56 protein-coding genes (1 of these 56 cut by a window edge) are annotated in these 55,135 nt (G+C 71.3%); 31 read left to right on the top strand and 25 right to left on the bottom strand.

The window, feature by feature from the left end; translation table 11 throughout:
* Together ACFYXC_RS22360 and ACFYXC_RS22355 are read left to right on the top strand one after the other, a co-directional pair.
* Positions 1 to 653 carry the 3' portion of an alpha/beta hydrolase family protein gene (locus tag ACFYXC_RS22360; protein ID WP_389553781.1) on the top strand. The gene continues 481 nt to the left of window position 1, outside the view, so the window shows 653 of its 1,134 coding nt (coding positions 482-1,134); its start codon lies beyond the left edge, outside the window; the stop codon is at positions 651 to 653.
* A 157-nt stretch (positions 654 to 810) separates the two neighbouring features.
* Positions 811 to 2,235: a hypothetical protein gene (locus ACFYXC_RS22355; protein ID WP_389553780.1), complete on the top strand. Its 1,425-nt coding sequence runs from the start codon at positions 811 to 813 to the stop codon at positions 2,233 to 2,235.
* Positions 2,236 to 2,360: 125 nt separating this feature from the next.
* Here ACFYXC_RS22355 and ACFYXC_RS22350 read toward each other — a convergent pair whose 3' ends face one another.
* A complete protein-coding gene (locus tag ACFYXC_RS22350; protein ID WP_388915435.1) occupies positions 2,361 to 2,774 on the bottom strand; it encodes a VOC family protein in 414 nt (137 codons plus the stop codon).
* 272 nt (positions 2,775 to 3,046) lie between these two features.
* Between ACFYXC_RS22350 and ACFYXC_RS22345 the strand changes: the two genes are divergently transcribed.
* From ACFYXC_RS22345 to ACFYXC_RS22335, 3 genes are all read left to right on the top strand, one after another.
* Positions 3,047 to 4,645 carry an ABC-F family ATP-binding cassette domain-containing protein gene (locus ACFYXC_RS22345; RefSeq protein ID WP_388915438.1) on the top strand — a complete coding sequence of 533 codons (1,599 nt, stop codon included), beginning with the start codon at positions 3,047 to 3,049 and terminating at the stop codon, positions 4,643 to 4,645.
* Positions 4,646 to 5,006: 361 nt separating this feature from the next.
* Positions 5,007 to 5,228 carry a helix-turn-helix domain-containing protein gene (locus ACFYXC_RS22340; RefSeq protein WP_055513143.1) on the top strand — a complete coding sequence of 74 codons (222 nt, stop codon included), beginning with the start codon at positions 5,007 to 5,009 and terminating at the stop codon, positions 5,226 to 5,228.
* Between the two features lie 131 nt (positions 5,229 to 5,359).
* Complete coding sequence (locus tag ACFYXC_RS22335) at positions 5,360 to 6,151, top strand: enoyl-CoA hydratase/isomerase family protein (RefSeq protein ID WP_389553779.1); 792 nt, start codon at positions 5,360 to 5,362, stop codon at positions 6,149 to 6,151.
* Between the two features lie 96 nt (positions 6,152 to 6,247).
* Here ACFYXC_RS22335 and ACFYXC_RS22330 read toward each other — a convergent pair whose 3' ends face one another.
* Positions 6,248 to 6,976, bottom strand: coding sequence for a nucleopolyhedrovirus P10 family protein (locus ACFYXC_RS22330; RefSeq protein ID WP_389553778.1), 729 nt, complete (start codon positions 6,974 to 6,976; stop codon positions 6,248 to 6,250).
* An 86-nt stretch (positions 6,977 to 7,062) separates the two neighbouring features.
* Between ACFYXC_RS22330 and ACFYXC_RS22325 the strand changes: the two genes are divergently transcribed.
* From ACFYXC_RS22325 to amaP, 5 genes are all read left to right on the top strand, one after another.
* On the top strand, positions 7,063 to 7,557 hold the full coding sequence (locus ACFYXC_RS22325; protein WP_388915447.1) for an Asp23/Gls24 family envelope stress response protein: 495 nt from the start codon (positions 7,063 to 7,065) through the stop codon (positions 7,555 to 7,557).
* Between the two features lie 72 nt (positions 7,558 to 7,629).
* A complete protein-coding gene (locus ACFYXC_RS22320; RefSeq protein ID WP_267025688.1) occupies positions 7,630 to 7,824 on the top strand; it encodes a hypothetical protein in 195 nt (64 codons plus the stop codon).
* A 5-nt stretch (positions 7,825 to 7,829) separates the two neighbouring features.
* A complete protein-coding gene (locus ACFYXC_RS22315) occupies positions 7,830 to 8,222 on the top strand; it encodes an Asp23/Gls24 family envelope stress response protein (RefSeq protein ID WP_388915451.1) in 393 nt (130 codons plus the stop codon).
* The gene (locus tag ACFYXC_RS22310) at positions 8,219 to 8,893 is read left to right on the top strand and encodes a DUF6286 domain-containing protein (RefSeq protein WP_389553777.1); all 675 of its coding nucleotides are present in this window, start codon (positions 8,219 to 8,221) and stop codon (positions 8,891 to 8,893) included. Before ACFYXC_RS22315 ends, ACFYXC_RS22310 begins: the two co-directional genes overlap by 4 nt.
* A gap of 5 nt (positions 8,894 to 8,898) precedes the next feature.
* Positions 8,899 to 9,477, top strand: a complete 579-nt coding sequence (amaP, locus tag ACFYXC_RS22305) for an alkaline shock response membrane anchor protein AmaP (protein WP_388915457.1) — start codon at positions 8,899 to 8,901, stop codon at positions 9,475 to 9,477.
* A gap of 280 nt (positions 9,478 to 9,757) precedes the next feature.
* Here amaP and ACFYXC_RS22300 read toward each other — a convergent pair whose 3' ends face one another.
* The 5 genes from ACFYXC_RS22300 to ACFYXC_RS22280 all read right to left on the bottom strand — a co-directional run bounded on the left by ACFYXC_RS22300 (position 9,758) and on the right by ACFYXC_RS22280 (position 14,870).
* The gene (locus ACFYXC_RS22300) at positions 9,758 to 10,513 is read right to left on the bottom strand and encodes an SDR family oxidoreductase (RefSeq protein ID WP_389553776.1); all 756 of its coding nucleotides are present in this window, start codon (positions 10,511 to 10,513) and stop codon (positions 9,758 to 9,760) included.
* Positions 10,514 to 10,518: 5 nt separating this feature from the next.
* Entirely contained in the window at positions 10,519 to 12,429 is a 1,911-nt protein-coding gene (locus ACFYXC_RS22295; protein WP_389553775.1) for a glycoside hydrolase family 15 protein, read from the bottom strand.
* A gap of 297 nt (positions 12,430 to 12,726) precedes the next feature.
* Entirely contained in the window at positions 12,727 to 13,515 is a 789-nt protein-coding gene (locus tag ACFYXC_RS22290; protein WP_389553774.1) for an SURF1 family protein, read from the bottom strand.
* 49 nt (positions 13,516 to 13,564) lie between these two features.
* Entirely contained in the window at positions 13,565 to 13,798 is a 234-nt protein-coding gene (locus ACFYXC_RS22285; RefSeq protein WP_079103534.1) for a hypothetical protein, read from the bottom strand.
* Between the two features lie 79 nt (positions 13,799 to 13,877).
* Positions 13,878 to 14,870 carry a DEDDh family exonuclease gene (locus ACFYXC_RS22280; protein ID WP_389553773.1) on the bottom strand — a complete coding sequence of 331 codons (993 nt, stop codon included), beginning with the start codon at positions 14,868 to 14,870 and terminating at the stop codon, positions 13,878 to 13,880.
* Between the two features lie 275 nt (positions 14,871 to 15,145).
* Here ACFYXC_RS22280 and ACFYXC_RS22275 point away from each other — a divergent pair, with 275 nt between their 5' ends.
* Both ACFYXC_RS22275 and ACFYXC_RS22270 read left to right on the top strand, forming a co-directional pair.
* Positions 15,146 to 16,054 (top strand): sterol desaturase family protein, encoded by a 909-nt coding sequence (locus ACFYXC_RS22275; RefSeq protein WP_389553772.1) that lies wholly within the window; start codon positions 15,146 to 15,148, stop codon positions 16,052 to 16,054.
* Positions 16,051 to 16,746, top strand: a complete 696-nt coding sequence (locus ACFYXC_RS22270; RefSeq protein ID WP_389553771.1) for a lysoplasmalogenase — start codon at positions 16,051 to 16,053, stop codon at positions 16,744 to 16,746. Before ACFYXC_RS22275 ends, ACFYXC_RS22270 begins: the two co-directional genes overlap by 4 nt.
* On the opposite strand, the gene ACFYXC_RS22265 is transcribed toward ACFYXC_RS22270, so the two are convergent.
* The 3 genes from ACFYXC_RS22265 to ACFYXC_RS22255 form a co-directional block, all read right to left on the bottom strand.
* Positions 16,715 to 17,761 (bottom strand): CopD family protein, encoded by a 1,047-nt coding sequence (locus ACFYXC_RS22265; protein WP_389553770.1) that lies wholly within the window; start codon positions 17,759 to 17,761, stop codon positions 16,715 to 16,717. The two genes, ACFYXC_RS22270 and ACFYXC_RS22265, sit on opposite strands and share 32 nt — an antisense overlap.
* A gap of 206 nt (positions 17,762 to 17,967) precedes the next feature.
* On the bottom strand, positions 17,968 to 19,503 hold the full coding sequence (locus tag ACFYXC_RS22260) for a S8 family serine peptidase (protein WP_389553769.1): 1,536 nt from the start codon (positions 19,501 to 19,503) through the stop codon (positions 17,968 to 17,970).
* Between the two features lie 71 nt (positions 19,504 to 19,574).
* Positions 19,575 to 21,098 carry a S8 family serine peptidase gene (locus ACFYXC_RS22255; protein ID WP_389553768.1) on the bottom strand — a complete coding sequence of 508 codons (1,524 nt, stop codon included), beginning with the start codon at positions 21,096 to 21,098 and terminating at the stop codon, positions 19,575 to 19,577.
* A gap of 413 nt (positions 21,099 to 21,511) precedes the next feature.
* On the opposite strand from ACFYXC_RS22255, the gene ACFYXC_RS22250 reads away from it, so the two are divergent.
* The 3 genes from ACFYXC_RS22250 (at position 21,512) to moaA (ending at position 24,736) form a co-directional block, all read left to right on the top strand.
* Complete coding sequence (locus ACFYXC_RS22250) at positions 21,512 to 21,868, top strand: DUF485 domain-containing protein (RefSeq protein WP_388915489.1); 357 nt, start codon at positions 21,512 to 21,514, stop codon at positions 21,866 to 21,868.
* Positions 21,865 to 23,508, top strand: coding sequence for a cation acetate symporter (locus ACFYXC_RS22245; protein WP_389553767.1), 1,644 nt, complete (start codon positions 21,865 to 21,867; stop codon positions 23,506 to 23,508). Before ACFYXC_RS22250 ends, ACFYXC_RS22245 begins: the two co-directional genes overlap by 4 nt.
* 238 nt (positions 23,509 to 23,746) lie before the next feature.
* A complete protein-coding gene (gene moaA / locus ACFYXC_RS22240) occupies positions 23,747 to 24,736 on the top strand; it encodes a GTP 3',8-cyclase MoaA (protein ID WP_389553766.1) in 990 nt (329 codons plus the stop codon).
* Between the two features lie 50 nt (positions 24,737 to 24,786).
* Here moaA and ACFYXC_RS22235 read toward each other — a convergent pair whose 3' ends face one another.
* Both ACFYXC_RS22235 and ACFYXC_RS22230 read right to left on the bottom strand, forming a co-directional pair.
* Positions 24,787 to 25,113 (bottom strand): hypothetical protein, encoded by a 327-nt coding sequence (locus tag ACFYXC_RS22235; RefSeq protein WP_389553765.1) that lies wholly within the window; start codon positions 25,111 to 25,113, stop codon positions 24,787 to 24,789.
* 190 nt (positions 25,114 to 25,303) lie between these two features.
* On the bottom strand, positions 25,304 to 25,690 hold the full coding sequence (locus ACFYXC_RS22230; RefSeq protein ID WP_388915501.1) for a DUF3099 domain-containing protein: 387 nt from the start codon (positions 25,688 to 25,690) through the stop codon (positions 25,304 to 25,306).
* Between the two features lie 213 nt (positions 25,691 to 25,903).
* On the opposite strand from ACFYXC_RS22230, the gene ACFYXC_RS22225 reads away from it, so the two are divergent.
* A complete protein-coding gene (locus ACFYXC_RS22225) occupies positions 25,904 to 26,179 on the top strand; it encodes a GlsB/YeaQ/YmgE family stress response membrane protein (protein WP_388915504.1) in 276 nt (91 codons plus the stop codon).
* A 200-nt stretch (positions 26,180 to 26,379) separates the two neighbouring features.
* Here the strand turns inward: ACFYXC_RS22225 and tyrS are convergent, their stop codons facing one another.
* The 3 genes from tyrS to ACFYXC_RS22210 form a co-directional block, all read right to left on the bottom strand.
* Positions 26,380 to 27,645 carry a tyrosine--tRNA ligase gene (gene tyrS / locus ACFYXC_RS22220; protein WP_389553764.1) on the bottom strand — a complete coding sequence of 422 codons (1,266 nt, stop codon included), beginning with the start codon at positions 27,643 to 27,645 and terminating at the stop codon, positions 26,380 to 26,382.
* Positions 27,646 to 27,758: 113 nt separating this feature from the next.
* Entirely contained in the window at positions 27,759 to 29,153 is a 1,395-nt protein-coding gene (locus ACFYXC_RS22215) for a metallopeptidase TldD-related protein (protein WP_389553763.1), read from the bottom strand.
* Positions 29,150 to 30,673: a TldD/PmbA family protein gene (locus ACFYXC_RS22210; RefSeq protein ID WP_389553762.1), complete on the bottom strand. Its 1,524-nt coding sequence runs from the start codon at positions 30,671 to 30,673 to the stop codon at positions 29,150 to 29,152. Before ACFYXC_RS22210 ends, ACFYXC_RS22215 begins: the two co-directional genes overlap by 4 nt.
* A gap of 280 nt (positions 30,674 to 30,953) precedes the next feature.
* On the opposite strand from ACFYXC_RS22210, the gene fabG reads away from it, so the two are divergent.
* The 3 genes from fabG (at position 30,954) to ACFYXC_RS22195 (ending at position 33,121) form a co-directional block, all read left to right on the top strand.
* Positions 30,954 to 31,673, top strand: a complete 720-nt coding sequence (gene fabG / locus ACFYXC_RS22205; RefSeq protein WP_388915517.1) for a 3-oxoacyl-[acyl-carrier-protein] reductase — start codon at positions 30,954 to 30,956, stop codon at positions 31,671 to 31,673.
* Positions 31,674 to 31,678: 5 nt separating this feature from the next.
* Positions 31,679 to 32,446 carry an enoyl-ACP reductase FabI gene (gene fabI / locus ACFYXC_RS22200; protein ID WP_388915520.1) on the top strand — a complete coding sequence of 256 codons (768 nt, stop codon included), beginning with the start codon at positions 31,679 to 31,681 and terminating at the stop codon, positions 32,444 to 32,446.
* A gap of 330 nt (positions 32,447 to 32,776) precedes the next feature.
* On the top strand, positions 32,777 to 33,121 hold the full coding sequence (locus ACFYXC_RS22195; protein ID WP_388915619.1) for a hypothetical protein: 345 nt from the start codon (positions 32,777 to 32,779) through the stop codon (positions 33,119 to 33,121).
* On the opposite strand, the gene ACFYXC_RS22190 is transcribed toward ACFYXC_RS22195, so the two are convergent.
* On the bottom strand, positions 33,105 to 33,818 hold the full coding sequence (locus ACFYXC_RS22190) for a FadR/GntR family transcriptional regulator (protein WP_388915523.1): 714 nt from the start codon (positions 33,816 to 33,818) through the stop codon (positions 33,105 to 33,107). The two genes, ACFYXC_RS22195 and ACFYXC_RS22190, sit on opposite strands and share 17 nt — an antisense overlap.
* 127 nt (positions 33,819 to 33,945) lie before the next feature.
* Between ACFYXC_RS22190 and ACFYXC_RS22185 the strand changes: the two genes are divergently transcribed.
* The 4 genes from ACFYXC_RS22185 (at position 33,946) to ACFYXC_RS22170 (ending at position 36,580) form a co-directional block, all read left to right on the top strand.
* Positions 33,946 to 35,376, top strand: a complete 1,431-nt coding sequence (locus ACFYXC_RS22185; protein WP_389553761.1) for a CynX/NimT family MFS transporter — start codon at positions 33,946 to 33,948, stop codon at positions 35,374 to 35,376.
* A gap of 60 nt (positions 35,377 to 35,436) precedes the next feature.
* Entirely contained in the window at positions 35,437 to 35,553 is a 117-nt protein-coding gene (locus ACFYXC_RS22180) for an SGM_5486 family transporter-associated protein (protein ID WP_388915528.1), read from the top strand.
* A gap of 216 nt (positions 35,554 to 35,769) precedes the next feature.
* Positions 35,770 to 35,985 (top strand): hypothetical protein, encoded by a 216-nt coding sequence (locus tag ACFYXC_RS22175; RefSeq protein ID WP_388915531.1) that lies wholly within the window; start codon positions 35,770 to 35,772, stop codon positions 35,983 to 35,985.
* 76 nt (positions 35,986 to 36,061) lie between these two features.
* Positions 36,062 to 36,580 carry a SixA phosphatase family protein gene (locus ACFYXC_RS22170; RefSeq protein WP_388915534.1) on the top strand — a complete coding sequence of 173 codons (519 nt, stop codon included), beginning with the start codon at positions 36,062 to 36,064 and terminating at the stop codon, positions 36,578 to 36,580.
* 67 nt (positions 36,581 to 36,647) lie between these two features.
* Here ACFYXC_RS22170 and serB read toward each other — a convergent pair whose 3' ends face one another.
* Together serB and ACFYXC_RS22160 are read right to left on the bottom strand one after the other, a co-directional pair.
* Complete coding sequence (gene serB, locus ACFYXC_RS22165; RefSeq protein WP_388915539.1) at positions 36,648 to 37,856, bottom strand: phosphoserine phosphatase SerB; 1,209 nt, start codon at positions 37,854 to 37,856, stop codon at positions 36,648 to 36,650.
* 263 nt (positions 37,857 to 38,119) lie between these two features.
* A complete protein-coding gene (locus ACFYXC_RS22160; RefSeq protein ID WP_389553760.1) occupies positions 38,120 to 40,003 on the bottom strand; it encodes a streptophobe family protein in 1,884 nt (627 codons plus the stop codon).
* 240 nt (positions 40,004 to 40,243) lie between these two features.
* Between ACFYXC_RS22160 and ACFYXC_RS22155 the strand changes: the two genes are divergently transcribed.
* Complete coding sequence (locus tag ACFYXC_RS22155) at positions 40,244 to 42,748, top strand: FHA domain-containing protein (RefSeq protein WP_389553759.1); 2,505 nt, start codon at positions 40,244 to 40,246, stop codon at positions 42,746 to 42,748.
* Positions 42,749 to 42,837: 89 nt separating this feature from the next.
* On the opposite strand, the gene ACFYXC_RS22150 is transcribed toward ACFYXC_RS22155, so the two are convergent.
* The 3 genes from ACFYXC_RS22150 to ACFYXC_RS22140 all read right to left on the bottom strand — a co-directional run bounded on the left by ACFYXC_RS22150 (position 42,838) and on the right by ACFYXC_RS22140 (position 45,747).
* Positions 42,838 to 43,545 carry a transglycosylase SLT domain-containing protein gene (locus ACFYXC_RS22150; RefSeq protein ID WP_389553758.1) on the bottom strand — a complete coding sequence of 236 codons (708 nt, stop codon included), beginning with the start codon at positions 43,543 to 43,545 and terminating at the stop codon, positions 42,838 to 42,840.
* Positions 43,546 to 43,838: 293 nt separating this feature from the next.
* Complete coding sequence (locus ACFYXC_RS22145) at positions 43,839 to 44,975, bottom strand: S-adenosylmethionine:tRNA ribosyltransferase-isomerase (RefSeq protein ID WP_389553757.1); 1,137 nt, start codon at positions 44,973 to 44,975, stop codon at positions 43,839 to 43,841.
* A gap of 73 nt (positions 44,976 to 45,048) precedes the next feature.
* Positions 45,049 to 45,747: an SDR family NAD(P)-dependent oxidoreductase gene (locus tag ACFYXC_RS22140; protein WP_389553756.1), complete on the bottom strand. Its 699-nt coding sequence runs from the start codon at positions 45,745 to 45,747 to the stop codon at positions 45,049 to 45,051.
* Positions 45,748 to 45,931: 184 nt separating this feature from the next.
* Between ACFYXC_RS22140 and ACFYXC_RS22135 the strand changes: the two genes are divergently transcribed.
* From ACFYXC_RS22135 to ACFYXC_RS22125, 3 genes are all read left to right on the top strand, one after another.
* A complete protein-coding gene (locus ACFYXC_RS22135; RefSeq protein ID WP_388915557.1) occupies positions 45,932 to 47,077 on the top strand; it encodes a GAF domain-containing sensor histidine kinase in 1,146 nt (381 codons plus the stop codon).
* A complete protein-coding gene (locus tag ACFYXC_RS22130) occupies positions 47,070 to 47,714 on the top strand; it encodes a response regulator (RefSeq protein WP_389553755.1) in 645 nt (214 codons plus the stop codon). Before ACFYXC_RS22135 ends, ACFYXC_RS22130 begins: the two co-directional genes overlap by 8 nt.
* 181 nt (positions 47,715 to 47,895) lie before the next feature.
* Positions 47,896 to 48,141 carry a chaplin gene (locus ACFYXC_RS22125; protein WP_388915563.1) on the top strand — a complete coding sequence of 82 codons (246 nt, stop codon included), beginning with the start codon at positions 47,896 to 47,898 and terminating at the stop codon, positions 48,139 to 48,141.
* A gap of 224 nt (positions 48,142 to 48,365) precedes the next feature.
* Here the strand turns inward: ACFYXC_RS22125 and ACFYXC_RS22120 are convergent, their stop codons facing one another.
* Entirely contained in the window at positions 48,366 to 49,154 is a 789-nt protein-coding gene (locus ACFYXC_RS22120; protein WP_389553754.1) for a hypothetical protein, read from the bottom strand.
* Between the two features lie 135 nt (positions 49,155 to 49,289).
* On the opposite strand from ACFYXC_RS22120, the gene ACFYXC_RS22115 reads away from it, so the two are divergent.
* The 3 genes from ACFYXC_RS22115 (at position 49,290) to ACFYXC_RS22105 (ending at position 51,665) form a co-directional block, all read left to right on the top strand.
* Positions 49,290 to 50,081 (top strand): ABC transporter ATP-binding protein, encoded by a 792-nt coding sequence (locus ACFYXC_RS22115; protein WP_388915569.1) that lies wholly within the window; start codon positions 49,290 to 49,292, stop codon positions 50,079 to 50,081.
* Positions 50,082 to 50,153: 72 nt separating this feature from the next.
* Complete coding sequence (locus ACFYXC_RS22110) at positions 50,154 to 50,585, top strand: NfeD family protein (protein WP_388915571.1); 432 nt, start codon at positions 50,154 to 50,156, stop codon at positions 50,583 to 50,585.
* 150 nt (positions 50,586 to 50,735) lie between these two features.
* Positions 50,736 to 51,665, top strand: a complete 930-nt coding sequence (locus tag ACFYXC_RS22105) for an SPFH domain-containing protein (RefSeq protein ID WP_388915574.1) — start codon at positions 50,736 to 50,738, stop codon at positions 51,663 to 51,665.
* 226 nt (positions 51,666 to 51,891) lie between these two features.
* On the opposite strand, the gene ACFYXC_RS22100 is transcribed toward ACFYXC_RS22105, so the two are convergent.
* The 3 genes from ACFYXC_RS22100 to ACFYXC_RS22090 form a co-directional block, all read right to left on the bottom strand.
* The gene (locus tag ACFYXC_RS22100; protein WP_388915577.1) at positions 51,892 to 52,395 is read right to left on the bottom strand and encodes an HNH endonuclease; all 504 of its coding nucleotides are present in this window, start codon (positions 52,393 to 52,395) and stop codon (positions 51,892 to 51,894) included.
* Positions 52,396 to 52,539: 144 nt separating this feature from the next.
* Entirely contained in the window at positions 52,540 to 53,079 is a 540-nt protein-coding gene (locus ACFYXC_RS22095; protein ID WP_389553753.1) for a YbhB/YbcL family Raf kinase inhibitor-like protein, read from the bottom strand.
* Positions 53,080 to 53,129: 50 nt separating this feature from the next.
* Complete coding sequence (locus ACFYXC_RS22090) at positions 53,130 to 53,915, bottom strand: sporulation protein (protein WP_389553752.1); 786 nt, start codon at positions 53,913 to 53,915, stop codon at positions 53,130 to 53,132.
* A gap of 167 nt (positions 53,916 to 54,082) precedes the next feature.
* Here ACFYXC_RS22090 and ACFYXC_RS22085 point away from each other — a divergent pair, with 167 nt between their 5' ends.
* A complete protein-coding gene (locus tag ACFYXC_RS22085; protein WP_388915586.1) occupies positions 54,083 to 54,724 on the top strand; it encodes a DNA-3-methyladenine glycosylase in 642 nt (213 codons plus the stop codon).
* Positions 54,725 to 55,135: the final 411 nt, after the last annotated feature.

Below are 55,135 nucleotides of genomic sequence, written 5' to 3'. Positions count from 1 at the left end.
TCACCGTGCACGGCCTCGGCACCACCCGCGAACACCCCATGAACGTCATGGAGTACCTGCACGCCCAGCAGTTCCCCGTCCTCGGCCTCGCCTACCGCGGCGACGCCGGCGCGCCCCGCCCCGCGGACGGCCTCAGCCACCTCGGCGAGAGCGAGTGGCGCGACCTGGACGCGGCCATCCGCTTCGCCGTGCGCCACGGCGCCGAACGCGTCATCCTGCACGGCTGGTCCACCGGCGCCACCATGGCGCTGCGCGCCGCCGAGCACTCCGCGCTGCGCGACCGGATCTCCGGGCTCGTGCTGGACTCGCCGGTCCTCGACTGGGAGACCACCCTGCGCGCCCTCGCCACGGCCCGCCGCACGCCCAGCGCCCTGCTGCCGCTGGCCGTCCGCGCCGCCCAGGGCCGGACGGGCCTGGGCGGCGACCGCGTGGCGGGCACCACCGACCCGGCGCGGCTCAGGGTGCCGGCCCTCGTCCTGCACGGCCCCGACGACACCGTCGCCCCCTGGGGGCCCTCACGCCGCCTCGCGCTGCGCCGCCCCGACCTCGTCACCCTGCACACGGTCCACGGCGCCCCGCACGGCGCCATGTGGAACGCCGACCCGGCCGGTTACGAAGAGGCCCTCCGGCGCTTTCTCACCCCGCTGATGTAGCCACCCGAGGCTCCGGGCCCGGAGCTTCCGTTTAACCCTGTACCAGCGGGCGGGCACCCTTCCGGGGCGCCTGCCGGGGCCGGTCAGGCGGGTGCCCTCGGGGGCCCGTGAGGCATTCCGTTTGGGTTTTCGGACCGTCAACCGGAAGACTGCCCCCGTGACGTCCCGTATCCCGCGCGACTCCAGGCTCCGACTCGTCCGCCCGCGAACCCTGGCCGCCGCCCCCCGAGCGATGACCCAGAGGCCCGCCCGTCGATCCGCACCCCGCCCACCCGAGGGCACACCGGCACCGGCGGAACTCGCCCGCATGGCGCGCGCCGTACTCGCCGGCGCGGCCCGGGTCGCCCGCTGGGCCGACACCGCGCTGAGCCCGGGGCGGGACCGTGACACCGCGGATCCCGACGGCGGTTCCGGGTCCGGGAGCAAAGGCGCACTCTCCGACGAGAGCGCCGAACGCGCGGCCGACGACCTCGGCCTGACCCCGGATCAGGTGCGGGCGGACTGGGACGTCGCCCGGCTCGCGGGTCTCGTCGAGGTGCACGGCGGCACCGCCCGCCCCGGCTGGCGGCTGCGCGCCTGGCACCGCGACGACAGCGCCGTACTGCGCGGCTGGGTCGCCTTCTTCGACGCCTGGTCGATCGCCCATCCCGGCCCCGACGGACACGAGCCCGCCGCCGTCGCCGAGGTCGTCTCGGCGATGCCGCAGGTCCTCTCCTTCCTCCAGCTCTCCGCGGGACCCGTGCCCGTCCCGCAGCTCCTCGACCTGCTGGAGCAGCGCGTCACCGAACTGCGCACCGAACGCTGCGAGATCCCCTACGGGCCGCAGCCCGAACCGGTGTCCGAGCCCAGCCCCGAGGGCACCCCCCTCGCCCCCCTGCTCGACTGGGCGCTGCACGCCCTGGCCGCAGTCGGCGCCCTCACCTGCGGCGACGGCCAGGCCACGCTCACCCCGCTCGGCAGCTGGGCGGTCTGGGTCAAGCTGGAGCAGATCTGCGTGGCCGCGCAGAGCCCCGCCGGGAACATCGAGCAGGGCGCCGAGGACATGCTCCGCGGCTGCGCCCAGCTCCGGCCCAACGCGGCCCGCGCCGAGTACCGCGCCTGGCTCGCCGCCCGCCCCGTCGGCAGCGCCGTCACCGAACTCCTCGCCGCCGCCCGCGGCGAGGACGCCCTGCTGCGCGGCCTCGCCTTCGAGGCGCTGCGCGTGGTCGGCGCCCCCGCCGAGCCGGACGTCCGCGCGGTGGCCGACGAGACGCCCCTGCGCCCGTACGCCCTGCTGTGGCTCGCCGAGCACGACGGGCACGACCCCGAGGACGCCCACCTGGTGCTCACCCGCGAGGAGGCCACCTGGCTGTGGGTCGACACCGCCGCCGCCGTCGCCGACCACGGCGAAGCCCCCCTCCTCGTACGGCACCTGGAGTCCGCGGTGCAGCCGACCGTCCCCCAGCTCCTCGACGAGGTACGGGCGGTCGGCCATCCCCGCACCGTGCAGGTCCTGGTCGCGCTGGCCGCCGCCCACCCCGACCCGGCCCTCGCCAAGGCCGTCCGCCGCGCCGCCTTCCAGGTCCACACCGGAGCGCACTAGACAGCCACACGGCCGCACGGCCGAGGGTCGTAGCCCCGGCGGTCCCGGCGGACCGCTTCGGAGGGAGCAGGCCGGGAGGGCGTGGACCGGGACGGCGCGGACGGGGCAGGTCCACGCGGTACGGGTCAGACTCTGGTCTCCGGGGCGTACGTGCCGAAGCTCCAGATGTTGCCCTCGACGTCCCGGGCCATGTAGTCCCGCGATCCGTAGTCCTGGTCCGTCGGAGGCATCAGGATCTCCGCCCCGTGGTCGACCGCCCGCTGGTGATGCGCGTCCACGTCGTCCACGACGACGTACACCCCGGTGGGTCCCGCGTTCTTCATGGCCTCGTCGAACCGGCTGCCGGTGCCCTTGGAGCCCAGCATCACCGCGCCGTTGCCCTGCACCAGCTCGGCGTGCACCACCTTGCCGTCCTCGTCCTCGTACACCGACGCCTCGGTGAAGCCGAAAGCCTCCGTGAGCTGCTTGATCGCGGACGGCGCGTCCGCGTACAGCAGCGTCGGGCAGATGCTCGGGCGTCCGCTGTCCGTGCCTGCCATGCCCATCACTCCCTCTGGTCCCACGGTCCCGCCCCACTGCCGGAACATCGACTGAATGTGACCTGTCCCACAGTCTCGCACCCGGCACCGACAACGCCCTGCCGGTCGCCGCCGTGGGCCGGGCGGCGGCACCCTCCCGAACGCCCGCACACAGAAAAAGTGGTTGCATCGCCCCGTTAGACTGGGCCGCATGGCCATTCTCCTCGTGCATTAGACGGCGTGAACGTCCGCAACCACCCACCCCGTCGTCAACCCTGCCCAGGAGCCCGTCCGTGATCTCCGCCTCCGGTATCGAGCTGCGTGCCGGTGCCCGCGTCCTCATCGAGTCCGCCACCTTCCGCATCACCAAGGGCGACCGCATCGGTCTGGTCGGCCGCAACGGCGCCGGCAAGACCACGCTCACCAAGGTCCTCGCCGGTGAGGGCACCCCCGCCGCCGGCACCGTCGCCCGTTCCGGCGAGGTCGGCTACCTCCCGCAGGACCCGCGCACCGGCGACCTCGACATGCTGGCCCGCGACCGCGTCCTGTCCGCGCGCGGTCTTGACACCCTGATCCGCAAGATGCGCGAGAACGAACAGCGCATCGCGAACGGCTCGGGCGCCACCCGCGACAAGGCGATGCGCCAGTACGAGCGCCAGGAGACGGAGTTCCTCACCAAGGGCGGATACGCCGCCGAGGCGGAGGCCGCCACCATCGCCGCCGCGCTCAACCTGCCCGACCGGGTGCTCGGCCAGCCCCTCCACACGCTCTCCGGCGGTCAGCGCCGCCGTATCGAGCTGGCCCGCATCCTCTTCTCGGACGCCGACACCCTGCTCCTCGACGAGCCCACGAACCACCTCGACGCCGACTCGATCGTCTGGCTGCGCGACTACCTGAAGACGTACCGCGGCGGCTTCATCGTGATCTCCCACGACGTCGACCTCGTGGAGACCGTCGTCAACAAGGTGTTCTACCTGGACGCCAACCGCGCCCAGATCGACGTCTACAACATGGGCTGGAAGCTCTACCAGCAGCAGCGCGAGGCCGACGAGAAGCGCCGCAAGCGCGAGCGGCAGAACGCCGAGAAGAAGGCCGCCGCCCTGCACACGCAGGCCGACAAGATGCGCGCGAAGGCCACCAAGACCGTCGCCGCGCAGAACATGGCCAAGCGCGCGGACAAACTCCTCGCCGGCCTGGAGGCCGAGCGGAAGTCCGACAAGGTCGCCAAGCTGCGCTTCCCCGACCCGTCCCCGTGCGGCAAGACCCCGCTGATGGCCGAGGGCCTGTCCAAGTCGTACGGCTCCCTGGAGATCTTCACCGACGTCGACCTCGCCATCGACAAGGGCTCACGCGTCGTCATCCTCGGCCTGAACGGCGCCGGCAAGACCACCCTGCTGCGTCTCCTCGGCGGCGCCGAGAAGCCCGACACCGGCCAGGTCATCGAGGGCCACGGCCTCAAGCTCGGCTACTACGCGCAGGAGCACGAGACACTCGACCCGGGGCGCACGGTCCTGGAGAACATGCGCTCCGCCGCCCCCGACCTGGATCTCGTCGAGGTGCGCAAGACGCTCGGCTCGTTCCTGTTCTCCGGTGACGACGTCGACAAGCCGGCCGGTGTCCTCTCCGGTGGTGAGAAGACCCGCCTCGCGCTCGCCACCCTCGTCGTCTCGTCCGCGAACGTCCTCCTCCTCGACGAGCCGACGAACAACCTAGACCCCGCCAGCCGTGAGGAGATCCTCGGCGCGCTGCGCACCTACAAGGGCGCGGTCGTCCTCGTCACCCACGACGAGGGAGCCGTCGAGGCGCTCCAGCCCGAGCGGATCATCCTGCTGCCCGACGGCGTCGAGGACCTGTGGGGGGCCGACTACGCGGACCTGGTGGCCCTCGCCTGAGCGATTCCGGCGATCCGGGTACTTGATCGTTTGACTGATCCACTTCGTATGGATCATTCGGCCGATCCGTGATCCATCATCTGTGTGAGATCTCCTCGTACCGAGGTGTGTCCTACATCGATTTCGCGGCCCGGCCCCTAGTCCCCGGAGGGCTGGCCGCGGCGCGTCGCTGACCTGGAACTTCATCCGCGAACTCGTTCGGCCGTACCGGCGGGCGGTGGATGGAATTCATGATTCCGCTCGTGGTGACGGGCCTGCGCGGCACAAGCTCGTCCCATCGACCTTGCCGAATGGGTGGCCAGGACGCTCATGAGGGGTGATCATGAGAAGTCCAGAGCGCACTTCCGCTGAGGAGGCACGGGTGGCCGAGACTCTGAAGAAGGGCAGCCGGGTAACCGGCGCCGCGCGCGACAAGCTCGCGGCAGACCTGAAGAAGAAGTACGACTCCGGTGCGAGCATCCGAGCGCTGGCCGAGGAGACCGGCCGCTCGTATGGCTTCGTGCACCGGATGCTCAGCGAGTCGGGTGTCACGCTCCGTGGGCGTGGCGGAGCGACGCGGGGCAAGAAGTCCGCGTCGGGCTGACGCCGGGCGGCTACTCGTTCTCGATGGTGGCCACCCGGTCGGTCCCTTGACCGCCCGGGTGGTTACTGTGCAGTCACTTAAGGGTGTGCCCCTACGGCACCCGCTCTGACCGCACCCATCGGAGGCGCCCCATGGCTTCGTTCGACCCGCTGCTCGACAAGGACGGCGTACGGCTCACCGTCGACGACGCGATCGCCACGGTGACGCTCACCAATCCGGCCAAGCGCAACGCGCAGAGCCCCGCTCTGTGGCGGGCGCTGGCCGAGGCGGGCCGTCTCCTGCCGGGCACCGTCCGTGTCGTCGTGCTGCGTGCCGAGGGCAAGTCCTTCTCCGCGGGGCTCGACCGGCAGGCGTTCACGCCCGAGGGGTTCGACGGCGAGCCGTCGTTCATCGACCTCGCGCGTGGTTCCGACGCCGAACTCGACGCGGCCATCGCCGAGTACCAGGAGGGATTCACCTGGTGGCGGCGGAGCGACATCGTGTCCATCGCCGCCGTGCAAGGGCATGCCATCGGGGCCGGCTTCCAGCTCGCCCTCGCCTGTGACCTGCGCGTCGTCGCCGACGACGTGCAGTTCGCCATGCGCGAGACCGGGCTCGGGCTCGTTCCCGACCTCACGGGTACGCATCCGCTGGTGGGGCTCGTCGGGTATGCGCGGGCGCTGGAGATCTGCGCGACGGGGCGGTTCGTGCAGGCGGAGGAGGCGCAGCGCAGTGGGCTCGCCAATATCGCCGTGCCCGTCGCTCAGCTCGACGACACGGTGGGGGAGCTGGCCGCGGCGCTGCTGGCCGCGCCGCGGGATGCGCTGATCGAGACCAAGGGGCTGTTGCAGGGGGCGGTCGGCCGTACGTATGAGGAGCAGCGGGTCGCTGAGCGGGGGGCTCAGGCGCGGCGGCTGCGGGATCTTGCGGGGGTCTCCGACTAGGTCCGGCTGCCGGGTGCGGGTTCGTTGTGGCTGGTCGCGCAGTTCCCCGCGCCCCTGCGGGGCGACCTGGGGGCTGCGGGCCGGGGGCTGCGAGCCCTAGGGGAGCGGGGTGATCGCTGTCACCAGGACCGCTGTCGTCGGGTGGTCGGGGAGGGACTTGGTGACCGTTGCGCGGACGGCTCTTGTCACGTCCAGTGTGCGGTCGGCCGTTTCGGCCACCTCGATCTCCACGCGGACGTGGCGGTGGGGGAGGGCCGCGTCGGTGTGGCGTTCCTCGACCCGCGGCGGGCGGCTCAGGGCCGTCACGCCCGGGACGGAGAGGGCGGCGGCGCTCGCGCGCGACTCGTCCGCCGTGTCGGGTGACGTGTGCGGCTCGGCGGAGGGTACGGCGTCGGCCTCCGCCGGGTCCGGTTCCGGTGGCGGCGGGCCCTCCTCCAGCAGGCCCGTCACCCGTAGGTCCACCTCTGTGACGTCCAGGCCCAGTCGGTGCGCCGCGGCCGAGGCGAGGGCGTCGCGTACGCGGGACGCGGTCGCGGGCAGGGGCTCGGTGGGCGTGGCCGCGAACTCCGCGGTGATGCGCAGCGGGCCCGGCCGAAGGGCGCTCGGCGGTGCCGGGACGACCGGCTCGGACGCGCCGTCCGGGTCGACGAGAGACAGGCGCACAGCGCCCAGGCGCACGTACGGCACCTGGCGTACCGCGCGGCGCAGCACCCGGACGGCCGCCGCCTCCGTGATCCATGCCCCGTCACCCGAACCGCCCAACGGCAGCAGCCTGCCGAGGCCGAGCTGTTGCCGTACCGCCTGCGTCCATCGGTCCGCTGTCATCGTCCCACCCTGCCGCATCCCCGGCGCGCGACCCGGCAACCCGCCTTAATGTGGGCGAAGAGGCCAACCGAAAGGGATGTACGGCGATGAGTGACATGACCGAGCGGAAGCGGCCGGAGAGCCCCGAGGCCGAGCGGCCGGACCAGCAGCAGCTCCGGAAACCCGGTGCGTCCAGACGTGGCGGCGGCGATCCGTCGAGCCGGGGGCGAACCACCATCGCGGACGGAGTCGTCGAGAAGATCGCCGGGCTCGCCGCCCGCGACGTCGTCGGCGTGCACGCCATGGGCAGCGGGATCTCGCGGACCTTCGGCGCCGTGCGCGACCGGGTACCGGGCGGTGGCACGAAGTCCGTCACCCGTGGCGTCAAGGCCGAGGTCGGTGAGGTGCAGACCGCACTCGACCTGGAGATCGTCGTCGAGTACGGCGTGTCCATCGCCGACGTCGCCAGTGACGTACGGGAGAACGTCATCGCGGCCGTCGAGCGCATGACGGGTCTCGAGGTCGTCGAGGTCAACATCGCGGTCAGCGACGTCAAGCTGCCGGAGGAAGAGGACGAGGAACCGGAGAGCCGGCTCCAGTGACGCCGCACGCCGCACCGATGCCCGTCCGGGCATGTGGAGCGACCCGCCGAGTGATGTGTTGAGGAGCGCACCATGAGCATGGCCGTGATCGGCATGATCGCCGGAATGGCGCTGGGATTCGCCGGGTACTTCGGCGGGTTCGGCGCCTTCCTCCTGGTGGCGGCGCTGGGCGCCATCGGGTTCGTGGTGGGCCGCTTCCTGGAAGGGGACCTTGATCCCGGTGACTTCTTCCGCTCCCGCGGCAGCCGCGACGACCGCCGGCGGTGACGCACGTGTCCGATGAGCCCGCCGGAACCGACGGCGACGTCCGGCCCGCCCGTTCCCCCCGCGTCGTCGCGCCCGGCGGGCGCGGTGCCACCAGGATCGCCGACCGGGTCGTCGCGAAGATCGCCGGGCAGGCGGCGCGCGAGGCGCTCGACGCGCTGCCCCCCGACGCGGCGCCCCCGCACGCCACGGTCGTCGTGCACCACGACGTGGCCCGCGTCCGGGTCGGCGTCGAACTCGGCTACCCCTGCGACATCGGCGGCCGGTGCGGTGCCGTGCGTCGCCAAGTCGCCCAGCGGGTAGAGGCGTTGGCGGGGATGAAAGTACCCGAGGTGGCCGTCCGGGTGGAGCGGCTGCACTTCGTTCAGCCGCGCGGCGCGGTACAGGGGAGGACGCAATGAGCGAGCCCCAGGGCTTGGACAGCACCCGACACCTGCCCGTCATCGACAGGACCGCCGAGGGCGAACCCGGCCGGTCCGCCTCCGCCACGGAGTACACGGCGCTGCCGACCCTCGACGACGCCGAGGACGGCAGCGGCCGGTTCTGGTCGGCCCGCAGGGTCCCCGCGGCGGTCCTCGCGCTGCTGGTCCTGGCCGCGGCGGGTCTCCTGCTGTACGACGTCGTCGCCGTGCGCATCGACCGGCCCGCCCTGCACTGGCGCGGGTCCCTGGCCCGTGAACTCGCCGAGCGGCCCCTCGACGACACCTGGGTGCTCGTCGGCGCCGGGGTCGCGGCGGCCCTGGGTCTGTGGCTGCTCGTCCTCGCCGCGACCCCGGGACTGCGCGACGTCCTGCCGATGCGGCGCCCCCACCCCGACGTACGGGCCGGACTGCACCGGGACGCCGCCGCCCAGGTGCTCCGCGACCGGGCCATGGAGGTGTCCGGCGTGCAGTCGGTCCGGATCCGGATGAAGCGCAGGAAGGCGGACGTCCGCGCGGTCTCGCACTTCCGTGAACTCGACGACGTACGGGCCGACCTGGACGCCGCGCTCGCCGACGGCGTCAGGGGGCTCGGCCTGGCCCGGCGGCCCTCGCTGTCGGTGCACGTCGCCCGGCCGGGCCGGAAGGGGTGAGCGCCGTGCTGAAGACCGTGAACCGCGTCCTGCTGGGTCTCGCGGGCCTGTGCCTGCTCGTGCTCGGCGGTTCGGTGCTCGCCGTCGGTCTCGGTGTGGACCCGCCCTCGTGGTGGATCCACGACGGGCGGCACGACGTGCTGCTGAGCGACGCCGACCGGACGCGGTGGCGGGACGACCGCTGGTGGTGGCCGGCCGTCATCGCCGTACTCGCGGCCGCCGTGCTGCTCGCCCTGGGGTGGCTGGCGGCGGTCCTGCGGAGGCGCCGGCTCGCCGAGGTGCTGGTCGACACCGGCGACGGCGAGGGCGCGCTGCTGCGGGGGCAGGCCCTGGAGGGCGTACTGGCCGAGGAGGCGGGCGCGTTGGACGGAGTGCGGGGTGCGCGGGCGGCACTCACCGGTCGGCGCGGGGCTCCGGAGGCGCGGGTCCGCCTGGTGCTGGAACCGCACGCCGTTCCCGGCGACACCCTCGACCGCCTGGCAGCGGAGTCACTGACCCACGCGAGGGACTCGGCCGGCCTGGCGTCCCTCCCGACGGAGGTACACCTAAGAGGAGCCAAACACGCCCCGGAACGGGTCACTTGAGCCACACCCGCACACCGGCCTTGCTTTTCAGGGGCGCAGGCTCGTTCAGGGGTACGGGCGACTGCGCACCCGGTCCGACCGGCCTCGCTCTTGAGGGGCGCGGGGAACTGCGCGACCAGCCCCCGCCGGCCCGCTCGTCAAGGGCACGGGCAACCGCGCACCCGGTCCGACCGGCCTCGCTTTTCAGGGGCGCGGGGAACTGCGCGACCAGCCCCCACCGGCCCGCAGACACAGGACAGCCAGTCCGCTCCGAACCGAACCCCGCGGAACGGAACCGCGTTCAGAAGCCGCGCCGCGCACCCCCGTCGACGGGCACCATGACCCCGGTCAGATAAGAGGCCGCAGGCGACAACAGGAACGCCGCAGTCCGCCCGAACTCCTCCGGCGTCCCATACCGCCGCAACGGAATCCGCGCCTCGTTGGCAGCCCGCGCGGCGGCAGGATCAGCCGCATAGCCGTCCAGCTCGCGCACGCGGTCGGTGTCGATCCGCGCCGGCAGCACCCCGACCACCCGGATCCCCCGCGGCCCGACCTCGTCGGAGAGCGACTTCGCGAACCCGGCGAGCCCGGGCCGCAGACCGTTGGAGATGGTCAGCCCCGCGATCGGCTCGTGCACCGACCCGGAGAGCACGAAACCGATGACCCCGCCCTCGCCCAGTTCGGCGGCGGCCGCGCGGGCCAGCCGGACCGCGCCGAGGAAGACGGAGTCGAACGCCGACCGCCACTGCTCGTCCGTGTTGTCGGCGACGGAGCCCGGGGCCGGGCCGCCCACGCTGATCAGGATGCCGTCGAAGCCGCCGAAGTGCTCGCGGGCGGCCGCGATCAGAGTCGCCGGCGCCGCGGCGTCGGCGTTGTCCACGGCGACACCGCGCGCGTTCGGGCCGAGCGCCGCCGCGGCCTCGCCCACCGTCTTCTCGTCGCGCCCGGTGATGACGACCTTCGCGCCGTCGCCCACGAGTTCACGCGCGGAGGCGTGACCCAGGCCGCGCGTTGCTCCGGTGACGACGTAGACGCGGTCCTTCAGTCCAAGATCCATGGTTCCTATCCTGCCCCGTCGCCCGCCTCGTCCGCATCGGGCACTCCAGCCTTTCCCGCACCGTCGAACAGCGCGAGGGCGGTCCCCACCAGACCGATGTGACTGAACGCCTGCGGGAAGTTGCCGAGCTGGTGCCCGGCCACCGGGTCGTACTCCTCCGCCAGCAGCCCCACGTCGTTGCTGAGCGCGACGAGCCGCTCGAACAGGTCGAGGGCCTCGTCCGTACGGCCTGTCAGGTGCAGCGCGTCCGCGAGCCAGAACGAGCAGACGAGGAACGCCCCCTCCCCGCCGGGCAGCCCGTCGACCTCCTCCAGACCGGAGCCGCGCGCCTCCGGACCGGCCGCGTCCGCGTTCGCGTTCGCGTTCGCGCGAGCCGACCGTTCCGGGCCGGCCCCGTCGGGGGCCGCGTCGTACCGGTGGACGAAACCGTCGCGAACGAGTTCCGCGCGCACCGCGTCGACCGTGCCGACCACCCGTGGATCGTCCGGCGGCAGGAAGCCGAGGCGGGGGATGAGCAGCAGGGCGGCGTCCAGTTCACGGGAGCCGTAGGACTGCGTGAACGTGTTCCGCTCCGGGTCGTAGCCGCGCTCGCACACCTCGCGGTGCACCTCGTCGCGCATCGCGCGCCACTTGTCGACGTCGCCGTCCAGCTCGGGGTTCTCCTCCAGGGTGCGCACCGTGCGGTCGGCGGCCACCCAGGTCATCAGCTTCGAGTGCACGAAGTGCCGGCGCTGCCCTCGCACCTCCCACAGCCCCTCGTCCGGCTTGCGCCACGCCGAGTGCAGGAAGTCCATCAGGGCCTGGTGCAGCCGCCACATGTCCGGTTCGGCCGGCAGTCCCGCGTGTTGCGCCAGCGTGAGCGAGTCGATCACCTCGCCGTACACGTCGAGCTGCAACTGCTGTACGGCGTCGTTGCCGATCCGCACCGGCGCCGAGCCGCGGAAGCCGGGCAGCCACGGCAGCTCGTACTCGGGGATCCGCCGCTCGCCCGCCAGGCCGTACATGATCTGCAGGTCCGCCGGATCGCCCGCGACGGCGCGCAGCAGCCAGTTGCGCCATGCCTCCGCCTCCTCCTGGTAGCCGCACGCGAGCAGCGCGCCCAGGGTGAGGGTGGAGTCGCGCAGCCAGCAGTAGCGGTAGTCCCAGTTGCGGACACCGCCGATCTCCTCGGGCAGCGAGGTCGTGGGGGCGGCGACGATACCGCCGCTCGGCGCGTACGTGAGGGCCTTGAGGGTGATCAGGGAACGCACGACCGCGTCGCGGTGCGGCCCGTCGTAACGGCAGCGGGCCGCCCATGCCTGCCAGTCCTCGACGCTGTGGGTGAGCGCCTCGAAGGGGTCGACGAGCTCGGGGCGCGGCTCGTGCGAGGGGTGCCAGGTCAGGACGAAGGCGACCCGCTCGCCCTCGGCGACCGTGAACTCCGCGTGCGTCCCGAAGTCCTCACCCCAGCTGTGCACCTCGGGTTCGCTGCGCAGCCACACCGAGTCCGGGCCCGCCACGGCCACCCGGTGGCCGTCCGACCTGCGGACCCAGGGGATGACCGAGCCGTAGTCGAAGCGCAGCCGCAGGGTGCTGCGGACGGTCACCCGGCCCTTGAGGCCCTCGACGATCCGGACGACATCGGGTGCGCGGTCGCGCTGCGGCATCAGGTCGGTGACCCGTATGGAGCCCTCCTCGGTGTCCCACTCCGTGTCGAGCACGAGCGTGTCGGGGCGGTACGCGCGGCGCGTGCAGGTGCCCGCACCCTTCGGCGCCATCCGCCAGTGTCCGTTGCCCTCTTCCCCGAGCAGTTTCGCGAAGCATGCCGCCGAGTCGAAGCGGGGCAGGCAGAGCCAGTCGATCGAACCGTTCCGGCCGACCAGGGCGGCGGTCTGGTGATCGCCGATCAGGGCGTAGTCCTCGATGGATGGGTGCACGTGTGCCGCTTTCCCTTGGCATCCGGCGATCAATCCCGGGGGATTGTTCTGCCGGCTGCGTTTGCCCTTGCCGGGCGGGGTGTGGGGTGGGGGCGGGGCGGTTGGGGCTGGTTGCGCAGTTCCCCGCGCCCCTGAGGGGGTCGGGGGCGAGGGGCGTGTGCGGGCCGGCGGGGGCTTGTCGCGCAGTTCCCCGCGCCCCTGGGGGGTGGGCCGGGGGCCTGTGTGTCGGGTGCGGGTGGGGTGTGGCTGGGCGCGCAGTTCCTCGCGCCCCTTATGGGGCCGGGGGTGTCGCGGGGCTCAGACCGTGGCTGGTTCTGTTGGGGTGGGCTCCGTGTCGGCGGTCTCCTGGCGGTCCCGGTGTTCGCGGCGGACCAGGACCGCCCAGCCCACGGGGACGCCCGCGGCGAAGAGCCACCACTGGATCGCGTACGCCATGTGGGGGCCGATGCCGCTGTGGTCGGGCTCGGCGATCAGTTCGGGCGTGTCGCCCTTCGGTTCCGGCGCGGTCAGCGCGACATAGCCGCCGAGGACCCGCTTGCCGAGGGCCTTCGCCTGCTGCTCGCTGTTGATCAGCATGACCATGCGGTCCGGCAGGCCCCGGACGTCCTTGATGCCGCTGTCGGCGGTCGTCTCGTCGGCCATCAGCCGGCCGGTGACGGTGAGCTCGCCCTTCGCCGGCGCGGGGATCTTCGGGAACTCGGTCTGCGCGCCGGCCGCCGGGATCCAGCCGCGGTTGACGAGCAGGACGCGTCCGTCCTTCAGGACGAACGGGGTCAGTACGTGGAAGCCGACCTCCTCGTCGGAGTTGGTGCGGCGGCGCACCACGACCTCGTCGCCGGTGTCGAAGGTGCCCGTCGCGGTCACCCTGCGGTACAGGTCCTGGTGCGCGACCTTCCGGCCCGGCCCGGTGAGCGACTCGGCGGGGACCGGCTTCGCGGCCAGGGAGTCGGAGATCACCCGGTTCAGGGCGACCTTGTGCTCGTGCCGGTGCAGCTGCCAGAAGCCCAGCTCGATCATCGTCGGGATGAGCGCGAGCGTGATGAGGGTGAGGATCACCCACTGCCGGGACAACAGGAAGCGGTACACCCCACGACCGTACAACCGGGGCGTGGGGTGCGTTCGGTCGGGTACCGGGTCAGACCCTGTCGATGATCCCCACCTTTCCCTCCGCCCGGGCGCAGTGGGCGCCGCAGTACCAGTGCCCCTCGACCTCGACGCCCTGTCCGATGATCTGGACGCGGCAGTGCTCGCACAGGGGTGCCATGCGGTGGATCGCGCAGGAGAAGCAGTCGAAGACGTGCACCGCCCCCTGCGCGTGCACCTCGAAGGTCATTCCGTAACTGTTGCCGCAAACCTCACATGTCGCCATGCGCCACAGGGTGGGCCGTCACCGCCGCCCGGGCGAGCGGGCTCCGGGCGAGTCGCCCGGCAATCACCCGTCCGTACGGTCACCGCGGCGAAGCCGGCTCCACATTGCCGAGGAGCTGTCCGAAGGCCGCCTCGTCGACGACCGGGGTGCCGAACTGGCGCGCCTTGACCACCTTGGACGTACCGGAGTCCGGGTCGTTCGTGACGAGCAGGCTGGTCAGCCGGGACAGGCTCGTCGCGACATGCAGCCCGGCCTCGACGGCGCGGTCCTCCAGGAGGTCGCGCTCGATCGAGGTGTCCCCGGAGAACGCGATACGCATGCCCTGTTTGAGCTGCTTGCCCGGCTCGTACCGGCCCGGGTTCGGGTACGGGCAGGCGGGACGCTTGCGCGAGGGCCGCCAACTCCCCGACGGGTAGCCACCGGACGCGGGGCCGGCCTGCCGCCCGATGCGCGGCGTCGCGCGGTCCGTCCACTCCGTCAGCGGCAGGCACTCCAGCAGGGGAAGCCGTACGCCGTCACGCGCGGCGGCCAGCAGACTGGGGCGGAACGCCTCGGCGAGCACGCGCGCGTCGTCCAGCGCGTGGTGCGCGCGCTGCTGCACGACGCCGAAGTGCGCGGCCAGCGACTCCAGCTTGTGGTTGGCCAGCGGCAGGCGCAGTTCCTTCGACAGCGCGATGGTGCACAGCCGCTGACGGACCGGCACCTCGCGCCGGGCGCGCGCGTACTCCCGGGCGATCATCGACCAGTCGAAGACCGCGTTGTGCGCCACGAGCACGCGGCCCTCCAGCCGGGACGCGAACTCCTCGGCGATGTCCGGGAACAGGGGCGCCCCTTCGAGCACGTCGCTCGTCAGCCCGTGGATCCACACCGGGCCCGGGTCCCGCTCCGGGTTGACCAGCGTGTACCAGTGGTCCTCGACCTCGCCGCGCGCGTCCAGCCGGTAGACCGCGGCCGACACTATGCGGTCGTCGCGGGCCAGTCCGGTGGTCTCCACGTCGACGACCGCGTATCCCTGTGGATAGGCGGCCGGCCACGGGGCGGCGGACGGTGCGGTCTGACGGTCTTCGAGCATGGTCACTGAGGATAAGGGGCGCGACTGACAGTCCTGTCCCCGGAGTCGGCACCCGGGAAGGGCCGGACGTCCGACTGTCCGTCACGAGCCGCCGCCGGCACACCTGTCACCAGTGCCTTCGCCGGGCGGGTGCGGAGTTCGTTCGAAACTCCCCCTGGGCGTGCGGTCGTTCGCGGTCACTGTGAACCGCGACGGATCCGGTGCGCGCGCCCCCGGTAATACTTGTGGGTAACAACGTCTAGCCGTGGCCGGCCTGACGGTCCTACGGTGCACCCATGCCGAACCTGCCCGACGTCGTGCTGTGGTCGATACCCGCCTTCGTGCTGCTCACCGTCGTGGAGATGGTGAGCGTCCGGATCCACCCGGACGAGGACGCCGCGGGGTACGAGACGAAGGACGCCGCCACGAGCGTCGGCATGGGCCTCGGCAGCATGGCGTTCGACTTCCTGTGGAAGATCCCGATCCTCGCGGTCTACACGGCCATGTACGAGCTGACACCACTGCGCGTGCCCGTCCTGTGGTGGACCGTGCCGCTGATGCTGCTGGCCCAGGACTTCTTCTACTACTGGTCGCACCGCGGACACCATGTGATCCGCATCCTGTGGGCCTGTCACGTCGTCCACCACTCCAGCGAGAAGTTCAACCTCACCACCGCGCTGCGGCAGCCCTGGACGACCTGGACCGTATGGCCCTTCTACGTGCCCCTCATCGCCCTCGGCGTCCATCCGGCGGCGCTCGCGTTCTGCTCGTCCGCGAGCCTCGTGTACCAGTTCTGGATCCACACCGAACGCATCGACAAGCTGCCCCGGCCCATCGAGTCCGTCCTCAACACGCCCTCGCACCACCGGGTCCACCACGCCTCCCAGGGCGGCTACCTGGACCGGAACTTCGGCGGCATCCTGATCGTCTGGGACCGGCTCTTCGGTTCCTTCGTCCCGGAGACGGACCGGCCGGTGTACGGACTGACCAAGAACATCGACACCTACAACCCACTCCGGGTCGCCACCCACGAGTACGCCGCCATCGTCAGGGACCTGCGAACCGCGGAGAGCTGGCGCGAGCGGGCCGGGCGGGTGTTCGGAGGACCGGGCTGGCAGCCCGCGACACCGGCACCGACGCCGGCATCGGCACCCGCACGGCCGGCCGCCTCCCCGGAGACACCGGTCACGGAACCCGCCGCGTGAACCCACGCCACGCGCGCGCGGCGCTCATCGCCTTCGTCGTGGTGGGCGTCGTGGACCTGGTCTCCCTGGCCGTCGGCCACGACACCGGGCACACACTGGCCAAGCCGCTGCTGATGCCGCTGCTCGCCGCCCACGCGTACCTGCGCGGCGGCCCCGGGCTCCTCGTCGGTGCGCTGCTCTGCGGGTGGGGCGGTGACGTCCTGCTCCTCCTTGACGCCGAACCGGCGTTCCTCGCCGGGATGGCGTCCTTCGCGGCGGGCCACGTGTGCTACCTCCTGCTCTTCGGGCGGCGGGCCGGGGCCGGGGAAGCGGCTCCCCGCACGCGCGTGGACCGCCGCACGGCCGCCGCGTACGCCCTCGCCCTCGTCGCCACCGTCACACTCCTGTGGCCGGGGCTGCCCGCCGGGCTGCGCGTCCCCGTCGCCGCCTACAGCCTGCTGCTGACCGCGATGGCGTACCGCGCCACCCGGCTCGGTCCCGTCGCGGCCGCCGGGGGCGCCCTGTTCATGCTGTCGGACACCCTCATCGCGACCGGTGTCGCCGACTGGCCGCAGCTCCCACGACCCGACCTGTGGATCATGCTGACCTATCTCGCGGCGCAGTCCCTGCTGGTCCGGGGCGTGCTCGCGGACCGACAGGACCCGGCGGCGGACCGCACGGTCACCAGCGGATCGGCACCGGCACCGCCGTGAGCAGGGCCGAGACCGCCACCACCAGGCCCAGCACCACCACCTCGGCGCGCGCGGGGGAGTAGGCCGTGAGCGGGTCGGCCGCCCGGTGCAGCCGGCGGCGCGCCCACAGCGCCAGGACGGCGACGGCGACCACGAGGAGCACCTTCGCCACCAGGGTGCGCCCGTACGCCGTCGTGGTCAGCTGGTCCAGGACCGTGCCGGGCGGCATCCGGCGCAGGGTGCTCCACACCCCCGTCGCGGTGATCGCGGCGAGCAGGACGGCCGCCACGCGCGCGTAGAGGCCCAACAACGCGGCACCCTCTCCTGGAGCGGTGTGCCGCCAGCGGAGCATCGTGCGCAGTACGTACAGCAGCCCGCCCGCCCACAGCACCGCGCAGGTCACATGAACGAGCGTCAGGCCGGAGCCGACCAGCGGACTCCGCTCGGTCACCGGATGCGCGCGCAGTGCCTCCGCGACGGCGATCGCGGCGAGCGGCCACACCTGGGTGACCGGACGGCGCGAGAGGGCGCACAGGCCCAGCACGACGAACGCGTTGACCTCCAGGAGCGCGAGCGCGCCGTCCCTGGACTGGTAGAGGCCGCCGATGTCCATGTCGGCGAGGCTGCGCGGCACCAGGTTCCCGGTGGCGACCACCGAGGCGAGGCCGAGCGCGGCGACGAAACCGGCGGCGGCCGCGGCCGGGGCCCAGCCGCGCGGCACGTCCTCGTGCGGGGCGCCGGGCACCCGGCGGGCCAGCCGGGCGACGAAGACCTCGCCGGCCGACACGCACACCGCGGCGAACAGGACCGTCCGCAGCAGCGCGATCCCGCCCGCTCCGGGCGCGGCGGCCTCGCCGGTGCCGCGCAGCACGACGGGCGGCCCGAGCAGGGGGATCAGCGCGGCCAGGGCCACCAGGGCGAGGACGGTGCCGGAACGCCGCACGGAGACCGCACCGACCCGCGGTGCCCTCGCGCCGCCCCCGGCCCGGCCGGCCGTGTCGTCACCCGCGTCGGCAGTCGGTCCTATCGAACTCACCTCAAGATCTTCACCAGTGGACCCGGACCGGGGCAAGTCCCGGAAACGGCCGAAGCGGCGGCATTCCCCCGCTCACGGGCAATCCGCCCATTCATACGCGGGCGGCCGGTCCCTGACTCAAGGGCGGCGCGGCGAACCCGGCACACGACGGAGGGGCCGGGCGGCACACGGCCGCCCGGCCCCTCACCTGGTGCCGTCGGTGTCGCCTACTTCGTCACGGCGTCCAGCGCGTCCGCGGTGCCCCAGCCGTAGAAGCTGTTGCGGTTCTTCGAACCCTCGCAGACCGCGTCGATCTTGCCGTCGCCGTCGATGTCGTACGGGTCCGTGCACGGCGTGGCGTCGGCCTCCGCGTACAGCAGCGCCTTGACCAGGGCCGCCGAGGCGTGCGGGTGCGTCGACTTGATGAGCGCGGCGACGCCCGCGACGTGCGGCGACGCCATCGACGTACCGGCCATGTAGCCCCACGAGCCGCCCGGCAGCGGGCCGAGGATCAGGCCGCTGGTGGCGGGCGGGGCGGGGGTCTGGTAGCGCGTCGAGTCGCCGCCGGGGGCCGCGATGTCGATGACGCCCAGGCCGTGGTTGGAGAAGGACGACTTGATGCCCTTCGCGCCGGTCGAGGAGACCGTGACGACACCCGGCAGCTGCGTCGGGATGTCGAGGCACTCGGACGGGTCGATGACACGCTCACCCGGAGTCGTGTCGTTGGGCGAGGTCGGGTCGGTGATCGAGTCCGCGGCGAGGTCGTAGTTCTCGTTGCCCGCCGCCGCGACGTTGACCGTGCCCTTCTTCTCCGCGTACCGCGACGCCCGGGTGATGGCCTCGACGAGCGCCTTCTGGTCCGGGTCGTTCTTGCAGTTGAAGTACCACGGGTCGGTGTAATAGCTGTTGTTCGTGACGTCCACGTCGTGCTCGGCCGCCCACATGAAGCCGCACACGACGGCCTCCGTGTAGAAGAAGCCGGCCGTGGTGGAGACCTTGATGCCGGAGACCTTCACGCCGGGCGCGACGCCGGTGACGCCGACGCCGTTCTTCGCGGCGGCGATCTCGCCCGCCACGTGCGTGCCGTGCGGGCTCTCGGCCGCGCTCGGCCGCCAGGCCCCGTCGGTCGTGTCCGGCTTGCCCGTCACGCAGTTGACGGACGCCTCGCGGTCGAAGTTCGGCGCGATGTCGGGGTGCGTGTCGTCGACGCCGGTGTCGATCACGGCGACGGTGACCTTCTTGCTGCCGAGCGTCTTCTCGTGGGCCTTGTCCGCCTTGATGGCGGGCAGGTCCCACTGCAGGGGCTCCAGCGGGTCCTGTCCGGCCGCGGCCTCGACGTCCGCGACCTGCTCCGCGGTGAGGACCTTCGGGGTGCCGACGTCGGTCGTGGACTGCGCGGGCAGCGGCGCCGTACGCGTCGAGCCCGCCGACTCCACCCCGCGCACCTTGCGGATGGTCTTGGCGAAGTCCGCGTTCGACGAGTGGACGACGATCACGCCGATCCGGTCGTACGACGTCACGATCGTGCCGCCGGCCCTGGTGATGGCCTTCTTCACCTGGGAGGAGACGCCGTGCCCGGAGCGGACGTTGACGACATAGCTCAGCGGGGTGGCCTCCGCGGAGATCCGCGCGGCGGCGTCGGCCGCGTCGGCGGGCGGGGCCGCGGACGCGCTGACGTTCGGCAGGAAGGCGAGAGCCGTGGCCATGGCCATTCCCAGCGGGATGGCTATGACGCGGCGCGAGCGCGTGGTGGACGCGGTCATGCTGTCTCCAGTTCGTTTTCTTCGCGAGTTCGTGCGGGCCGTACCGTGCGGGAAGTCCTGGGAGGTGACGGCTACTTGACCGCCTTCAGCGCGTTGACGATGCCGAAGCCGTAGAAGCCGTTCACCCGCTTGCCGCCCTCACAGGTGGCGTCCTGGGTGCCGTTGCCGTCCTGGTCGTACGACTCCGGGCAGCCCGGGTTGTCCGCCTGCGCCTTCAGCAGCGCCTGCAGCTGGGCCGGACCCGCCCACGGGTGCTCGGACTTCAGCAGCGCGGCGACACCCGCGGCGTGCGGCGACGCCATCGACGTGCCCTGCAGGAAGCCGTACTGGTTGTTCGGCATCGTGGAGAGGATGCGGCCGTTCTTCGACGGGGTGTCCGGGATCTGGTAGCGGCCGTCACCACCGGGCGCCGCGACGTCGATGACACCCTTGCCGTACGTCGAGTAGTACGACTTGAGGTTCTGCACGCCGGTCGCGCTGACCGTGACGACACCCGGCAGCTGGGTCGGTACGTCGTAGCACTCGTGCGGGTCGATCGTGCGGGTGACCGGCGTCGAGTCGTCGGGGCTGGACGCGTCGACGATGGCGTCCGAGTCCAGGTCGTGGTTGGAGTTGCCGGCCGACGCGAGGTGCAGGGTGCCCTTCTTCTGGGCGTACAGCTGGGCCCGGTTCACCGCGTCGACGATCGCCCGCTGGTCGGGGTCGTCCATGCAGTTGTAGAGCCACGGGTCCACGTAGTAGCTGTTGTTCGTGATCTCCACGCCGTGGTCGGCGGCGAAGACGAAGGCGCAGACGACACTCTCCGGGTAGAAGAGCCCGTTGTCCGGGTCGCTGACCTTGATGCCGGAGACCTTCACGCCGGGCGCGACGCCCGCCACGCCCACACCGTTGCGGGCGGCGGCGATCTCACCGGCGACATGCGTGCCGTGGTAGTCGGCGGCGGTGTACGGACGCCAGGCACCCGCACTCGTGTCGGCCACGCCGCCCACGCAGTTCGCGGACTGCGAGGCGGAGAAGTTGGGGGCCAGATCCGGGTGCGTGTCGTCGACACCGGTGTCGATCACGGCGACCGTGACCTTCCTGCTGCCCGGGTTGATCTTCGCGGCCTTGTCCGCGCCTATGGCGCGCAGGTCCCACTGGTCGGCCTCGAGAGGCTCGCTCGCGGGGGTGGCCGCGGCCTTCACCTTGGCGGCCTCGGCGGCCGACAGGTAGTCGACGGCGCCCTCGTCCGTCGTACCCGCCGCGGTCAGCGGGGTCGTACGCGTGGCACCCGCGGACTGGACACCGCGCACGGCACGCATCTGCGCCCCGAACTCCGGGGCGGCCGAGTGGGCGACGATGACGCCGATCCTGTCGTACGTGGCGACGACGGTGCCACCGGCCGCGGCGACCGCCTTCTTGACCGACGCGATCGTGCGGTGGTCGGTCTTCGTGTTGACCACGTACGCGAGGTTCGGTCCGTCGGCCGCGGTGACGGCGGGCGCGGACGGCGAAGCGGCCGACGCGATGCCCGGCAGGAAGCCGAGCGAGGCGGTCAGGGACAGCGCGACGGGCACGGCGAGCGCGAGACGGCGTCTGGAGCGCAGATGAGCCATGGGGTCTCCACATCATCCGGAAAAGGCACCGGCCCGAACACAGGTGGTGCTCGGGCAGGTACATGACGGGGTAGTGCTGGGCCGAAGCTATCTCCCGGCATCCCTGGCCAGCAATGACTTACGGGGATGTCTTGTGAAACGCCCGGGACGAGTTCCGAAAGAAGTGTCCGGAGTTGAACCGCTCCTCGTGCGGCGCCGTGACGTTGAGCAGGGAGCACGAGCACCGTCGAGCCCCCTGTTGGATCACGCCCGGGGCACCTGACATCGCCATCCGGACCACGTGATCCACGTCACCGTGAGGTCAGAAACCAGCCATGCCCGAACCGAGCCCGTCCCCCGGCGCCGGCCCGCCCCCGGATCCCGGCCCGCCGCCCACCGACGCCCCACCCGCACCCGCAACGCGAGGAGACTCCGTGGCCACCGACGCACCGCCCCCCTCGAAAGCCGAACCTCATCTCCCGTCCACAGCGGAGTTCGTAGAGGTGCAGGAGAGCGCCGAGTTCGGTGAACTGCGCCGCGCCCACCGCTCCTTCGCCTTCCCGCTGACGGTCGGCTTCATCAGCTGGTACCTGCTGTACGTCCTGCTGTCGATCTACGCGGACGACTTCATGGGCACCAAGCTGTTCGGCAACTTCAACGTCGCCTTCGTCCTGGGCCTCGCCCAGTTCCTCACCACGTTCCTCATCGCCTGGTGGTACGAGCGGCACTCCTCCGCCAAGCTCGACCCCAAGGCCGAGGCGATCAAGTCCCGGATGGAGGGCGGCGCATGAGCCCCGCGATCACCCAGGTCCAGCTCGCACAGGCGCACCTCGCGGCGGGGGAGGCCAGCGAGCACCGGCCGCTGATCATCTCCCTGTTCGCGGTCTTCGTCGTCGCGACCCTCATCATCACGGTATGGGCGGGCCGCCAGACCAAGGACGCCGCCGACTTCTACGCGGGCGGCCGTCAGTTCAGCGCCTTCCAGAACGGGCTCGCCGTCTCCGGCGACTACATGTCCGCCGCCTCGTTCCTCGGCATCGCGGGCGCCATCGCGCTCTTCGGGTACGACGGCTTCCTGTACTCCATCGGCTTCCTCGTCGCCTGGCTGGTGGCGCTGCTCCTGGTCGCCGAGCCGCTGCGCAACTCCGGCCGCTACACGATGGGCGACGTCCTCGCCTACCGCATGCGCCAGCGCCCGGTGCGTACGGCGGCCGGCACCTCCACGATCGTCGTCTCGATCTTCTACCTGCTGGCCCAGATGGCGGGCGCGGGCGTCCTGGTCTCGCTGCTGCTCGGTATCACCAGCGACGCCGGGAAGGTCGGCATCGTCGCCCTGGTCGGCGTCCTGATGATCGTGTACGTCACCATCGGCGGCATGAAGGGCACCACCTGGGTCCAGATGGTCAAGGCCGTGCTGCTCATCAGCGGCACCCTGCTCATCACCTTCCTCGTGCTGCTCAAGTTCGACTTCAACGTCTCCGACCTGCTCGGTTCGGCGGCCAAGAACAGCGGCCAAGGGGCGGCCTTCCTGGAGCCCGGCCTGAAGTACGGGCTCACCACCACCTCCAGCATCGACTTCATCTCGCTGGGCATCGCCCTGGTGCTGGGCACGGCCGGCCTGCCGCACATCCTGATCCGTTTCTACACCGTGCCCAACGCCAAGGCCGCGCGGAAGTCCGTGAACTGGGCCATCGGCATCATCGGCGGCTTCTACCTGATGACCATCGCGCTCGGCTTCGGCGCGGCGGCCCTCATCTCGAAGGCGGAGATCGTCGAGTCCAACCCCGCGGGCAACACGGCGGCGCCACTCCTCGCCCTGCACCTGGGCGGCGTCGACTCGGCCTGGGGCGCGATCCTGCTCGCCACGATCTCCGCGGTGGCCTTCGCCACGATCCTCGCCGTGGTCGCCGGCCTGACCCTGGCCTCGTCCTCGTCGTTCGCCCACGACATCTACGCGAACGTCATCAAGAAGGGGCAGGCGACCGAGAAGCAGGAGATCAACGCCGCCCGCTACGCCACCATCGGTATCGGTGTCGTCTCCATCGGCCTGGGCGCCCTGGCCCGCGACCTGAACGTCGCCGGTCTGGTCGCCCTCGCCTTCGCGGTGGCCGCCTCCGCCAACCTGCCGACGATCCTCTACAGCCTCTTCTGGAAGCGGTTCACCACCCAGGGCGCGCTGTGGTCGATCTACGGCGGCCTCGTCACGGCGGTCGGCCTGGTGCTCTTCTCGCCGGTGGTCTCCGGCAAGGCCACCTCGATGTTCCCGGACGTCGACTTCCACTGGTTCCCGCTGGAGAACCCGGGCATCATCTCGATCCCGGTCGGCTTCCTGCTGGGCTTCCTCGGCACCCTCCTGTCCAAGGAGGAGCCGGACGCCGGCAAGTACGCCGAGCTGGAGGTCCGGTCCCTCACCGGAACCGGAGCGCACTGACCGTCGCGCACCGACTGTCGTGCACCGACCGTGACGCACCGCGGCCGCGTCGTAGCTCCCTACGACGCGGCCGCGGTGCGTCTCGTGGCATCAAGACCTCCGTGTTGTCGGTGCCGTCACGTAGGCTCGCTGGTATCGGGTCGACTGATCGTTCGACGCTGTTCGGTCGTTCGAGGCTGTCGGACCGTTCGAAGCTGTCGGGCCCGTGTCGCGGTCCGCATCGAGGGAGGGGGCCCACGTGCTCATCGACACCTACGGCCGAGTCGCCACCGACCTGCGGGTCTCGCTGACCGACCGGTGCAACCTCAGATGTACGTACTGCATGCCCGAGGAGGGCCTGCAGTGGCTGGCCAAGCCCGACCTGCTCACGGACGACGAGATCGTCCGCCTCATCGGCATAGCGGTGACCCGGCTGGGCATCACCGAGGTCCGCTTCACCGGCGGTGAGCCCCTGCTGCGCCCGGGCCTCGTCGGGATCGTCGAGCGGGTGGCCGCCCTCGGCCCCCGTCCCCAGATGTCCCTCACGACGAACGGCATCGGCCTCAAGCGCACCGCGACCGCCCTGAAGGCCGCGGGCCTGGACCGGGTCAACGTCTCACTGGACACCCTGCGCCCGGACGTCTTCAAGACCCTGACCCGCCGTGACCGCCACAAGGACGTCATCGAGGGCCTCGAAGCGGCCCGCGCCGCGGGACTGACCCCGGTCAAGGTCAACTCCGTCCTGATGCCGGGCCTGAACGAGAACGAGGCGCCCGACCTCCTCGCCTGGGCCGTGGAGCACGACTACGAACTGCGGTTCATCGAGCAGATGCCCCTCGACGCGCAGCACGGCTGGAAGCGTGAGGGCATGGTCACCGCCGGTGACATCCTCACCTCTCTGCGGACGCGCTTCGAGCTCACGGAGGAAGGATCCGAAGAACGGGGTTCGGCGCCCGCCGAGCGCTGGACCGTGGACGGCGGACCGCACCGGGTCGGCGTGATCGCCTCGGTCACCCGCCCGTTCTGCTCGGCCTGCGACCGTACGCGCCTGACGGCCGACGGACAGGTCCGTACCTGCCTCTTCGCCAGGGAGGAGACCGACCTGCGGGCGGCGCTGCGCTCGGACGCGCCGGACGAGGAGATCGCCCGGATCTGGCGGCTGGCGATGTGGGGCAAGAAGGCCGGAGCGGGGCTGGACGACCCCTCGTTCGTACAGCCGGACCGCCCGATGTCGGCGATCGGCGGCTGACCGCCCGGCGCGCGGGCGGCGGCCGACCACTCACCCGGCGGCCGACCGCTCTACTCGTCGGTCGGTCGCTCCGCGGACCCGGACGCCGACCCCGATTCGGACCCTGACTCGGACTGCCACTCCGTAAGGAGGACCACGTCCTTCAGGAAGCCGCGTACGCCCAGGAACTTCGACAGGTGGTCGCGGTGCTCCTCGCACGCGAGCCACGTCTTGCGCCGCTCCGGTGTGTGCAGCTTCGGATTGTTCCAGGCGAGCACCCACACGGCGTCCGCCCGGCAGCCCTTGGCGGAGCAGACGGGGGAGGACGGGAGCGACTGGTCGGAACCGGGGACGTTCAGGATCACGTCCTCGACACTAGTCGAGTCCGAACGAGTCATAAAAGGCGACGCCGAGCAGCCACGGGGGGAGCTGCCCGGCGTCGGTCTGTCGCTCCGACGGGGGATGCGGAGCGCGTACCAAGTATGTCACGGCCATCCCATCGCCCGGCAACGGAACAACATGATTGATCTGAGCTTTTCTTGAGCTTGGCAGGGGGTTCGCATTCCGCTTCCGGCGGATCTCCCGTGCTCAGGACCGCTCGTGCGGTTCGTCCCGCAGACGGGCGCCGGGATCGGCCCTCAGGTCTTCCGGGACGGGTTCCGCGACGCCGCCCACCGGTGACCCGGCCAGCATCGGACGGGTGGGCGCGGTCACGAAGGTGGACGGCAACGAGGGCGCGTTCTCCCGGCCCGCGTTGGCGATCACCACGGAGACGTAGGGGAGCAGCACTCCCAGCACCAGCGCGACGACGGCGACATGCCGTTCGACGTTCCACAGGGTGGCCGCGAGGACGACGGACACCGTACGGACGGACATCGAGATGATGTAGCGGCGCTGCCGGCCGCGTACATCGTCGGCCAGCCCCTGTCTGGCTCCCGTGATCCGGAAGACCTCGACGTCGCTCTGCTTCCGCATCACGTTCCACCACCCGCCCGCATCGGACACTGCCCGGCCCGTACAGGAAACAACGGTACGCCCCGGTCGAGCCGCTTACGAGACCGGGTCGGCCCCTCGATCCCGGCCGGTACGACTGCGCCCTGCCGCGTATGGCCGTGCCCGACATGCGCCGTACGGCACACGGGTCGACACTGGGCGTAATGCTCGAGCAGAGCCGTATAGGAGGCAGCCATGGGCTGGTTGTGGGCGATCATCGTGGGATTCGTACTGGGCTTGCTCGCCAAGGCGATCATTCCGGGCAAGCAGCACAGTCCGCTCTGGCTCACCACGATCTTCGGAATCATCGGCGCGATCGTCGGCAACGCGATCGCGCGCGGCTTCGGCATCGGCGAGACCAGTGGTATCGACTGGGGGCGCCACGCGCTCCAGCTCGCCGCCGCGGTGGTCATCGTCTTCCTGGGCGACATGCTCTACACAATGATGAAGAGCAACAAACAAAGAACCTGACCTGAGCACGAATGCGGAAGAGGACGGACCGACAGGGTCCGTCCTCTTCTGCGTGTGCTTCTGCTTCTGCCAGTGCTTTCGCTTTTGGCTTTTCGCATTTTCGGGCGGCGCAGGCCGCCGGGGGCGCGGGGAACTGCGCGGCCAACCCCGACGCACCCGCACCCGACCCAACCGCCGGCCCCGCCGAGGAGAGGTGCACCCTACGGCGCGACCTCCACGGCGGCAAGGTTCTTCTTGCCCCGCCGAAGCACCAGCCACCGCCCGTGCAACAGATCGTCGGCACCGGGAACGGCGTCCTCCGAGGCGACCTTCACATTGTTCACGTACGCCCCGCCCTCCTTGACCGTGCGCCGGGCAGCGGACTTGCTGGCCACGAGCCCGACCTCGGCGAAGAGGTCCACCACGGCCCCCGCCTCGGCCACCCGCACCCGTGGCAGCTCGGACAGCGCCGCGGTGAGCGTCGCCGCGTCGAGCTCGGCCAGCTCGCCCTGCCCGAAGAGCGCGCGCGACGCGGCGATGACGGCCGCGGTCTGGTCGGCGCCGTGCACCAGCGTCGTCAGCTCCTCCGCGAGCGCCCGCTGCGCGGCCCGGGCCTGCGGCCGCTCCTCGGTCTGCCTCTCCAGCTCCTCCAGCTCCTCCCGGGACCGGAAGGACAGGATGCGCATGTACGTCGAGACGTCACGGTCGTCCACGTTCAGCCAGAACTGGTAGAACGCGTACGGCGTCGTCATCTGCGGGTCGAGCCAGACGGCCCCGCCCTCGGTCTTGCCGAACTTCGTGCCGTCCGCCTTCACCATCAACGGCGTCGCGACACAGTGGACCTGGGCGTCCGGCTCCAGCCGGTGGATCAGGTCGAGGCCCGCCGTGAGGTTGCCCCACTGGTCGCTGCCGCCCTGCTGGAGCGTGCAGCCGTACCTCCGGTAGAGCTCCAGGAAGTCCATGCCCTGGAGCAGCTGGTAGCTGAACTCCGTGTAGCTGATGCCCTCCTGGGACTCCAGGCGCCGGGCGACCGAGTCCTTGGTGAGCATCTTATTGACGCGGAAGTGCTTGCCGATGTCCCGCAGGAACTCGATGGCCGACAGGCCGGCCGTCCAGTCCAGGTTGTTCACCATCACCGCGGCGTTCTCGCCCTCGAAGGACAGGAACGGCTCGATCTGCCCGCGCAGCCGGCCGACCCAGTCGGCGACGGTCTCCGGGTCGTTCAGCGTGCGCTCCGCCGTCGGGCGCGGGTCACCGATCTGACCCGTGGCCCCGCCCACCAGGGCGAGCGGGCGCAGACCCGCCTGCTGGAGGCGCCGCATGGTGAGGACCTGCACCAGGTGTCCGACGTGCAGCGAGGCCGCGGTGGGGTCGAAGCCGCAATAGAACGTGACGGGACCGTCCGCGAGCGCCTTGCGCAATGCGTTCTCGTCGGTGGACAGGGCGAACAGCCCACGCCACTTCAGCTCGTCGACGATGTCCGTCACGGTTCTCGCGTCTCCTTGGTTGATCTTCGGGTTGATCTCGGGGTCGGTCTTCGGATGGGTCTTCGGTCGGTCGCGCGCGGTCGGCGGGGCGGCCGACCGCGAGGCTATCGAGGTTATACGCCCTGGCTGACAGAGCTCATGTTGAAGTCCGGCACCCGCATCGCGGGCATCGCGGCCCGGGTGAACCAGTCGCTCCACTCGCGCGGCAGCGTCTTCTCGGTCCGCCCCGCCTGGGTCGCCCGTCCGAGCAGACCCACCGGCGACTCGTTGAACCGGAAGTTGTTGACCTCACCGGTGACCTCGCCGTTCTCCACGAGGTAGACGCCGTCCCGGGTCAGCCCGGTCAGCAGCAGCGTCGCCGGGTCGACCTCGCGGATGTACCACAGGCAGGTCAGCAGCAGCCCGCGTTCCGTGGCGGCGACCATCTCCTCCAGGGACGTGTCCTCACCGCCGTCGAGGACGAGGTTGCCGATGCCCGGGGCCACCGGCAGCCCGGTCAGGCCCGCGCTGTGCCGGGTGCTCGTCAGATGCTTCAGCTCGCCCTCGCGGACCCACTCCGTGGCCCGCAGGGGCAGCCCGTTGTCGAAGACGGAGGCGTCGTCCCCCGAGGAGTGCGTGAGCACGAAGGGGGCGCTCTCGAGTCCCGGCTCGTTCGGGTCGCTGCGCAGGGTCAGCGGCAGGTCGGTGAGCCGGTCACCCACGCGCGTACCGCCGCCGGGCCTGCTGAAGACCGTCCGGCCCTCCGCCGCGTCCCGGGCCGCCGCCGACCACAGCTGGTAGATCAGCAGGTCCGCGACGGCGGTCGGCGGCAGCAGCGTCTCGTACCGCCCGGCGGGCAGGTCGACCCGCCGCTCGGCCCAGCCCAGCCGGACGGCCAGCTCGGCGTCGAGCGCCGCCGGGTCCACGTCCTTGAAGTCCCGCGTGGAGCGGCCGGCCCACGCCGAACGCGTACGGTCCGGGGACTTGGCGTTCAGCTCCAGCGTCCCGTTGGGCTGGTCGTGACGCAGCCGCAGGCCCGTGGACGTCCCCAGGTAGCTGGAGACCAGCTCGTGGTTGGCGAAGCCGTACAGCTCGCGACCGCCCGCACGCGCGCGTGCGAACGATTCGCCGAGCGCCGGGGCGAAGTCGGTGAAGACGGCCGACGAGGTCTCGGCGGGCGGGTCGGTGAAGTCGGGGGAGGCGGGCACGCCCTCGACGAGCGGCTGCGCGTCCTCGGCCGGGCCGGCGCCGCGTGCCGCGGCCTCGGCGGCCCGCACCAGCGGCTCCAGCTCGTCGGCGGTGACGGCCGAGCGCGAGACGACTCCGGAAGCGGTGCCCTCGCGGCCGTCGACCGTCGCGACCACGGTCAGCGTGCGCCCGCGCGTGACGCCGTTCGTGGTCAGGGCGTTGCCCGCCCAGCGCAGGTTCGCGGTCGACCGCTCGTCGGCGATGACGACACAGCCGTCCGTCCGGGACAGGGCGAGGGCGCGCTCGACGATCTCGTGCGGCTTGTTCGTACGAGGACTCATCGACCGGCCTCCTGCGTGGTGTTCAGAATGTTGACGCCCTTGAAGAGGGCGGACGGGCAGCCGTGCGAGACCGCCGCGACCTGGCCCGGCTGGGCCTTGCCGCAGTTGAAGGCGCCGCCCAGGACGTAGGTCTGCGGGCCGCCGACGGCCGCCATCGAGCCCCAGAAGTCCGTGGTCGTCGCCTGGTAGGCGACATCCCGCAACTGGCCCGTGATCCGCCCGTTCTCGATCTTGAAGAACCGCTGGCCGGTGAACTGGAAGTTGTAGCGCTGCATGTCGATCGACCAGGACCGGTCGCCCACGACGTAGATGCCGCGGTCGACACTCCCGATGAGGTCCTCGGTGGACATCCCCGCGGGGTCCGGCTGCAGCGACACGTTCGCCATCCGCTGGACGGGCACATGGCCGGGGGAGTCGGCGTACGCGCATCCGTTGGACCGCTCGAAGCCGGTGAGCTTCGCGATCCTGCGGTCCAGCTGGTAGCCGACGAGCGTGCCGTCCTTCACCAGGTCCCAGGACTGCCCGGCGACGCCCTCGTCGTCGTAGCCGATCGTCGCGAGCCCGTGCTCGGCGGTGCGGTCACCGGCGACGTTCATCAGCTCGGAGCCGTAGCGCAACTTGCCCAGCTGGTCGAAGGTCGCGAACGACGTCCCGGCGTACGCGGCCTCGTAGCCGAGCGCACGGTCCAGCTCGGTGGCGTGACCGATGGACTCGTGGATGGTCAGCCACAGGTTGGACGGGTCGACGACCAGGTCGTACACCCCCGCGGTCACGCTCGGCGCGCGCATCTTCTCCGCGAGCAGCTCAGGGATGCGCCCGAGCTCCGCCTCCCAGTCCCAGCCGGTGCCCGTGAGGTACTCCCAGCCGCGGCCCACGGGCGGCGCGATCGTGCGCATCGAGTCGAACTCGCCGCTCGATCCGTCGACGGCCACGGCGGTCAGCTGGGGGTGCAGCCGGACCCGCTGCTGGGTCGTCACCGTGCCCGCCGTGTCCGCGTAGAACTTGTTCTCGTGCACCGTCAGCAGCGAGGCGTCGACGTGACTGACGCCGTCCGCCGCGAGCAGCCGCGCGCTCCAGTCCGCCAGCAGCCCCGACTTCTCCTCGTCCGGTACGGAGAAGGGGTCGATCTCGTAGGACGAGACCCAGGTCTTCTCCGCGTGCACGGGCTCGTCCGCGAGTTCGACGCGCTCGTCGGAGCCGGCCGCCGCGATCACCTGTGCCGACAGCTTGGCCATCGCCACAGCCTGCGAGGCCACCTTCGCGGCGGCGTCCATCGTCAGGTCGACGCCGGAGGCGAACCCCCAGGTCCCGCCGTGCACCACCCGCACCGCGTACCCCAGGTCGGTCGTGTCCGACGATCCCGCGGGCTTCGCGTCCCGCAGCCGCCAGGACGCGCCGCGCACCCGCTCGAACCGGAAGTCGGCGTGGTCGGCGCCCAGCGCCCGGGCCCGCGCGAGCGCCGCGTCGGCGAGAGCCCGTAGGGGCAGGGCCAGGAATGACTGATCGACCTCGTGGGGCACGAGTGGGTTTCCCTTCACTTCGGTCCGTCGTAAACACCAGTCCGAAGTGAAACACGCCCCGTGCGCGCCGTGTGCGGGGATTGTTCCGGTCGCCGGGAGAGGGGAACGGGAGGACCGGCTGTCCGTCCGCGTGCCCGGACCGGTCGGCCGTCCGGGCCGCGCCGACTGTAGGGACCCGACAGTGGGCGGGGTGAGCCACTGTCGGTGCCCGATTCTCCGCACGGCGGGCGGTACCGATAGGTTTTCGAGGTACCAGACCGGCTATCGAAAGGGTGATCCGTTGAGCCGCTCGGTTCTCGTCACCGGAGGAAACCGGGGCATCGGCCTTGCCATCGCCCGCGCTTTCGCCGACGCGGGCGACAAGGTCGCGATCACATACCGGTCGGGCGAACCCCCGGCCGTCCTCACCGAACTGGGCTGCCTGGCGGTCAAGTGCGACATCACCGACAGCGAGCAGGTGGAGCAGGCATACAAGGAGATCGAGGCCGAGCACGGCACGGTCGAGGTCCTCGTCGCCAACGCCGGTGTCACCAAGGACCAGTTGCTGATGCGGATGTCCGAGGAGGACTTCACGTCCGTCCTGGACACCAACCTGACGGGTGCCTTCCGGGTCGTGAAGCGCGCCAACCGCGGGATGCTGCGCGCCAAGAAGGGCCGTGTCGTCCTGCTCTCGTCGGTGGTCGGCCTGCTCGGTTCGGCGGGGCAGGCGAACTACGCCGCCTCCAAGGCCGGCCTGGTCGGTTTCGCGCGCTCCCTCGCCCGTGAGCTGGGCTCGCGGAACATCACCTTCAACGTCGTCGCGCCCGGTTTCGTCGACACCGACATGACCAAGGCGCTCACCGACGAGCAGCGCGAGGCGATCATGAAGCAGGTGCCGCTCGGCCGGTACGCGCAGCCCGAGGAGATCGCCGCGACGGTGCGGTTCCTCGCCTCGGAAGACGCCTCGTACATCACTGGAGCCGTCATCCCCGTAGACGGCGGACTGGGAATGGGTCACTGATCACCATGAGCGGAATTCTCGAGGGCAAGCGCATCCTGATCACCGGTGTGCTGATGGAGTCCTCCATCGCGTTCCACACCGCGAAGCTGGCCCAGGAGCAGGGCGCCGAGATCATCCTGACCGCGTTCCCGCGGCCCACGCTGACCGAGCGCATCGCCAAGAAGCTCCCCAAGCCCACCAAGGTCATCGAGCTCGACGTGACGAACGACGAGCACCTCGGGCGGCTCGCCGACCTCGTGGGTGAGGAACTGGGCACCCTCGACGGCGTCGTGCACTCCATCGGCTTCGCCCCGCAGGACGCCCTCGGCGGCAACTTCCTCAACACGCCGTTCGAGTCGGTCGCCACCGCCATGCACGTCTCCGCCTTCTCCCTGAAGTCGCTGACCATGGCCTGCCTGCCCCTGATGCAGAACGGCGGCTCGGTCGTCGGCCTCACCTTCGACGCGAAGTTCGCCTGGCCGCAGTACGACTGGATGGGCCCGGCCAAGGCCGCGCTGGAAGCCACCAGCCGTTACGTCGCCCGTGACCTGGGCAAGCAGAACATCCGCTGCAACCTCGTGTCCGCCGGCCCCCTCGCCTCCATGGCCGCCAAGTCCATCCCGGGCTTCAGCGAGCTGGCCTCCGTGTGGGACGGCCGCGCGCCCCTGGAGTGGGACCTCAAGGACCCGGAGCCGGCCGGCCGCGGTGTCGTCGCCCTGCTCAGCGACTGGTTCCCGAAGACCACCGGCGAGATCATCCACGTCGACGGCGGTCTGCACGCGGTCGGCGCGTAAGCGCTTGCGCAAGCGTTTACGCAGACGCTTGCGCAACCGCTTGGGCATGCGCTCGCGCACACGCTTACGCAATCGTTTGCGCACACGCTCACGTAATCGCTTCCCTACGGTGTCGACGCTCCGTCCCCCGCAGCGCGCGGGGAGCGGAGCGTCACCCGTTCGGCCGCACCGGGCGGGCGGTGGGAGGGGGTGACGGCCCACTGTGAGGTGGGAGTTCTTCTCCCGAGACGCCCTCCAAAGCCCAGCCGAGGAGGTTCCCTTGTGCGCCTCTTCCAGCCCCGGTGCCCCCACCGGCTCCCCAGGACCGGCCCGACGACGCCGTCCGCCGTACTGTTCGCCGCTCTGACCCTCGTACTCGCGGCGCCCAGCGACGCCGCCGCGCACACCCCGCAGGCTCCACACACCTCGAGAACAGCGCCCCACGCGCGTGTGCCCGCACAGGAACGGCCCTTCGGAGCGGTGTGCCGGACCGTCGTCGACGGCTCACACGTGACGGCCCACTGCCGCAACCCCTATCCGGAGCCCGACCACGTCGGGCTGCACATCGAGTGCGCCCGCTGGTGGGACATCGACGCCGACGGGGCGAGGGTCGAGGCCGGCCCCGCGCAGAACGTCCGACTGACCGGCCGCTGCTGGAAGGAGGTCCGCTCGGCGTGGGTCAGCCACCAGAGGTGACGTCTCCCGGCGGAGCCGCTTCCCCCGGCCTCCCCGGGCGGCACAGGAACGGATAGCCGGCCGCCTCCGAGGCGGCCGTCGCCGCGTCGCCCGCGCGGATCGCGTCCACCAGCCGTGTGTGGTCCATGTGCGTCTCGGGCGTCAGCTCCTCGCCGATGTCCTCGCGCAGCCAGTCGCGCACCACTTCGCCCAGGTCCGCGTACATCGCCGTCATGACGTCGTTGTGGGACGCGGCGACCACGGCCAGGTGGAAGGTCGTGTCGGCGGTCACGAAGGCTTCCGCGTCCCCGGACTCCCAGGCTTCCTCGCGGCGTACGAGGAGCGCGTCCAGCTGTTTGAGGTCGCGCTCGGTGCGGCGCCCGGCGGCGAGCCTCGCCGCGCTCGACTCCAGCGTGGAGCGCAGCTCGGCGATGTGCCGCGGGTCGGCGTCCGCGAACCGGCGGTGCATCACGCCGGCCAGCTCGCTGGTCGCCACGACGTAGGTGCCCGAGCCCTGGCGGATGTCGAGCAGGCCGTTGTGCGCGAGCGCGCGGACCGCCTCCCGGACCGTGTTGCGGGCGACCCCCAGCTGCTCGACCAGCTCGGGCTCGGTGGGGATGCGGGAACCCACCGGCCACTCGCCCGAGGTGATCTCGTTCCGCAACGCGGCGATGACCTGCTCGGACAGCGCCGAACGGCGGGGGTGGCTCAAGGGCATGACGGTCCTTCGCGCCAGGGGGTGCGCCCGAGGACGCACCGTAGGACGCACCGAAGTGCGCGTGGTCTCCGGATTGTGCACCAGGGGAGTGGACAACCAATCATCCCATGATTCTATGATGGGGTTCATGACTGGCGAGGAAACCCGGACGATCATGTCCCCACCGACACGCGGCCCGGCGCAGGAGGCGGACCTCCGCACCTCCCACGCGCCCGCGTGGCTGACGCGTCTGGTGATCGCCGGCATCGTCCTGACGGCCCTCAACCTGCGTCCCGCCATCACCAGCCTGGGCGCCCTCCTCGAAGAGGTGCGCGACGGGCTCGGCATGAGCGGCAGCGTCGCCGGACTCCTCACCTCCGTACCACCGCTCTGCTTCGCCGTCTTCGGTGTCATGGCGCCGCGCCTCGCCCGCCGCTTCGGACTGCCCGCAGTGGTCTGCGCCGGCATGCTGGCGATCGGTACGGGCCTGGTGATCCGGCCCTTCACCGGGAACACGGTGGGCTTCCTGGCCGCCAGCGCCCTCGCCCTCATGGGCATCGCGGTCAGCAACGTCCTCATGCCGGTGATCGTCAAGCGCTGGTTCCCGGACCGGGTCGGCTCCATGACCGGCCTCTACTCCATGGCACTCGCCCTCGGCACCGCCTCCGCGGCCGCCGTCACCGTGCCGATGACGCGCTCCCTGGGCGGTGGCTGGCAGGCGGGCCTCGGCGTCTGGGCGGGACTCGCCGCCGTCGCCGTCCTGCCGTGGCTCCCTCTCGTACGGGCGAAGGGCACCGCCCTGTCCGTGGAGCGGGCCCCCGCCCCGGCTCCCGCAGGACGCCGGGAGCCCGCGTCCGCCCCGGACGGGCGTCGGCAGTCCGTCCCGGCCCCGGACGGACATCCGGCCCCGGACGGACACCAGGAGTCCGTCCCGGGCCCGGGCGGACGCCGGGAGTCCGCCCCGGCCGCGGACAGGCGACGGGAGCCCGCTCCGCTGCGGATCACCAGGAGCCGGACCGCCTGGGCGCTCGCCGTCTTCTTCGGCCTCCAGGCCACCGCCGCGTACATCACGATGGGCTGGATGGCGCAGATCTTCCGGGACGCGGGTGTCCCGGCCGGCACCGCCGGACTGCTGCTCGCCGTCACGATGGTGATGGGCGTGCCGCTGGCCTTCGTCATACCGAGGCTGGCCACACGGCTGCCCCACCAGGGACCGATCGTGATCGCCCTCGGCCTCTGCGGGTTCGCCGGTTACGCGGGGCTGTACCTCGCCCCGGCGGGCGGCGCCTGGGCGTGGGCCCTGCTGCTCGGGGTCTCCAACTGCGCGTTCCCGCTGGCCCTCACGATGGTCGGCATGCGGGCCAGGACCGGCGCGGGGGTCGCGCAGCTGTCGGCCTTCGCGCAGAGCACCGGCTATCTCATCTCGATCCCCGGCCCGCTGCTGGTGGGCGTGCTCTACCAGCACAGCGGCGGCTGGGGACTGCCGATCGCGCTCATGGCGGGCCTGATGGTCCCGCAGATCGTGGTGGGCGTCCTGGCGGGCCGCGACCGCACGGTCGAGGACGAGGCCACCCGGTGACCGGCCGGAGGAGCCGACCCCAGCCGTGAGGAGCCGGGCGGAGAGTGCGAGACTGGGGGCATGCCCGTGCTCGATCCGAACCCCAAGAACGGCCAGAAGAAGATGCTGCTCGTCTTCGGCGCGTTCCTCCTCATCTTCGTGATCATCGGCGTCATCGCGTCGATCGCCTCACCCTGAGCGAACCCTCCGGCGCCGGGATGCCCGGCCCCCGGCGGGACCGGACGAGCCCGGACAGGCCCCGGTGGTGGGGTTACCCCCACCGTCCCCTAGGGGGCGAGTGTCAGGGTCAAGTGGGTGGATCACCGGATGGGCCGAGGGGGCCTGAGTCCGTACCTTCGAAGTGTGACCGCGAGGACGCGGACCACGGAGCACTAGAAGCCCCACGGAGGCGGCATGTCGGCCCCTACGCACACCCCGCCCCACCCGGCGACCGGGCGCGGCGTCGAAGCCCGGCTGCCCTGGTGGGCGCTCGTCCTCCCGGCCCTCGCCTTCGCGGCGCTCCTGCTCCTCATACTGAACCCCGCGGACGCCCACGCGGCGGGCGCGGACCCGGTGGTCGGCGACCTCCTCGAGCGGATCCAGCAGATGGTGCCGCACCAGGGCTCCTGAGCCTCCCGCGCCGCACGGCGGAGCAGCGCATCAACTCCCTGCGCCCCATGGCGTGTTTCGTGCGAAGCTGGGACCCATGAGCGTCGCAGAACCCCGCAGGATTGTCCTTTTCCGGCATGCGAAGGCCGACTGGCCCGACGTGGCCGACCACGAGCGTCCGCTGGCCGAGCGGGGCCGCAAGGACGCCGCCGTCGCCGGACGCAAGCTGGCCGACTCCGGCATCCCTTTCGATCTGGCCCTCTGCTCCACCTCGACCCGGACCCGCGAGACGTGGAAGCTCGCCGTGCAGGAGCTCCCGCACCGCCCGAGGACGGTCTATGAGGAGCGGGTCTACGAAGCCTCCCCGGGCGAGCTGATCGCCGTTCTGAACGAGACCCCGGACGACGTACAGACCGCCCTCCTGATCGGGCACAACCCCGGAGTGCACGGCCTCGCCGACGTCCTGGCCGGCCGGTGCGAGGGAGACGCGCGGGAGCGTATGAGCCGCCGCGAGTTCCCCACCGCCGCCTTCGCCGTGCTCTCCTTCACCGGCTCCTGGAAGGGCCTGGAGCCCGGCGCGGCGACGCTGCTCGACTTCTGGGGCCCGTCCGAGTGACCGCACCGTGAGCGCGGACGGGGCCCGGCACCACGCGGGTGCCGGGCCCCGTCCGCGCCGGGGACGCTCAGTCCACGTGCATGTCCGCCGCCTCGACCTCTTCGCGGGTCACGCCCAGCAGGTACAGGACCGTGTCCAGGAAGGGGAAGTTCACCGCGGTGTGCGCCGCCTGGCGCACCACCGGCTTGGCGTTGAAGGCGACTCCGAGACCGGCCGCGTTCAGCATGTCCAGGTCGTTGGCGCCGTCACCGATCGCCACCGTCTGCGCGAGCGGCACCCCCGCCTCCGCGGCGAACCGGCGCAGCAGCCGGGCCTTGCCCGCCCGGTCGACGATCTCGCCGACGACCCGGCCCGTCAGCTTCCCGTCGACGATCTCCAGGGTGTTGGCCTGGGCGAAGTCGAGCCCGAGCCGCTCCTTGAGATCGTCCGTCACCTGGGTGAACCCGCCCGACACGACGCCCACCTGGAAGCCGAGCCGCTTCAGCGTACGGATCAGCGTGCGAGCGCCCGGCGTCAGCCGCACCTCGCTGCGCACCTTGTCCACCACGGAGGCGTCGAGCCCCGCGAGCAGCTTGACGCGCGCGTGCAGCGACTGCTCGAAGTCCAGTTCGCCGCGCATCGCGGCCGCCGTCACCTCGGCGACCTCGTCCTCGCAGCCGGCGTGCGCCGCGAAGAGCTCGATGACCTCGTCCTGGATGAGGGTGGAGTCCACGTCCATGACGACCAGGCGCTGGGCCCGCCGGTGCAGTCCCGCCGCGACCACCGCGATGTCGACGCCGAGGGCCGCGGCCTCCGTCACCAGGGCGGTCCGCAGACCTTCGGGTTCCGTACCGGACACGGCGAACTCGACCGCTGTCACGGGGTACTTGGCCAGCCGGAAGATCCGGTCGATGTTGCCGCCGGTCCCGGTGATCCGGGCGGCGATGGCGGCCGTCGACTCCGCGGTGAGCGGATGCCCGAGGACGGTCACCAGCGACCTGCCGTGTCCGCGCGGCCGGTTGTCGCCGTGCCCGGAGATGATCTCGGCCTGCAGTTTCATCGAGTCCGCCCAGCTGTGCACGGTGGCGCGCAGGTCGCCTTCGAGGCCGGCCGGGGGATGGGTCACCAGTGCACACAGCACGATCCGGCCACGGGTGACGACCTGCTCGATGTCGACCACGTCGACGGAGTAGGCGGCAAGGGTGTCGAAGAGCCCGGCGGTGATACCGGGACGGTCCTTGCCGAAGATCTTGACGAGGAGAGTGGGGACATCAGAGGTCTGCGATGCGGCGCTCATGGTGCTTACACCGTATCCGGCACTCCGTGCCGTATGCCCCCGAGGTCCGTCTGACGGACAGGGAACAGTACATGTCGCCTTGATGTCCCCCGCCTGCACAGGCCGTGCCCGCGACCACCTCACGGGCTGCGACGCCGACGTGGTGATCGGCACCCGGCCCGGCATCAACGTCTACGTGTCCCTCTTCGCGCCGCGCCGGGTCCGGGCCCTCGTCCAGCGGTCGGCGGCGGTCCGTGGCGGTCCCCGGCGGCCCTCGGCGGTCCTCAGCGCCGTCCGCCCGGCTTCCGGGGCGGCGGCGGCTCGTCGGGCGGCGGAGGAGGCGGCCCGTCCTGCGACGACCTGGGCCGGCGCGGGGCCCCCGGACCGGAGGGGCGCGGTCGGGGCGGTGGTGCCGCGACGGGCCCCACCACCGTCTGCGCCCCGTACAGGTCGTCGGGCGGCGGGGTGGCAGGGGTGCCAGGAGTGCCCGCAGGCCGCCCGCCGGGCGGCCGAGGCTGCCCACCGGGCGGTCGGGCCTGTCCGCCGGGTGGTCGGGCCTGCCCGCCCGGGCTCCGGGGCGGTGGTCCGCCGGGGCTCCGGGGGCCGTCGGCGGACCGGGGGCCGGCGGGTCGGTCGGTCCCGGGCTCCCGTAACTCCTCGGGCAGCCGCAGATAGGGGTTCGTCGCCGGGTTCGCCGGCCGGAACGGCGCACCGGGGTGGTAGGGCCCGGCCTCTCCGGCGGCCTCCGCGTACGAGGCGACGGCCTCCGGGGCGTCCGTGCCCGCGGCACCCCGTGCCCGCGGTGCCGCCTGCCCGCCCGCGGCACCCGAGGCGCAGGCCAGCAGCGCCCCCGCCGCCCCCGCCGCCGCACCCCACAGCGCGCCGAGCACCAGGGCCATGCCGAACTGCCCGCGCAACTCGATCCCGGAGTCGAACGCGTCGATGCCGAGGACGGACAGCGAGGCGTCCACGGACACCTCCGTCAGCCAGGCCAGCAACGGCAGCGCGAGCGCGGTCACGACCGCCAGCCGCAGCGCGCAGCGACCGGCGAAACCAAGGACGCCCCGTTCCCCCGCGAACGGGGTGCGGGCCGCGGTCAGGACTCCCGCGAACAGCATCATCAGGGCCGCCGCGATCCCCAGCAGCCACACCCGGCTGTCCAGTTCGGCCAGCCTGCCCAGCGTGACCGGCTGCTCGGAGAACTTGAGGAGGTCGTCCATGGGGTCCGGCAGGAACTGCAGGAACGGACCCGTCGCCTCCCCGTCCCACGGCACGAAGAGCCCGACCGGGACGCCGAGCCACACCCCGTTGGGTGCCCCGAGCAGGGCGGCGCCGGCGATCCGCTTCGGGTTGTCGTCGCCGACCGCCGCGTACGCCGCCGCCGCGAACCCCGCGAGGACCGCCACCAGCAACACGGTGACCAGCGCGGACACCGCGGGCCGCACCACGCGGTGCACCGCCGTCCAGCCGGGCGGCAGCGGGGTCCTGCGCGAGGCCAGCAGCGCGATCAGCAGGACCCCGAGCACCCAGCCGAGGCCCCCGAGGAGCGTCGGCACGGTGTCGACGGTGAAGCCCACCTCGGCGTTCGCGTCCGCGAGGTCACCGAGCCGGTCCGGCAGCAGACCGCCGATGTCCCCGAGATCGCCCAGTCCGGGTACCTCCACGCCGTCCGGCGCCCCGCCGCCCGGCAGCTCGTCGAGCCCGAGCGCACCGCCGTCGATCGTGATGATGTCGTGTCCCGCCCAGGCGAGACCGCCCAGCATCGCCACGAAGAGGGCGGCCGTCGTACCCGCCCGCGCCAGCAGTTCGGCGGGCGAGATCACCGCGCCCGCCGCGCGCAGGGAGCGCAGGAAGAACCAGGACAGCAGCAGCGCGCCCACCAGACTCACGCCGAGTGGCGTGATCTGGAGGGCGGTGTCGGCCTGCGCGCCCTCCAGGCCGAACGCCGACACGTCGCCCGAGGGGGTCACCGAACCACCCGCCCCGAGCGCCACGACCGCCGCGGTCATCGGCCCCAGCGAGGCCGTCGCGTCCGCACCGAGCAGATGCAGCCCCAGCGCCCCCACGCCCGCCATGCCGATCAACGCCCAGCTCACGGCGGCGATCGAGGCCAGCAGCACATCACCCACCGGTACGCGCCTGGCGTGTCCCACGGACCCGTCGCTCATCGTCAGCCCCCCGACTCCGCACCCCGACGCCTCCGTCGCGGTGTCCCCCTCGCGTCGGATTACCACTCTCCGGGCCGGTTTCAACCCCGTCAACGGAAACGGACAACCCGCCCGTACGCCGTCTTCACGAGGCCCGACTTTCGGTCAAGGGGCTACTACTGAAATAGTTCCCCACGATGTTCGACATCCCTAGACTCCCTGTGTTGGGGGTAACTCGGGGGACAACACAGTGGGGCTGGAGTGCCGGAACTCGTACTGGAACTGAACGGACGGACCTGGACGCTCGACGCGTCCAGGCCATACACCCTCGGACGTGATCCGCAGGGAGACATCGTGCTCGACGACGCCAGGGTGTCCTGGCGTCACGCCACGATCAGCTGGAGCGGCCGCAGTTGGGTCATAGAGGACCACGGCAGCACCAACGGCACCTTCGTGCAGGGGCAGCGGATCCATCACATGGAGATCGGCCCCGGCTCGGCCGTGCACCTCGGCAACGCGACCGACGGACCGCGGCTGAGCCTGACGGGCGCCGGGGCCGCCGCATCACAGCAGGCGCAGCCCCAGCAGCAGCCGTACGCCGCCCAGGGCGCGCCCGCGGCTGGCTGGGCCCAGCAGGCTCCGCAGCAGCAGGCGCCGGAGCAGGGCTGGCAGCAGCCGCAGCAGGGCGGGCACATCCCGCAGCAGCAGAGCCCCGGTGGTGGCGCGGGGGCGCCACCGGTCTACGGCGACCGCAGCCCGACCACGTTCCACCAGATGTCGCTCGGCCGCGTGATGCGCATCGGCCGTGCGCTGGAGAACGAGCTGGTCGTGTCCGACCTGCAGGTCTCGCGGCACCACGCCGAGTTCCACGCGACGCCCGACGGGCGCGCCGAGATCCGCGACCTCGGCTCGCACAACGGCACGTACGTCAACGGTATGCCGATAGCCAAGGGCGGCTCCGCGCTGCTCGGCCCGAACGACATCGTCGGCGTCGGCCACTCGACGTTCCGCCTGGTCGGCGACCGCCTCGAGGAGTTCGTCGACACCGGTGACATCTCCTTCTCGGCCCGCCACCTGACGGTCACGGTCGACGGCGGCAAGCAGATCCTCAAGGACGTCTCCTTCGGCGTACCGGAGAAGTCGCTCATCGCGGTCATCGGCCCCTCGGGCTCCGGCAAGTCGACCCTCCTGAAGGCGCTCACCGGCTACCGCCCCGCCAACCAGGGTGACGTCCTCTACGACAACCGGAACCTCTACAAGCAGTTCGCCGAGCTGCGTCAGCGCATCGGTCTGGTCCCGCAGGACGACATCCTGCACAAGGAGCTGACCGTCAAGAAGGCCCTCAAGTACGCGGCCAAGCTGCGCTTCCCCGCGGACACCACGACGCAGGAGCGCGACGCCCGGATCGACGAGGTGCTGCGCGAGCTCAAGCTGGACGTCCACAAGGAGAAGAAGGTCACCTCCCTCTCCGGCGGCCAGCGCAAGCGCGTCTCGGTGGCCCTGGAGCTGCTGACCAAGCCGTCGCTGATCTTCCTGGACGAGCCGACCTCCGGCCTCGACCCGGGCATGGACCGCGATGTCATGCAGCTGCTGCGCGGTCTCGCCGACGACGGCCGCACGGTCCTCGTCGTCACGCACTCCGTGGCCGAGCTGGCCATCTGCGACAAACTTCTGGTCATGGCGCCCGGCGGTTCCGTGGCCTATTTCGGTCCGCCCGAGGAGGCACTGAACTTCTTCGGCTACGACACCTGGGCCGACGTCTTCTCCGCCTTCGAGAACTACCGCGACTACGACTGGGCGGGCCGCTGGAAGGGCTCGCAGCACTACCAGATGTACGCCGCGGACATCGACGCCGTCGCCCCGCAGTCCGTACACATGCCGCCGCCGCAGTCGATGCGTCCGCCCAAGCCCCAGGGCTGGTTCTCCCAGCTGTCCACCCTGGTCCGGAGGTACGTGTCGGTCATCGTGTCCGACAAGGGCTTCCTGGCCCTGACGGTGATCCTGCCGGCGGTGCTCGGCGCGGTCAGCCTGCTCATCGAGCCGGACAAGACGCTGCTGGTGAACGAGAAGCTGCAGCCGAACGGCCTGCCCGTCCCGAACGGCACGGCCGCGACCGTGCTGCTGATCCTCGCGGTGGGCGCCTGTTTCGCGGGCGCCGCGAACTCGGTCCGTGAGCTGATCAAGGAACGGGTGATCTACGAACGGGAGCGTGCGACCGGTCTGTCGCGCTCCGCGTACCTGATGTCCAAGGTGATCGTCCTCGGTGTGATCACCATGGCGCAGGGCGCGCTGGTCGGTGCGATCGGCTTCACGAGCCGGACGATCCCCGACGAGGGCCTGATCCTCGGGGGCACGGTCGCGCTGGAGCTCTCGCTGCCGATCATGGCGCTGGGTTTCACCTCGATGATGTTCGGCCTGGTCATCTCCTCGCTGGTGAAGACCGCCGAGAAGACCATGCCGCTGCTGGTCATGTTCGCGATCATCCAGGTCGTGTTCACGGGATGCCTGTTCCCGCTGAACGGCTCCCCGGGCGTCAACGAGTTCTCCTACCTGATGCCGTCGCGCTGGGCGGTCGGCGCCGCCGGTTCCACGCTCGACTTCAACAGGATCAACCCGCACAACTCGACCGAGAGCGATCCGCTCTGGGACCACGAGGCGCTGACCTGGGCTCTCGACATGACCGCCCTGTTCGCCCTCGCCGCCGTCTGCGCCTTCCTCGTGGCCCGCTTCCTGCGCCGCCACGAGCCGGAGGTCATGCGGAAGTAGCGGCTGCGCGCGAGCGCACGCGAAGGGCGGCACCCCGGTGGGGTGCCGCCCTTTCGGCGTACGCGTCAGAGGTCCGCGCGGACTTCGGCTCAGTACGCGCTGTCGACGTTGTCGATCGAGCCGTACCGGTCGGCCGCGTAGTTGGCGGCGGCGGTGATGTTGGCGACCGGGTTGTACTGGCTCTTGACCGTGCCGGCGACGTGGTACGCGTCGAAGGTGGGCTTGATGACCTGCAGCAGACCGATCGACGGGACACCGTTGATGGCGTTGATGTCCCAGTTGTTGATCGCGTTCGGGTTGCCCGAGGACTCCCGGATGATGTTGCGGTGCAGACCGCTGTACGTACCCGGTATGCCGCGCTTCTTCATGATGTCCAGCGACTGGCGGATCCAGCCGTCGAGGTTGTTCGGGTAGGTCTTCGCGGCGGCGGGCTTGACCGCGGCACGCTGGGTGGAGCGGCTCGCGGCCTCCTTCACCTTGCGGGCGTCCGCGGCCTTCTTCTTCGCGGCGGCCTCGGCGGCCTTCTTCTTCGCGGCCGCGTCGGCCGACTTCTTCTTCGCGGCCGACGCCTGGGCGTCGGCCAGCTGGCCGCTGAGGCCGACGGTCTTGACCTTGAGCTGCTCCGAGGAGAAGGCGGCCGGAGCGGCGGAGGCCGGCTCGGCGCCGGCCTCGGTGTCCGCGGGAGCGAGCGAGAAGGTGAGGGCGGCGGCGCCCAGCGTGGCGACACCGGCGAGGGAGAGCTTGTGGGCCTTGGTCAGCGCGGAACTATGACCAGGAGTGCTGTACTGCTTGGGCATGGCTGAGGGACCTCTTCGAATAGCGCGGAGGCCGCTCTGGTCCGGCGGGGACAGTGTTTCCGGAGCGAACGCCGTGGGTAAGCACACCCGGCGCCGAGCGACGAGAGCCATTGTTAGCGGCCGCAATTTTCCGTGGCAAAGGTGTGACGTACGATCCGGGGTAGTGGATCTCCCAGGCAAAACGGGACAGACCCATACGTCTGTCCCGCTCACCGGCAGTCCGATCGTCTCCTATGTCCCTTCGTACGTGATGTGTGCCCTATGTGCGGGCTCACATCGCTCGCGGTCCGACCTCACCATCGGTTGCTGGAGCAATGCTCTGTGTGAGGGCCTGTCGGGTCGGTGTCCTCTTCCGGGAGGAGGAGGTGCACGTCGCCGAACTCGTGCCACAGGTAGCGCCCGCGCAGCGCCTCGTCGTACCCGCTCCGCACGGCCTCCCGGCCGGCGACGGCCTCCAGCATCAGCAGATGGGACGCCTCCGGCTCGTGCAGCCCGGTGAGCAGCCCGTCGACGACCCGCACGCCGCGCTCCGGCGTCACCACGAGACCGGTCCAGCCCTCGGCCGCACGCACCACCCCGTCGGGTCCTGCCGCCGACTCCACGGCACGTACGGCCGTGGTACCCACCCCGATCACCCGGCGGGCACCGGCCCTCGCCGCGTCGATCAGCCGCGCCGACGCCTCCGGCACCGCGAAGCGCTCCGGGTACGGCGGCTCGTGCGCCTCGGCCGAGGCGACCCCCGTGTGCAGGCTGACGGGCGCGAACTGCACGCCCCGGCTCACCAGCTCCGCCACCAGCCGCGTGGTGAAGGGCCGCGCGGCGCTCGGCATCTCCGCGCTCCCCGACCCGTCGGCGGACGGCAGCGCGAAGACGGTCTGGTACGCGGACAGGGGCTGGTCCCGGTCCGTGTAGGAGTAGCGGATGGGCTTCCCGTGCCGTCGCAGCAGCCCCAGCACGTCGGGATCCGACACCAGGCCCCACCACAGCCGCGGGCTCCGCCCGGTGAGGGGCTCCTCCAGCACGAGCCGTACGTCCCCGGGGAGCCGTACCCGCGTCCCCGCGGGCCCGCCCCCGCGTGCGCGTGTGGTGCCTCTCCCGTCGGGCTCCCGCAGCTCCACGGCCCAGCGTCCGTCGTCGCCCCGCGTGGAGAAGTGCACCACCACGCGCGCGTGGCCGACGGTCCCGTCCACCGCGGCCGCCAGCGTGATGGACGTGTTCACGACGAGCAGGTCCCCGGCCCGCAGCAGGCCCGGCAGGTCCGTGAACGTGTGGTGCGACACCCGTGTCCCGCGGGAGACGAGCAGCCGCACGGCGTCGCGGTCGAGCCCCGGCCCCCGCTGTTCCGCCGGCACCCGGGCCGACAGCTCCGCGGGGACCTCCCGGCCCGTCCGGCCGCGGCCGAGTGACGGCACCCCCATGGCGGTCGTCATCGCCGCCCCAGCCGCAGCGGCGACGGAGCTCCGCGGCGCCCCTGTGCCCTCCGCCGGCGGGTACCCGTGCGGGTCACCGGGTCACCTCCAGGAGAGCCCGCGCCGCATGTCTGCCACTGTCCGGACGCGCATCGAGCAGCCGCAGGAAGGCCGGCACGACACTCGCCGGCCCGGGCCGTGGATCGTCGTCGTCCGGTACGGCCGCCGCGTACAGGTCCGTGTCCAGGTCGCCCGGGTCGACCGCCCAGACCCGCAGCCCGGGCTCCTCCCGCCCGAGCACCGCCGAGAGACGGTCGAGCGCCGCCTTCGACGCCCCGTAGCCGCCCCACGTCTCGTACGCCTCCACCGCCGCGTCCGAGCTGACGCCGATCACCGCGCCCGCAGGCGACTCCCGCAGCAGCGGCAGCGCCTCCTGGACCAGCCCGAGCGCCGCGACCACGTTGACCTCCAGCGCGCGCCGCAGCCCCTCCAAGGCCAGCGCCTCCAGCCGTACGAGAGGCTCGGCGCCCAGGGCACTCGCGTTGTTCACCAGGAGATCGACGCCGCCCAGCTCCCGGGCCGCCGCCACCAGGGCGGCACGGTGCGCGCCGTCCGTGACATCGCCGGGCAGCCCGCGCACCCGTGTCCCGAACGCACCGAGGGAGGCGGCCGCCTCCCTAAGGGGCTGCGCCGTCCTGGCGTCGAGCACCAGATCCCAGCCACGCTCCGCCAGGGCCCCGGCGAGCGCCCGACCCAGCCCCTTCGAAGCCCCCGTGATGATCGCTACCGGCATGGTCCGTCCCCTCGTCGAAGACCGCCGCTCCCGGCGGTCGTCCTCAACGTAGGAACCCGGACACCCCCGCCGCCTCGTGCGCGAGCCGCAGTGCACCAGGGCCCTTCGCCCTAGGACCAGCGGACCGGACAGGGCCGCCACAGGTCGGATACGGGCTGTCACACCCCGCCGGTACCGTGAGGTCATGAGCCAAGGACCCACGTCCGGCCTGTACGCGGTGAGCACCGCGCTGCTGGCCATGAGCAGGCACCTGGAGGTGCGCGACGTCCTCAAGACGATCGTCGCCTCGGCCCGCGAGCTGCTCGACGCGCAGTACGCGGCTCTGGGGGTCCCCGACGACCACGGCGGCTTCGCCCAGTTCGTCGTCGACGGCGTCAGCGACGCCCAGTGGAAGGCCATCGGCCCGCTCCCGCGCCAGCACGGCATCCTCGCCGCGATGCTGCACGAGGCCCACCCGGAGCGCCTCGCCGACGTGCGGAAGGACCCGCGCTTCGAGGGCTGGCCCGCGGCCCACCCCGACATGTCCGACTTCCTCGGCCTGCCCATCCGCGACGGCGACGAGGTCATCGGCGCCCTGTTCCTCGCCAACAAGAACTGCGCCAGGCCGCAGGGCGGCTGCGGCTTCACCGAGGAGGACGAGGAACTGCTGCGCATCCTCGCCCAGCACGCCGCGATCGCCCTCACGAACGCCCGCCTGTACGAGCGCAGCCGCGAGCTCACCATCGCCGAGGAGCGCTCCCGCCTCGCCCACGAACTGCACGACGCCGTCAGCCAGAAGTTGTTCTCCCTGCGCCTCACCGCCCAGGCCGCCGCCGCCCTCGTCGACCGCGACCCGGGCCGCGCCAAGGGCGAACTGCAGCAGGTGGCGGCCCTCGCCGCCGAGGCAGCCGAGGAACTGCGCGCCGCCGTCGTCGAGTTGCGCCCCGCCGCCCTCGACGAGGACGGCCTGGTCGCCACGCTGCGCACCCAGGTGCAGGTCCTCGACCGGGCCCACTCCGCGCGCGTGACCTTCGACAGCCGCGGCGTCCGCGCGCTGCCCGCCGCCCAGGAGGAGGCCATGCTGCGCGTCGCCCAGGAGGCGCTGCACAACGCGCTGCGGCACTCGGGAGCGGCCGCCGTCGACGTCACCCTGGAGAGGCGCGGCCCGGGCGCCGTACTGCGCGTCAGCGACGACGGCGGCGGCTTCGAGCCCGCGCGGACCCGCCGCGCGGGCCGCCACCTCGGCCTGGTGTCCATGCGGGACCGGACGAACGGCGTCGGCGGCGCCCTCACGGTGGATTCGGCGCCCGGCAAGGGCACCACGATCGAGATGGAGGTCCCTGGTGGCTGACGCAATCAAGGTGCTGCTCGTGGACGACCACCAGGTGGTCCGCCGGGGGCTGCGGACCTTCCTGGAGGTGCAGGACGACATCGAGGTCGTGGGAGAGGCGGCGGACGGCGCCGAAGGAGTCGCCCGCGCCGAGGAGCTGAAGCCCGACGTCGTCCTCATGGACGTCAAGATGCCGGGCATGGACGGCGTGGAGGCGCTGCGCAGGCTCCGCGGACTCGACAACCCCGCGCGCGTGCTCGTCGTCACCAGCTTCACCGAGCAGCGCACGGTGATCCCGGCCCTGCGCGCGGGCGCGGCAGGCTACGTCTACAAGGACGTGGACCCCGACGCCCTCGCCGGAGCCATCCGCTCGGTCCACGCGGGGCACATCCTGCTCCAGGCCGAGGTGGCCGGTGCGCTGCTCTCCCAGGAGGAGACCCACTACGGGCAGGGGAGGAGCGGGTCCCTCACCGAGCGGGAGCGCGAGGTGCTCGGCCTGATCGCCGACGGCCGCTCCAACCGCGAGATAGCGCGCGCCCTCGTCCTGTCCGAGAAGACCGTCAAGACGCATGTCTCGAACATCCTGATGAAACTGGACCTCGCCGACCGCACCCAGGCCGCGCTGTGGGCCGTGCGCCACGGGGTGACCCGCCGATGACCTGCTGACCTGTCAGCCGCCCGGCCGGGCGGACGGCGATACGGAGCATCTCCCTCCGGTCTGAGATTCATACCGTCGTGGGAATGTCCCCCGAATGGCGCATCCTTCCCGGGCCTCAGCCGTTCTCCAGTGCGTGCTGCGGCGCTTTTGCCGCAGTGGTTCACAAGGAGAGGGCTCAGAAGTGAAGAACCTGAAGAAGGCCGCAGCCATCACGATGATGGCCGGTGGCCTGGTCGCCGCCGGTGCCGGTTTCGCCTCCGCCACCGACGGCGCGCACGCGGGCGGCCAGGCCGTGGGCTCGCCGGGTGTCGCCTCGGGCAACCTCGTCCAGGTCCCGGTCGCCATCCCGGTGAACGCGGTCGGCAACACCGTGAACGTCATCGGCGTCCTGAACCCGGCGTTCGGCAACAACGGCCTCAACGCCTGACGTACGCCCCGGGTCGGCAGCGACCACCGGCCCCCCAGGTCCGCCTGGGGGGCCGGTCCGGTTCCCGACCCCGGACCACCCGCCCGAACGTCCGGACCGCGCCGCCCCGGCCGGCGCCCCCGCGGCTCCACGGACACTGCTCAGGCCACGGTCCGGCCTCCCCGGCCACCGGCCCCGCGGACCACACGGTCCACGGAGCCTTCGTCACGGGCGCCGCCAGGCCCTCAGCGCACCCCGCGCTCCCTCTCCTCCACGAACGCGTTGTACGCCGCCACCTGGGCCCGCCTCGCAGTGCGCTCGACCGGCCGCAGAGCCTGCGAGCGGGCCGCCATCTCCGACGCGCTGACCGCCCCACCGTGCCCGTTGCCGTACGCCACGGAGACGAGCAGCCCGACACGCCGGGACAGGGCCAGCACCCGGACCGCTCTCGGCGGATAGCCGGGAGCGAGCACCTCACCGTCCCGCTCCGCCCGTGCCCGGTACGCGTCGATCGCCGCCTCGGCGACCGGACCCGAACCCGCCACGTCGAGCCGCGACAGGATCTCGGTCGCCTCGCGCAACGCCTCCGCGAGCTCCCGCTCCGCCTCACCGAGGGACGGCACATCGGCGGGCGGCGCCTCCCGCACGGCCAGACAGTGCCAGACGACCTCCACATGCACATCGCCCCGCGGTCCGGCCTCGTACACCTCGGGTACGAGCCCCAGCGCGACCCCGTGGCACACCACCGCCTCCTCGGCCTCCAGGGCGCGCGCGTTGAACTCCGGCGGTCCGCTCAGCCCGAGCGGATGCCCCGGCGCCGGCAGCGCGACCCGCAGGCCGGTCGCCCCGAGCGCGCGCAGCCGCCCCAGCGCGAGCGAGAGTCCGACGGGCCCCGTCTCCCCGGGCAGCCCCTCGACCCGGTGCACCGCGTCCTCCCCGACGACGGCCACGACCGCGTCGTCCGGCGATACAAGACCGGCCAACAGGGCGTTGCCCCAAGCCGCCAGTCGTCCTGAGCGTGGTTCCGAAAGCATGCCCCCCACCTTAAGGACCCACTTAAGGACCGGCCGATGGATGGGACGGGTGGACCGGTGGCGTAGGTTTTCCCCTGGGGGCTGCGTCCACAGACGTCAGCGACGGCCGAGACTGCAATGGGAGACAGCGCGCTCATGAGCGATGTTCTGGAGCTTGAGGACGTATCCGTGGTCCGAGAGGGCCGGGCTCTGGTGGACCAGGTCTCCTGGTCGGTCAAGGAAGGCGAGCGCTGGGTCATCCTCGGACCCAACGGCGCCGGGAAGACGACCCTCCTCAACCTCGCCTCCAGCTACCTCTTCCCCAGCCAGGGCACCGCCACCATCCTCGGCGAGACCCTCGGCAAGGTCGACGTCTTCGAGCTGCGCCCGCGCATCGGCATGGCCGGTATCGCCATGGCCGAGAAGCTCCCCAAGCGCCAGACCGTCCTGCAGACCGTGCTGACCGCCGCGTACGGCATGACGGCCGGCTGGCACGAGGACTACGAGGACATCGACGAGCAGCGCGCCCGCGCCTTCCTCGACCGCCTCGGCATGACCGAGTTCGTGGACCGCCGCTTCGGCACGCTCTCCGAGGGCGAGCGCAAGCGCACCCTCATCGCCCGCGCGCTGATGACCGACCCCGAGCTGCTGCTCCTCGACGAGCCCGCCGCCGGCCTCGACCTCGGCGGCCGCGAGGACCTCGTACGCCGTCTCGGCCGCCTCGCCCGCGACCCGATCGCCCCCTCCATGATCATGGTCACGCACCATGTCGAGGAGATCGCCCCCGGCTTCACCCACGTCCTGATGATCCGGCAGGGCAAGGTCCTCGCGGCCGGCCCCCTGGAGCTCGAACTCACCTCACGCAACCTGTCGTTGTGCTTCGGCCTCCCGCTCGTCGTCTCCCAGACCGGCGACCGCTGGACCGCCCAGGGCCTTCCCCTGTCCTGACGACCGGGAACACCGGCCCCAACCCCATCGGCGCCCTGTCGGGGACGGGACCTGCGGACCTACCATGACCATGTGAACGACATCGATGCGTGGGTGTGGTGGCTGATCGGCGCGGCCGGACTCGGGATCCCGCTGGTCGTGACCGCGATGCCGGAGTTCGGGATGCTCTCCGTCGGCGCCGTCGCGGGCGCCGTGACCGCGGGGCTCGGAGGCGGTGTCGTCCTCCAGGTCGTGGTCTTCGCCGCCGTCTCGGTGGCCCTCATCGCGGTCGTACGCCCGATCGCCGCCCGGCACCGGGCACGCGGTCCCCAACTGGCCACCGGCATCGATGCGTTGAAGGGCAGACAGGCCGTCGTCCTGGAACGCGTCGACGGCTCGGGCGGCCGGATCAAGCTCGCCGGAGAGGTCTGGTCCGCCCGCTCCCTCGGCACCGACCGCGTCTACGACGTCGGCCAGGAGGTGGACGTGGTGGACATCGAGGGAGCGACGGCGATCATTGTGTGACCCCGCGCGGCGTCCAGTGAACGGAACGTGCCACGGGGCGAGTTGTGGTCTGACACACTCGTCCAGCAAGATCTTCGACAACTGCACGATCTTCGGCAAGCACACGATCTTCCGGAAACACCGAGGCGGAGAAGGGTACGGGGAGCCACGATGGAACCGATCATCATCGTCCTGATCATTCTGGTGGTGTTGGTCTTCATCGCGCTGATCAAGACCATCCAAGTCATCCCACAGGCCAGCGCCGCCATCGTCGAGCGCTTCGGCCGCTACACGCGGACGCTCAACGCGGGCCTCAACATCGTCGTCCCGTTCATCGACTCGATCCGCAACCGCATCGACCTCCGCGAGCAGGTCGTGCCGTTCCCGCCCCAGCCGGTGATCACCCAGGACAACCTGGTCGTGAACATCGACACCGTCATCTACTACCAGGTGACCGACGCCCGCGCCGCGACCTACGAGGTCGCCAGCTACATCCAGGCGATCGAGCAGCTCACCGTCACCACGCTCCGCAACATCATCGGCGGCATGGACCTCGAACGGACCCTGACCTCCCGCGAGGAGATCAACGCGGCGCTGCGCGGAGTCCTCGACGAGGCCACCGGCAAGTGGGGCATCCGCGTCAACCGCGTCGAACTGAAGGCGATCGAGCCGCCCACCTCCATCCAGGACTCGATGGAGAAGCAGATGCGCGCCGACCGCGACAAGCGCGCCGCGATCCTCACCGCCGAAGGTATCCGCCAGTCCCAGATCCTCACCGCCGAGGGTGAGAAGCAGTCCGCCATCCTCCGCGCCGAGGGTGAGGCCAGGGCCGCCGCACTGCGCGCCGAGGGCGAGGCCCAGGCGATCCGTACGGTCTTCGAGTCCATCCACGCCGGCGACGCGGACCAGAAGCTCCTCGCCTACCAGTACCTCCAGATGCTCCCGAAGATCGCCGAGGGCGACGCCAACAAGCTCTGGATCGTCCCCAGCGAGATCGGCGACGCCCTCAAGGGCCTCAGCGGCGCCATGGGCAACTTCGGCCCCATGGGCGGCAACCAGCCCACCGGCACAGAACGCCGAGAAAAGCCCTCAGTGGACTAACCCGCCCCCATTTTCAGGGGCACGGAGAACGCCGCGATCTTCCAGGGGCGCGGGGAACGGCGCAGTCTTTGAGGGGCGCGGGGAACGGCGCGATCCTTCAAGGGCGCGGGGAACTGCGCAGTCTTTGAGGGGCGCGGGGAACTGCGCGACCAGCCACAGCGCACCCGCACCCGACAACGCACCATCGCCCCCAACCCAAATCCAAACAACCCCACCCGCAGAGCGACTACGCCGGCTGCGCAAGCCACTCAGGCAACGCCTCCAAGTCATCCCGCCCCAGCGCAAGCAACATCGCATCGGCAGGCGTCGGCTCGAACGGCTCCCGCAACAACGGCATCCCCGCCTGCGAAGGCGTCCGCGCAGCCTTCCGGTGGTTGTCCTCCGCACAGGAGGCAACCGTGTTCAGCCACGAGTCCTGACCCCCCTGCGCCCGCGGCACCACATGGTCCACCGTCGTCGCCCGCCGCCCGCAGTACGCACACCGGTGCCGGTCCCGCACCAGCACACCCCGCCTCGACCACGGCGCTTGTCTTCGGAACGGCACCCGTACATAACGGCAGAGCCTGATCACCCGGGGCGCGGGTATGTCCAGCGCGGCTCCGCGCATACGCAGTTCGGGGTGGGCCTGCTCGACAACCGCCTTGTCCTGCAGCACCAGAACGACGGCTCGGTTCAACGTCACCGTCGACAGCGGCTCGAAGCTCGCGTTCAGCACCAGCGTGTCCCGCATCCAGCCCACCTCCCATGCGCACCGGCCCACCACCTGGCGGGCGTGGATCAACTCTGGCCGGGCACGCCGAGATGGACAACGCAATAAAAGTGCCCGCCTCTGATCAATTCCAAGACCAGAGACGGGCAAACACTCAGTGAAAGGTCAGCTCTCCGCGGGAGCCGCGTACTCGGCGACGAGCTGCGCCCTCGCCAGCGTGTGGAACCGGAGGTTGAATCCCACGGCGGCCGGTGAGGTGTCCGCGTCCGGACCGAGCTTCTCCTGGTCCACCGCGTACACCGTGAACACGTACCGGTGCGCCGGATCGCCGGCCGGCGGCGCCGCGCCCCCGAAGTCCTTCGACCCGTAGTCGTTGCGCGCCTGCACCGCACCCTCGGGCAGACCCTCGAACTTCCCCGTGCCCGCACCAGCCGGCAGTTCCGTCACCGAGACCGGGATGTCGAACACGACCCAGTGCCAGAAGCCGCTCCCCGTGGGAGCGTCCGGGTCGAAGCACGTCACGGCGAAGCTCTTCGTCTCCGCCGGGAACCCCTCCCACCGCAACTGCGGCGAGGTGTTCCCGGCTGCCTGGACCTGGGCGTCCTTCAGCGTCGCACCCGCCTCGACGTCCTCACTCGTGATGGTGAACGACGGCACGGCGGGATGGAAGTCATGGGGGAGGGGCGGCCTCGTGGACTCCGTCACCTCGGCACCTCCTGATCGGTTCCTGCTCGGTGGAAACTCTCGCCCCGAGCCTAGAACCAGTTGCGGCGGCTGCCGACCTCGGACAGCCACTGGTTGAGGTACGCGGCCCAGTCGGTCCCCTGGAAGTCGTTCAGACCCACCTGGAAGGAGCGGAAGGAGTCGCTGCCCTCGGTGAACAGCCCCGGCTTCTTGTCCATCTCCAGGACGACGTCCATCTCACGGTCGTCCGCGACGAAGCTCAGCTCGACCTGGTTGAGGCCGCGGTACTGCTGCGGCGGGAAGAACTCGATCTCCTGGTAGAACGGCAGCTTCTGCCGCGTACCCCGGATCTGACCGCGCTCGAGGTCCGCGTTCTTGAAGCGGAAGCCCAGCTGGATGAACGCGTCGAGCAGCGCCTGCTGTGCCGGCAGCGGGTGCACGCTGATCGGGTCCAGGTCACCGGAGTCCACCGCGCGCGCGATCGCCAGCTCCGTGGTCACCCCCACGTTCATGCCGCGCAGCGCCTGCCCCGCGATGTTCGTGATCGGCGTCTCCCACGGGATCTCCAGACCGAACGGCACCGCGTGCACACCGTTCGCCTGCAGTTCGAAGGCACCACCGAGCTGGAGCTTCATGAACTCGATGTTCTGCTTGTACTCCTGGTCGTCGTGGCCCTCGACCTCCACCTTGGCCTGCAGACCGACCGACAGACTCTCGATCTGCTGGCTCACGGACCCGCCCTGGATCCGTACCTCACCCTGGACGACACCGCCGGGAACGACGTTGACCTCGGTCAGCTCCGTCTCGACCGAAGCCCCACCGGCCCCCAGGCTCGCAAGCAGCCGCTTGAACCCCATGTCTTCTCCTCTTCGGGCAACGCCCCGTTGTTCTTCGGTCCGGATCGGATCCTTGATCCATACAAACGCGATCCAGCAAGGTCCGGTTCCGCGCCCTCACCCTGACAAGACGGGCGCTCCCTGACCACCCCGCACACAGTCAGACGTGTGCACTACCCTCGTACGGCATGATCGCGGCCCCTGACCGTACGCCCCTCACCCGGGACTTCTTCGACCGACCCGTACTCGAGGTCGCCCCCGACCTCCTGGGCAGGGTGCTCGTGCGCGCCACCCCGGACGGTCCGATCGAGCTCCGCATCACGGAGGTCGAGGCATACGACGGCCAGAACGACCCCGGTTCCCACGCCTACCGCGGCCGCACGGCCCGCAACGCCGTGATGTTCGGCCCGCCCGGCCACGTGTACGTCTACTTCACCTACGGCATGTGGCACTGCATGAACCTGGTCTGCGGCCCGGAAGGCACGGCGAGCGGCATCCTGCTCCGCGCGGGAGAGATCACCGAGGGCGCCGAACTGGCTCGCAAACGTCGACTTTCGGCCCGACATGACAGAGAACTGGCCAAAGGCCCGGCACGCCTGGCGACCGCCCTGGGGGTGGACCGCTCCCTCGACGGTACGGACGCATGCGCCTCGGAGAGTTCACCGCTGAGCCTTCTGCACGGCACCCCGACGCCCTCCGACCAGGTACTCACCGGCCCGCGCACCGGAGTCGCCGGCGACGGAGGCGTCCACCCGTGGCGGTTCTGGATCAGCGATGACCCGACCGTGAGCCCATATCGGGCCCACACCCCCCGCCGACGCCGAACTTGACTCGCCCCTGACCGATACGTAACGTAGCCCGAGCCGCTTGAACCGGGTACTGCGTTCAGCCAGCAGCCGGAAGTGGCCAACCCACTACGTACGACTTCCTCTCAGCGAGGGTCGATTCAGTGTGTCCGTATGCCTGAATTCGAACTCGCCGAACTCGATTATGAGTTGCCGGGAGGATCGGCTAGCGTAGTGAATGTCGAAAGGCCGCAGGGCCCAAAGGCAAAACCCCCCGACTGGGAATCACGGCCCGAAACGGTCTGATAGAGTCGGAAACGCAAGACAGCAAGACAAGAACACAGCAGGACCGAAGGGAAGTGCCCGGAGGAAAGCCCGAGAGGGTGAGTACAAAGGAAGCGTCCGTTCCTTGAGAACTCAACAGCGTGCCAAAAATCAACGCCAGATATGTTGATA

It is taken from the genome of Streptomyces sp. NPDC002701, assembly GCF_042889045.1.
In the GTDB taxonomy this organism is placed as follows: Bacteria; Actinomycetota; Actinomycetes; order Streptomycetales; family Streptomycetaceae; genus Streptomyces.
This window is presented reverse-complemented; position numbering and strand designations above follow the sequence as displayed.

What these genes read in the sequence shown, in the direction of transcription:
- ACFYXC_RS22135 (WP_388915557.1), top strand. Translation starts at nt 45,932, where the DNA reads ATGAGCCAAGGACCCACGTCCGGCCTGTACGCGGTGAGCACCGCGCTG.
- ACFYXC_RS22230 (WP_388915501.1), bottom strand. Translation starts at nt 25,690, where the DNA reads ATGCGGAAGCAGAGCGACGTCGAGGTCTTCCGGATCACGGGAGCCAGA.
- ACFYXC_RS22245 (WP_389553767.1), top strand. Translation starts at nt 21,865, where the DNA reads ATGAGCCCCGCGATCACCCAGGTCCAGCTCGCACAGGCGCACCTCGCG.
- ACFYXC_RS22310 (WP_389553777.1), top strand. Translation starts at nt 8,219, where the DNA reads ATGAGCGAGCCCCAGGGCTTGGACAGCACCCGACACCTGCCCGTCATC.
- ACFYXC_RS22275 (WP_389553772.1), top strand. Translation starts at nt 15,146, where the DNA reads ATGCCGAACCTGCCCGACGTCGTGCTGTGGTCGATACCCGCCTTCGTG.
- ACFYXC_RS22175 (WP_388915531.1), top strand. Translation starts at nt 35,770, where the DNA reads ATGTCGGCCCCTACGCACACCCCGCCCCACCCGGCGACCGGGCGCGGC.
- ACFYXC_RS22320 (WP_267025688.1), top strand. Translation starts at nt 7,630, where the DNA reads ATGAGCATGGCCGTGATCGGCATGATCGCCGGAATGGCGCTGGGATTC.
- ACFYXC_RS22180 (WP_388915528.1), top strand. Translation starts at nt 35,437, where the DNA reads ATGCCCGTGCTCGATCCGAACCCCAAGAACGGCCAGAAGAAGATGCTG.
- ACFYXC_RS22235 (WP_389553765.1), bottom strand. Translation starts at nt 25,113, where the DNA reads ATGACTCGTTCGGACTCGACTAGTGTCGAGGACGTGATCCTGAACGTC.
- ACFYXC_RS22185 (WP_389553761.1), top strand. Translation starts at nt 33,946, where the DNA reads ATGACTGGCGAGGAAACCCGGACGATCATGTCCCCACCGACACGCGGC.
- ACFYXC_RS22225 (WP_388915504.1), top strand. Translation starts at nt 25,904, where the DNA reads ATGGGCTGGTTGTGGGCGATCATCGTGGGATTCGTACTGGGCTTGCTC.
- ACFYXC_RS22115 (WP_388915569.1), top strand. Translation starts at nt 49,290, where the DNA reads ATGAGCGATGTTCTGGAGCTTGAGGACGTATCCGTGGTCCGAGAGGGC.
- ACFYXC_RS22350 (WP_388915435.1), bottom strand. Translation starts at nt 2,774, where the DNA reads ATGGCAGGCACGGACAGCGGACGCCCGAGCATCTGCCCGACGCTGCTG.
- ACFYXC_RS22330 (WP_389553778.1), bottom strand. Translation starts at nt 6,976, where the DNA reads ATGACAGCGGACCGATGGACGCAGGCGGTACGGCAACAGCTCGGCCTC.
- ACFYXC_RS22255 (WP_389553768.1), bottom strand. Translation starts at nt 21,098, where the DNA reads ATGGCTCATCTGCGCTCCAGACGCCGTCTCGCGCTCGCCGTGCCCGTC.
- serB (WP_388915539.1), bottom strand. Translation starts at nt 37,856, where the DNA reads ATGAGCGCCGCATCGCAGACCTCTGATGTCCCCACTCTCCTCGTCAAG.
- ACFYXC_RS22170 (WP_388915534.1), top strand. Translation starts at nt 36,062, where the DNA reads ATGAGCGTCGCAGAACCCCGCAGGATTGTCCTTTTCCGGCATGCGAAG.
- ACFYXC_RS22145 (WP_389553757.1), bottom strand. Translation starts at nt 44,975, where the DNA reads ATGACGACCGCCATGGGGGTGCCGTCACTCGGCCGCGGCCGGACGGGC.
- ACFYXC_RS22335 (WP_389553779.1), top strand. Translation starts at nt 5,360, where the DNA reads ATGGCTTCGTTCGACCCGCTGCTCGACAAGGACGGCGTACGGCTCACC.
- ACFYXC_RS22150 (WP_389553758.1), bottom strand. Translation starts at nt 43,545, where the DNA reads ATGCCCAAGCAGTACAGCACTCCTGGTCATAGTTCCGCGCTGACCAAG.
- ACFYXC_RS22190 (WP_388915523.1), bottom strand. Translation starts at nt 33,818, where the DNA reads ATGCCCTTGAGCCACCCCCGCCGTTCGGCGCTGTCCGAGCAGGTCATC.
- ACFYXC_RS22280 (WP_389553773.1), bottom strand. Translation starts at nt 14,870, where the DNA reads ATGCTCGAAGACCGTCAGACCGCACCGTCCGCCGCCCCGTGGCCGGCC.
- ACFYXC_RS22120 (WP_389553754.1), bottom strand. Translation starts at nt 49,154, where the DNA reads ATGCTTTCGGAACCACGCTCAGGACGACTGGCGGCTTGGGGCAACGCC.
- ACFYXC_RS22160 (WP_389553760.1), bottom strand. Translation starts at nt 40,003, where the DNA reads ATGAGCGACGGGTCCGTGGGACACGCCAGGCGCGTACCGGTGGGTGAT.
- ACFYXC_RS22215 (WP_389553763.1), bottom strand. Translation starts at nt 29,153, where the DNA reads ATGAGTCCTCGTACGAACAAGCCGCACGAGATCGTCGAGCGCGCCCTC.
- ACFYXC_RS22085 (WP_388915586.1), top strand. Translation starts at nt 54,083, where the DNA reads ATGATCGCGGCCCCTGACCGTACGCCCCTCACCCGGGACTTCTTCGAC.
- ACFYXC_RS22105 (WP_388915574.1), top strand. Translation starts at nt 50,736, where the DNA reads ATGGAACCGATCATCATCGTCCTGATCATTCTGGTGGTGTTGGTCTTC.
- ACFYXC_RS22140 (WP_389553756.1), bottom strand. Translation starts at nt 45,747, where the DNA reads ATGCCGGTAGCGATCATCACGGGGGCTTCGAAGGGGCTGGGTCGGGCG.
- fabI (WP_388915520.1), top strand. Translation starts at nt 31,679, where the DNA reads ATGAGCGGAATTCTCGAGGGCAAGCGCATCCTGATCACCGGTGTGCTG.
- ACFYXC_RS22300 (WP_389553776.1), bottom strand. Translation starts at nt 10,513, where the DNA reads ATGGATCTTGGACTGAAGGACCGCGTCTACGTCGTCACCGGAGCAACG.
- ACFYXC_RS22090 (WP_389553752.1), bottom strand. Translation starts at nt 53,915, where the DNA reads ATGGGGTTCAAGCGGCTGCTTGCGAGCCTGGGGGCCGGTGGGGCTTCG.
- ACFYXC_RS22260 (WP_389553769.1), bottom strand. Translation starts at nt 19,503, where the DNA reads ATGACCGCGTCCACCACGCGCTCGCGCCGCGTCATAGCCATCCCGCTG.
- ACFYXC_RS22325 (WP_388915447.1), top strand. Translation starts at nt 7,063, where the DNA reads ATGAGTGACATGACCGAGCGGAAGCGGCCGGAGAGCCCCGAGGCCGAG.
- ACFYXC_RS22100 (WP_388915577.1), bottom strand. Translation starts at nt 52,395, where the DNA reads ATGCGGGACACGCTGGTGCTGAACGCGAGCTTCGAGCCGCTGTCGACG.
- ACFYXC_RS22285 (WP_079103534.1), bottom strand. Translation starts at nt 13,798, where the DNA reads ATGGCGACATGTGAGGTTTGCGGCAACAGTTACGGAATGACCTTCGAG.